The sequence below is a fragment of the Aquimarina litoralis genome (assembly GCF_019295435.1).
Classification (GTDB): domain Bacteria; phylum Bacteroidota; class Bacteroidia; order Flavobacteriales; family Flavobacteriaceae; genus Aquimarina; species Aquimarina litoralis_A.
In genome coordinates, this window is the sequence record NZ_WEKL01000048.1 from 1 (window position 1) to 57,671 (window position 57,671).

At 32.1% G+C, this 57,671-nt stretch carries 50 protein-coding genes and 1 pseudogene (1 of these 51 running past the window's edge); 26 read left to right on the forward strand and 25 right to left on the reverse strand.

Annotated elements, in window-relative coordinates:
* The 7 genes and pseudogenes from GBO31_RS19360 to GBO31_RS19390 form a co-directional block, all read right to left on the reverse strand.
* Nucleotides 1–784, reverse strand: a pseudogene (locus tag GBO31_RS19360) (cytochrome c biogenesis protein ResB); the annotation flags it as partial.
* A 71-nt stretch (nt 785–855) separates the two neighbouring features.
* Nucleotides 856–1,224 carry a hypothetical protein gene (locus tag GBO31_RS19365; RefSeq protein ID WP_219010122.1) on the reverse strand — a complete coding sequence of 123 codons (369 nt, stop codon included), beginning with the start codon at nt 1,222–1,224 and terminating at the stop codon, nt 856–858.
* 36 nt (nt 1,225–1,260) lie between these two features.
* Complete coding sequence (locus GBO31_RS19370) at nt 1,261–1,980, reverse strand: cytochrome c3 family protein (RefSeq protein ID WP_219010123.1); 720 nt, start codon at nt 1,978–1,980, stop codon at nt 1,261–1,263.
* Between the two features lie 7 nt (nt 1,981–1,987).
* The gene (locus GBO31_RS19375; protein ID WP_219010124.1) at nt 1,988–3,028 is read right to left on the reverse strand and encodes a ferredoxin--NADP reductase; all 1,041 of its coding nucleotides are present in this window, start codon (nt 3,026–3,028) and stop codon (nt 1,988–1,990) included.
* Nucleotides 3,029–3,044: 16 nt separating this feature from the next.
* Nucleotides 3,045–3,524 carry a hypothetical protein gene (locus tag GBO31_RS19380; RefSeq protein ID WP_219010125.1) on the reverse strand — a complete coding sequence of 160 codons (480 nt, stop codon included), beginning with the start codon at nt 3,522–3,524 and terminating at the stop codon, nt 3,045–3,047.
* A 17-nt stretch (nt 3,525–3,541) separates the two neighbouring features.
* Nucleotides 3,542–4,411 (reverse strand): c-type heme family protein, encoded by an 870-nt coding sequence (locus GBO31_RS19385; protein ID WP_219010126.1) that lies wholly within the window; start codon nt 4,409–4,411, stop codon nt 3,542–3,544.
* Between the two features lie 38 nt (nt 4,412–4,449).
* Entirely contained in the window at nt 4,450–4,878 is a 429-nt protein-coding gene (locus GBO31_RS19390; protein WP_219010127.1) for a globin family protein, read from the reverse strand.
* 574 nt (nt 4,879–5,452) lie between these two features.
* Here GBO31_RS19390 and GBO31_RS19395 point away from each other — a divergent pair.
* Both GBO31_RS19395 and GBO31_RS19400 read left to right on the forward strand, forming a co-directional pair.
* Entirely contained in the window at nt 5,453–8,971 is a 3,519-nt protein-coding gene (locus tag GBO31_RS19395; RefSeq protein WP_219010128.1) for a nitrate reductase, read from the forward strand.
* Between the two features lies 1 nt (nt 8,972).
* Complete coding sequence (locus GBO31_RS19400; RefSeq protein WP_219010129.1) at nt 8,973–10,409, forward strand: rubredoxin; 1,437 nt, start codon at nt 8,973–8,975, stop codon at nt 10,407–10,409.
* A 59-nt stretch (nt 10,410–10,468) separates the two neighbouring features.
* Here GBO31_RS19400 and GBO31_RS19405 read toward each other — a convergent pair whose 3' ends face one another.
* Nucleotides 10,469–10,987 carry a lipocalin family protein gene (locus tag GBO31_RS19405; protein WP_219010130.1) on the reverse strand — a complete coding sequence of 173 codons (519 nt, stop codon included), beginning with the start codon at nt 10,985–10,987 and terminating at the stop codon, nt 10,469–10,471.
* Between the two features lie 183 nt (nt 10,988–11,170).
* Between GBO31_RS19405 and GBO31_RS19410 the strand changes: the two genes are divergently transcribed.
* Entirely contained in the window at nt 11,171–11,647 is a 477-nt protein-coding gene (locus tag GBO31_RS19410) for a hypothetical protein (protein ID WP_219010131.1), read from the forward strand.
* Between the two features lie 30 nt (nt 11,648–11,677).
* On the opposite strand, the gene GBO31_RS19415 is transcribed toward GBO31_RS19410, so the two are convergent.
* The 11 genes from GBO31_RS19415 to GBO31_RS19465 form a co-directional block, all read right to left on the reverse strand.
* Complete coding sequence (locus tag GBO31_RS19415) at nt 11,678–13,129, reverse strand: S41 family peptidase (protein WP_219010132.1); 1,452 nt, start codon at nt 13,127–13,129, stop codon at nt 11,678–11,680.
* 166 nt (nt 13,130–13,295) lie between these two features.
* Complete coding sequence (locus tag GBO31_RS19420) at nt 13,296–14,603, reverse strand: carboxypeptidase-like regulatory domain-containing protein (protein ID WP_219010133.1); 1,308 nt, start codon at nt 14,601–14,603, stop codon at nt 13,296–13,298.
* A gap of 235 nt (nt 14,604–14,838) precedes the next feature.
* Nucleotides 14,839–16,242: an ATP-binding protein gene (locus GBO31_RS19425; RefSeq protein WP_219010134.1), complete on the reverse strand. Its 1,404-nt coding sequence runs from the start codon at nt 16,240–16,242 to the stop codon at nt 14,839–14,841.
* A gap of 132 nt (nt 16,243–16,374) precedes the next feature.
* Nucleotides 16,375–17,382: a GTP 3',8-cyclase MoaA gene (gene moaA, locus GBO31_RS19430; protein WP_246615921.1), complete on the reverse strand. Its 1,008-nt coding sequence runs from the start codon at nt 17,380–17,382 to the stop codon at nt 16,375–16,377.
* Between the two features lie 10 nt (nt 17,383–17,392).
* Nucleotides 17,393–18,307 (reverse strand): bifunctional molybdenum cofactor biosynthesis protein MoaC/MoaB, encoded by a 915-nt coding sequence (gene moaCB / locus GBO31_RS19435; RefSeq protein ID WP_219010135.1) that lies wholly within the window; start codon nt 18,305–18,307, stop codon nt 17,393–17,395.
* Between the two features lie 2 nt (nt 18,308–18,309).
* Nucleotides 18,310–18,747, reverse strand: coding sequence for a molybdenum cofactor biosynthesis protein MoaE (locus tag GBO31_RS19440; RefSeq protein WP_219010136.1), 438 nt, complete (start codon nt 18,745–18,747; stop codon nt 18,310–18,312).
* A 97-nt stretch (nt 18,748–18,844) separates the two neighbouring features.
* A complete protein-coding gene (locus GBO31_RS19445) occupies nt 18,845–19,084 on the reverse strand; it encodes a MoaD/ThiS family protein (protein WP_219010137.1) in 240 nt (79 codons plus the stop codon).
* Nucleotides 19,081–19,647, reverse strand: a complete 567-nt coding sequence (mobA, locus tag GBO31_RS19450) for a molybdenum cofactor guanylyltransferase (RefSeq protein WP_219010138.1) — start codon at nt 19,645–19,647, stop codon at nt 19,081–19,083. The genes GBO31_RS19445 and mobA overlap by 4 nt, the downstream gene beginning before the upstream one ends.
* Nucleotides 19,647–19,976, reverse strand: coding sequence for a winged helix-turn-helix domain-containing protein (locus GBO31_RS19455; RefSeq protein WP_219010139.1), 330 nt, complete (start codon nt 19,974–19,976; stop codon nt 19,647–19,649). Before GBO31_RS19455 ends, mobA begins: the two co-directional genes overlap by 1 nt.
* A 143-nt stretch (nt 19,977–20,119) precedes the next feature.
* Nucleotides 20,120–21,295 carry a molybdopterin molybdotransferase MoeA gene (locus tag GBO31_RS19460; RefSeq protein ID WP_219010140.1) on the reverse strand — a complete coding sequence of 392 codons (1,176 nt, stop codon included), beginning with the start codon at nt 21,293–21,295 and terminating at the stop codon, nt 20,120–20,122.
* A gap of 127 nt (nt 21,296–21,422) precedes the next feature.
* Nucleotides 21,423–21,956 carry a hypothetical protein gene (locus GBO31_RS19465; protein ID WP_219010141.1) on the reverse strand — a complete coding sequence of 178 codons (534 nt, stop codon included), beginning with the start codon at nt 21,954–21,956 and terminating at the stop codon, nt 21,423–21,425.
* Between the two features lie 360 nt (nt 21,957–22,316).
* Between GBO31_RS19465 and GBO31_RS19470 the strand changes: the two genes are divergently transcribed.
* The 4 genes from GBO31_RS19470 to GBO31_RS19485 all read left to right on the forward strand — a co-directional run bounded on the left by GBO31_RS19470 (nt 22,317) and on the right by GBO31_RS19485 (nt 27,913).
* A complete protein-coding gene (locus GBO31_RS19470; RefSeq protein ID WP_219010142.1) occupies nt 22,317–24,626 on the forward strand; it encodes a patatin-like phospholipase family protein in 2,310 nt (769 codons plus the stop codon).
* A gap of 53 nt (nt 24,627–24,679) precedes the next feature.
* Nucleotides 24,680–25,132, forward strand: a complete 453-nt coding sequence (gene parS / locus GBO31_RS19475; RefSeq protein ID WP_219010143.1) for a type II RES/Xre toxin-antitoxin system antitoxin — start codon at nt 24,680–24,682, stop codon at nt 25,130–25,132.
* Complete coding sequence (locus GBO31_RS19480; protein WP_219010144.1) at nt 25,132–25,596, forward strand: RES family NAD+ phosphorylase; 465 nt, start codon at nt 25,132–25,134, stop codon at nt 25,594–25,596. Before parS ends, GBO31_RS19480 begins: the two co-directional genes overlap by 1 nt.
* A 244-nt stretch (nt 25,597–25,840) precedes the next feature.
* Nucleotides 25,841–27,913 carry a M13 family metallopeptidase gene (locus GBO31_RS19485; RefSeq protein WP_219010145.1) on the forward strand — a complete coding sequence of 691 codons (2,073 nt, stop codon included), beginning with the start codon at nt 25,841–25,843 and terminating at the stop codon, nt 27,911–27,913.
* A 68-nt stretch (nt 27,914–27,981) separates the two neighbouring features.
* On the opposite strand, the gene GBO31_RS19490 is transcribed toward GBO31_RS19485, so the two are convergent.
* The 4 genes from GBO31_RS19490 to GBO31_RS19505 all read right to left on the reverse strand — a co-directional run bounded on the left by GBO31_RS19490 (nt 27,982) and on the right by GBO31_RS19505 (nt 32,793).
* On the reverse strand, nt 27,982–28,749 hold the full coding sequence (locus tag GBO31_RS19490; protein ID WP_219010146.1) for a hypothetical protein: 768 nt from the start codon (nt 28,747–28,749) through the stop codon (nt 27,982–27,984).
* Between the two features lie 280 nt (nt 28,750–29,029).
* On the reverse strand, nt 29,030–30,205 hold the full coding sequence (locus GBO31_RS19495) for a CARDB domain-containing protein (protein WP_219010147.1): 1,176 nt from the start codon (nt 30,203–30,205) through the stop codon (nt 29,030–29,032).
* A 63-nt stretch (nt 30,206–30,268) separates the two neighbouring features.
* Nucleotides 30,269–32,098 carry a helix-turn-helix domain-containing protein gene (locus GBO31_RS19500; protein ID WP_219010148.1) on the reverse strand — a complete coding sequence of 610 codons (1,830 nt, stop codon included), beginning with the start codon at nt 32,096–32,098 and terminating at the stop codon, nt 30,269–30,271.
* 257 nt (nt 32,099–32,355) lie between these two features.
* Complete coding sequence (locus tag GBO31_RS19505; protein ID WP_246615922.1) at nt 32,356–32,793, reverse strand: hypothetical protein; 438 nt, start codon at nt 32,791–32,793, stop codon at nt 32,356–32,358.
* Nucleotides 32,794–32,896: 103 nt separating this feature from the next.
* Between GBO31_RS19505 and GBO31_RS19510 the strand changes: the two genes are divergently transcribed.
* From GBO31_RS19510 to GBO31_RS19545, 8 genes are all read left to right on the forward strand, one after another.
* A complete protein-coding gene (locus GBO31_RS19510) occupies nt 32,897–34,231 on the forward strand; it encodes an aspartate kinase (protein WP_219010149.1) in 1,335 nt (444 codons plus the stop codon).
* Nucleotides 34,232–34,846: 615 nt separating this feature from the next.
* A complete protein-coding gene (locus tag GBO31_RS19515) occupies nt 34,847–36,385 on the forward strand; it encodes a YifB family Mg chelatase-like AAA ATPase (RefSeq protein WP_219010150.1) in 1,539 nt (512 codons plus the stop codon).
* A 140-nt stretch (nt 36,386–36,525) separates the two neighbouring features.
* Nucleotides 36,526–40,296, forward strand: a complete 3,771-nt coding sequence (locus GBO31_RS19520) for a T9SS type A sorting domain-containing protein (RefSeq protein ID WP_219010151.1) — start codon at nt 36,526–36,528, stop codon at nt 40,294–40,296.
* A 393-nt stretch (nt 40,297–40,689) separates the two neighbouring features.
* Nucleotides 40,690–42,447 (forward strand): tetratricopeptide repeat protein, encoded by a 1,758-nt coding sequence (locus tag GBO31_RS19525; protein ID WP_219010152.1) that lies wholly within the window; start codon nt 40,690–40,692, stop codon nt 42,445–42,447.
* Between the two features lie 108 nt (nt 42,448–42,555).
* Nucleotides 42,556–43,392 (forward strand): T9SS type A sorting domain-containing protein, encoded by an 837-nt coding sequence (locus GBO31_RS19530; RefSeq protein ID WP_219010153.1) that lies wholly within the window; start codon nt 42,556–42,558, stop codon nt 43,390–43,392.
* 509 nt (nt 43,393–43,901) lie between these two features.
* The gene (locus tag GBO31_RS19535) at nt 43,902–44,051 is read left to right on the forward strand and encodes a hypothetical protein (protein WP_219010154.1); all 150 of its coding nucleotides are present in this window, start codon (nt 43,902–43,904) and stop codon (nt 44,049–44,051) included.
* 57 nt (nt 44,052–44,108) lie between these two features.
* Nucleotides 44,109–44,732 (forward strand): hypothetical protein, encoded by a 624-nt coding sequence (locus tag GBO31_RS19540; RefSeq protein ID WP_219010155.1) that lies wholly within the window; start codon nt 44,109–44,111, stop codon nt 44,730–44,732.
* Between the two features lie 301 nt (nt 44,733–45,033).
* Entirely contained in the window at nt 45,034–47,910 is a 2,877-nt protein-coding gene (locus tag GBO31_RS19545; protein WP_219010156.1) for a M16 family metallopeptidase, read from the forward strand.
* Between the two features lie 69 nt (nt 47,911–47,979).
* Here the strand turns inward: GBO31_RS19545 and GBO31_RS19550 are convergent, their stop codons facing one another.
* Together GBO31_RS19550 and GBO31_RS19555 are read right to left on the reverse strand one after the other, a co-directional pair.
* Complete coding sequence (locus GBO31_RS19550; RefSeq protein WP_219010157.1) at nt 47,980–48,327, reverse strand: hypothetical protein; 348 nt, start codon at nt 48,325–48,327, stop codon at nt 47,980–47,982.
* Nucleotides 48,328–48,350: 23 nt separating this feature from the next.
* Nucleotides 48,351–48,920 carry a toxin-antitoxin system YwqK family antitoxin gene (locus tag GBO31_RS19555; RefSeq protein ID WP_219010158.1) on the reverse strand — a complete coding sequence of 190 codons (570 nt, stop codon included), beginning with the start codon at nt 48,918–48,920 and terminating at the stop codon, nt 48,351–48,353.
* 449 nt (nt 48,921–49,369) lie between these two features.
* On the opposite strand from GBO31_RS19555, the gene GBO31_RS19560 reads away from it, so the two are divergent.
* From GBO31_RS19560 to GBO31_RS19610, 11 genes are all read left to right on the forward strand, one after another.
* Complete coding sequence (locus GBO31_RS19560) at nt 49,370–49,960, forward strand: DUF4255 domain-containing protein (protein WP_219010159.1); 591 nt, start codon at nt 49,370–49,372, stop codon at nt 49,958–49,960.
* Nucleotides 49,961–50,971, forward strand: a complete 1,011-nt coding sequence (locus tag GBO31_RS19565) for a hypothetical protein (protein ID WP_219010160.1) — start codon at nt 49,961–49,963, stop codon at nt 50,969–50,971.
* A 15-nt stretch (nt 50,972–50,986) separates the two neighbouring features.
* Complete coding sequence (locus GBO31_RS19570) at nt 50,987–52,945, forward strand: phage tail sheath family protein (RefSeq protein ID WP_219010161.1); 1,959 nt, start codon at nt 50,987–50,989, stop codon at nt 52,943–52,945.
* Between the two features lie 39 nt (nt 52,946–52,984).
* Entirely contained in the window at nt 52,985–53,431 is a 447-nt protein-coding gene (locus tag GBO31_RS19575) for a phage tail protein (protein ID WP_219010162.1), read from the forward strand.
* Nucleotides 53,431–53,874: a phage tail protein gene (locus GBO31_RS19580; RefSeq protein WP_219010163.1), complete on the forward strand. Its 444-nt coding sequence runs from the start codon at nt 53,431–53,433 to the stop codon at nt 53,872–53,874. Before GBO31_RS19575 ends, GBO31_RS19580 begins: the two co-directional genes overlap by 1 nt.
* 11 nt (nt 53,875–53,885) lie before the next feature.
* Nucleotides 53,886–54,053, forward strand: a complete 168-nt coding sequence (locus tag GBO31_RS19585) for a DUF5908 family protein (protein WP_219010164.1) — start codon at nt 53,886–53,888, stop codon at nt 54,051–54,053.
* Between the two features lie 2 nt (nt 54,054–54,055).
* Nucleotides 54,056–54,781 carry a CIS tube protein gene (locus GBO31_RS19590; RefSeq protein WP_219010165.1) on the forward strand — a complete coding sequence of 242 codons (726 nt, stop codon included), beginning with the start codon at nt 54,056–54,058 and terminating at the stop codon, nt 54,779–54,781.
* A 2-nt stretch (nt 54,782–54,783) separates the two neighbouring features.
* Entirely contained in the window at nt 54,784–56,529 is a 1,746-nt protein-coding gene (vgrG, locus tag GBO31_RS19595; protein ID WP_219010166.1) for a type VI secretion system tip protein VgrG, read from the forward strand.
* 258 nt (nt 56,530–56,787) lie between these two features.
* On the forward strand, nt 56,788–57,078 hold the full coding sequence (locus GBO31_RS19600) for a PAAR domain-containing protein (RefSeq protein ID WP_219010167.1): 291 nt from the start codon (nt 56,788–56,790) through the stop codon (nt 57,076–57,078).
* 2 nt (nt 57,079–57,080) lie between these two features.
* Entirely contained in the window at nt 57,081–57,500 is a 420-nt protein-coding gene (locus GBO31_RS19605) for a GPW/gp25 family protein (protein WP_219010168.1), read from the forward strand.
* Nucleotides 57,501–57,527: 27 nt separating this feature from the next.
* A protein-coding gene (locus tag GBO31_RS19610) for a baseplate J/gp47 family protein (RefSeq protein WP_219010169.1) crosses the window boundary here: on the forward strand, nt 57,528–57,671 show its beginning. It continues 3,102 nt past the right edge of the window; 144 of the gene's 3,246 nt are visible here — the first part of the coding sequence; it begins with the start codon at nt 57,528–57,530; its stop codon lies off the right edge, out of view.

A 57,671-nucleotide genomic window follows, 5' to 3' on the forward strand; every position in this document is an offset into this window, starting at 1 on the left:
CCAAGCTGTCTTTTGGATAAGAGCTAGCTTTGTTCAGAAGCATAGAAAAATAATCTGTTTCTTTCGGAAATGAAGCAGACCATGTATTATTTTTTTTAGTAATAAAAATATCTTCTGAGGATTTATTAGAGGTTTCAAATGCTATTGGAGTTCCGTAAATAACAGTTCGATCTCCTTTTTTAATATAAAAATCCTTTCGTTCTTCGTTTTCGGCAATGACTATATGTAAATAGGTATTTCCTTTTATAGTGTCTTTAATTTTATACTGAGCTCTCGGAATATATTCTTTAAGTTGTAGGTTTATTTTCTTATTGTCAAAAGAATAGCTTTTGTTAATTCGATTGAAGCCAATTTCACTCATGTACATCGGTTGGCTAATAAAATCTTGATTAATACTTCCGTTATTGGCTTTAACTTGTAAATAGCTATCTATAGAAATCATTCTGTTATTGGCAGAAGATTCTTTAATGGTTAGTAAAGCTTCGTATCCTCTGTATCTCGTTATGCCCGATCCAAGAATGATAATGATAAAAGCGATATGAAATAAGAAAATTGGAGCTTTCTCAACACTAAAAAGATTGTACTTAGCAATGTTGCCTATGAAGTTGATTGCTAAGAGCAGTAGTAAGATTTCGAACCATTTAGCATTGTATACAAGTGCTTTTGCTGTCTCCGTATTGTAATCATTTTCTACAAAGGTTGCTATTGCCATAGATGTTGCAAAAACCAATAATAATAGGGCGCTTGTTCGATTCGAAAAAAGTAATTTTAATAGTAGTTTCAATTGGTATTCCTTTTTACAATTTCTTTTACATTATATCTTGATTAAAAAAATATAAGTATTTCTTGATATGGCTATTCTTGCATTCCAAGATTTACCCAAGTCTTGATAGTTTCGATAACGCAACTATCGATTTTAGTCTCCTTTCTATATGGCATTGCAATATATCCTTGAGCATGAGTAATAGAACCAATTAATTGTCCGCTTTCTCCCATTTTTTTTAAACTTGGATAATCAAAAATTTTAACTCTCGATGCTTTTTCTTTGTAAACATCTGCTGCATGGCATTTAAAACATTGTACTTCTATAATAGAAGCTATGTGTTCTTTGTAGGTAATGTTTTCTGGTATATCGCAAACTTCTTTGGGTTCTCCTTTACAAGAGTTCAGTAATAGAAATAATACTGAAACCGAAGCATATTGTGCTAGATTTGTTGGACTCATCTTTTTTATTTTTATTATTTCTAATTGAGTTTTTAACTACTTTGAGGTATACTTGTTTTTTATTTTTAACCATTCTTCTTCACTTAGAGGTAGGTGCTTCTTTTTGTCCGAAAATGGGTCAATACCTCCTTTGAGGTACGCTTGAATTTGCTGAAGCGGAATAGTATCTTTTATTTTTTCTGCTACCTCATAAATGTGATTACCATGAAAGTCATGACATTGTAAACAAGTGCTCCATTGTTTTTCGGCTATTAAGGTTTCATGAGGAACATCAATAGGGTCGTTTTTTACTTCTAAATCATAATGACAATTCATACAGAAGTTGGCATTCGCAAGAAATACTCTAGTTTCATTATGTTCTCTATGACATGTTTCGCATTCTGTAGCATTAATATTAGCTATTGCTTCTTTGAACCTAGGTTCTAGAAACCGATGTGTTGGATGGCGGTCATTGGGTCTATCATGACATTCTAAGCATTTTTTATTGTCTACATTTTCAGTTCCAAAATCTGCAAGTGTTTTGCGCATTCCAAAAGTGTAAGAAATGTTAGACTGTATTTGCTGTATTAGATTTCCCTTTGCATCTGTGTGGCAAGCGTTACATGATAACCCTTCATGACCTGTATTCATTGGCCCAAGACTTAGGTATTCTTCTGACTGTTTTAGTGGAAGAATGGTATAAATTATGATTCCAATACCTATTCCTATTAATGAACCAAGTCGTTGTCTTTTTCTTAATGGATTTTTACTAAACATAAACTAATCAATCCTTTATAAAGCTAATGCTAACATTGTTGGTTAGTGGGAAGCTTATGCAAGTTAAAATGTCGCCATTTGCTACTTCTTCATCGGATAACAAATGACCATCTATCATTTTTACCTCTCCTTTAATGCACTTTGCTTTGCAGCTGCTACACATTCCTGATCTACAGGAATATGGTAATAATATGTTTTCAGACATTGCTGCCTGCAATATGGTTTTATCACCAGGAACTGTTATTTCATGCTTCTTTTTTTCATCATATATGATTACGTTACTTATCAAATCCTTAGCATCACTAGAAGTGATAAAATTGGCATTAAACGCTTCAAGTTTAATTTGATTTCTTTTGATTCCATGTTCTGCTAAAATTTCTTTTGCTTTATCCATGAAACCTTGAGGGCCACACATCATGTATTTTCCACTATCATAAACTAAATTGTGTTTCGTTAGAATTTCAGTAATCAGTTCTTCGTTTAATAAATCTTGGTGATAGTTGGGTTTTTCTGAAGTGTTTTTTTCTAGTATATGCTCGATTTCTAAGCGTTTCGGGTGATTCTCTGTCAGGTCTTCTAATGCTTTCTTAAAAATGATTGATTGTTCATTTTTGTTCGCATAGATCAGTAAAATATTAGACAAAGGTTCTTTTTCTAAGACGGTTTTAATAATGGAAAATATTGGAGTAATGCCGCTCCCGCCTGCAAAGAAAATATAATGGTGTTTTGCATTTTTATCAGGTTCTATAAAGAAACTTCCAGCAGGTTTTTCAATTTCTATTTTTTGACCAGCGATTAGCTCATCACAGATATAATTAGATACTAAGCCTTTTTGAACTTTTTTTACGGTTATTCTTAGGAATTTATCTGTAAATGGATTGCTGCTAAAAGAGTATGCTCTTTTTTCAATCTTATTTTTAATAGGGATTTTGACTGTAAGAAATTGTCCTGCTTTGTATTTTATTTTATTAAAAAAATTACCTTTATTAAGAATCACACTTACAGCATCTTCCGTTTCGTGGATTATCTCTTTTACAGTTAATTGCATAATTTTTTAGTTTTTATTACTCATAATAGAATACGACCCCAATATGAAAAACTACTAGAAATGTAATGACTACAGATAGCAATACGTGTGTAACCATCCAGGATTTAAAAATCCATTCTTTTTGGCTTTTGATAATATCAAGATTTACAGTTCCTAAAATCATATTGATAAAAAATATGTAGGATAGGAGAGCAAGATATCCGTAACCAAATTCTAGTGCGTGTATATAAAAGAATATTGGAGATAATACACCAATCCATTTATGTAGCAAGGCAAAACGGATTGAGTGTTTCATCATTTTTTTTGATGTTCTGGTCAGAGTGAGTATCCATTGGAAGGCTATAAAAGCTCCAACAAATACTCCGGACCAGCGTTTATATCGTTCATCAAGTTGAAGGTCATAAAGCCATTGCCACTTTATATCTAGTGTGAATTGCAGAATATAAAGCACAAATAAAACAAACCCAATTAATAAAAAGCTGAATGATTTCTTCACTGTGGTTACGATATTTTTTAATTAGAAGCCAAACCTTCTGTCTGTTTCTTTTTGTGAGTGTCAGCAAGTAGTAATTTTTCTAAACTGTGATAAGAAGCAAGTTTTCTTACGCTATCAACAAATACATCCGCAGTTGGGAGGTAAAAGCCTTTAGAAGGCCATTTGTTCCCGATTTCAGGCTTTGTACTATCGATTTTAAAAGCAGCTATTTCTTCAAGATATGCGGTGTAAATTGCTTTCGTTCCATTTCTATAGGCGTTAATAACTCCAATTGCTTCCTTATAAGAAAGAGAGTCAGAAGGATATTGCCAAGTAGTAGCACCCATAACATCTCCTAATTTCCAATCTGTTTTTGTAGTGCTTTTATGATCGTTATGACAGTTTACGCAAGGAGCAGCAACTGCGAGATCGGCAAACATTGAAGTATATAATTTTTGGTCTTCTTCGTAAAAATGCTGAGGCTTTTGGTCAGCTTTTATTTTTTTGAAAAGTTCTGCTTGTTTTCCTTGGAATTTGTTGGAAGCGTTAATTGGAAAATCAGAGCCGAGATAGAGTCCAAGAGGAATATCGCTCTTTCTTATGTCTGAAGAAATTCCTCTTAGGAATAGTGCTGGAAGAGGCCCTGCTTCTACATCGTCATCCTGCCAGTCTTCATCAAACTTTAGCCCTTGTTTTTTTCCTGCTCCTACGATTCCTTTGGTGTATAATGTTCTTGTAATGTCATTTTCTTCTGCTACAAGGGTAAGGATATCTGCTACGGCAAATACTTTGTCGGAAGCTGAAGTATCTGCAGAGGTTTCTTCTGGAACTCCTCCACAAGATTGTGCGGTAATTAAAATATAAGATAATAATGAGAAAAATATCCCTTTTATTTTTAGATGATTCATTGTGTTGTATTTTAATGTTGGTAATTTCTGTGGTAAGTCTATGCTACTTCTCCATAGGCTGCTGTTTTCATAACCGATGCCATCACGCCGTAGGTTTCTGTCCAAGCAGCTTCTACTTCAGGAGTAAACTCGTCTCCAAGACCAACGGATAGTGTACTTAATAGTGCGGCTCCAACGGTGTCGTAGTGAGAAGATTCTACTTTGTAATCTACATGCCTTTTTCCTAAATCCTCTAAGATTGGTATAAGTCTATCTAAATTAGTAAGTCCGGCAACAGCTGAAGAAAGCATGGTCATTAACTTATTGCCTTGTCCTTTCATTGCTTCTGAATCATCTGAAGGAAATATCTTCTTTAGTTCAGGATCTAATTCAAAAAGTTTGTTGTAAAAAATTTCAGCTGCTGTTTCTGCTATTGGGACAACTTTGCTAAATGAGTTTTGTACCAATTCAATTGTGCTTTTTTCCATGATTACATTTTTAAGTGAAACTTTAGACGATGTTATTAAGTATTAATACTTAATTTTTCATTCAAATATATCTGAACATTTGAATAAACGCAAATGAGTTATATTTATTAAATTGGCTATTTCAGTATTTATTTTTCTTTTAAAATGTTTATTTATGTATATTAAATATTATTTTAACATTATTTATTGATAATTATTCAATTTTAATTTTAAAAAATGCTTAGCATGTAAAAATACGTATTTACACGTATTTTTTGATTTTTATTATAATCTTAAAATTGAAGGTTTTTTTTACAGAAATGATAAAAAGGGAGTCTTGTAAAAGAAAAAATTCTTTTTGTTAATGAGTTGTTTTTTTACTAAATCCTCTTTATGTATTGAAGAATCAAAGTTTTGTTTTTGAATTTTGATGAATCAATTGAGTTCTTTTTTTTGAATATTCTTTTTTATAGAGCATCTTTTGTTGATTTCATAATTAACAAGTTGATTCATGCAGTTAGGGACTAATTCTGAATTTAATTTAAGTAATAATACTTAATTTTGTGTTTTGAGATAATTTTAACAAAAACTCTTTATGGCGTTTAAATCTTATAAAACTACTTGTTCGTATTGTGGTGTTGGCTGTGGAATAATTGCAAAGAAAAATGCGAAAGGGGTGATTACTGTAGAAGGAGATCCGGATCATCCGGTAAACAGAGGAATGTTATGTTCTAAAGGGATGAATTTACATCATGTTGTTCAGGATAAAAGTGATAGGATTCTATACCCAAGAATGAGATGGAGTAAAGGGCATGAACTTCAAAGAGTATCCTGGGATAAAGCTTTGGATAGAGCAGTAGCCGTTTTCAATACGATCATAGATAAATATGGACCAAATAGTGTAGGGTTTTATGTTTCTGGACAATGTCTTACTGAGGAGTATTACTTGGTAAATAAACTTACAAAAGGATTTATAGGAACAAATAATATAGATACCAACTCAAGATTGTGCATGAGCTCAGCAGTTGTTGGCTATAAACAGGCATTGGGAGAAGATAGTGTCCCAATTGCATATGAAGATATAGAATTGGCAGATTGTTTTATGATAGCGGGAGCAAATCCAGCATGGTGTCATCCTATCTTATTTAGAAGAATTGAAGCTCATAAAGAACAAAATCCAAACACGAAGATTATTGTCGTAGATCCTAGGAAAACCCAATCTTGTGACATTGCGGATTTGCACTTGCAAATAGTTCCTGGTACGGATGTAGTTTTATACAATGCTATCGCAAAAAGATTGATAGATCGAAAGAAAATTGATAAAAATTTTATCGCGAATCATACAGACAATTTTAACCTTTTAAAAGAATCTATACAATCAACATCGCTAACAGAAGCTGCTAAAATATGTGGAGTATCTGTTGCGGATATTAAAAAAGCAGCTTCTTATATTAGTAATGCTAAAGGATTTATTACGCTTTGGGCAATGGGATTAAATCAGAGTTCAATAGGAGTTAATAAAAATAATGCATTATTAAACTTGTCTTTGCTTACAGGTCACATCGGAAAACCTGGATCAGGGCCTTTCTCGTTAACAGGACAACCAAATGCAATGGGTGGAAGAGAAGTAGGAGGTATGGCTAATTTATTAGCAGCTCATAAAGACTTGGCAAATAAGGAGCATAGAACTGAAGTAGCTAATTTCTGGGGAGGAAAAGAGATTTCAGAAAAGCCAGGATTAACAGCTACAGAGATGTTTGAAGCATTAGAAAGTGGAAAACTGAAAGCTGTTTGGATCGTGTGTACAAATCCGTTGGTTAGTCTTCCAAATGTAAATAAAGTTGAGAAAGCATTGAAAAATGCAAAATTTGTTGTCGTACAGGATATATCTGAGCGTTCGGAAACTTTAGAATATGCTGATTTAGTATTGCCAGCTGCTGGTTGGGCAGAAAAAGAAGGTACAATGACTAATAGTGAGCGACGTATTACATATTTAAACAAAGTGATAGACCCTCCAGGAGAAGCATTGCCTGATGCTGAGATTCTCTGGAAATTTGCACAGAGAATGGGATACAGAGGGTTTGATTATACTTCTGTAGAAGAAGTATATAAAGAACATTGTCAGCTCACCAAAGGAACTAATATTGATATTACTGGATTGAGCTACGACAGACTAAAAAATGAAGGTAGTTTTCAATGGCCAGTGCCTGAAAGTAATCATACTGGAACAGCTCGTCTTTTTGAAGATAAGAACTTTTATACAGATACTGGAAATGCAAAATTTGTCGTACCAAGGTTCACGAAACCAACTTCAGAATTGCTTACAGAAAAATTTCCTTTGATATTAACAACTGGAAGAGTACGTGACCAATGGCATACGAGAACTAAAACAGGAAAAGTAAATAGGTTGCTGACTCATATTCCGCATCCTTTTCTAGAAATAAATCAAGTAGATGCTTTTCTCAGAAAAATAAAAGATGGTGATATTGCTATCGTAGAAAGTAAAAGAGGGAAAGTACAAGTAAAGGTAAAGGTAAGTGATACAATTGGAAAAGGAGTTGTTTTTCTTCCAATGCATTGGGGTAAGGTACTAGGAAATGATTATGGTAGAGCAAATAATTTAACTACTAGTATTATTGATCCGATTTCTAAAGAACCAGATTTTAAATTCTCTGCCGTACAAGTATCTAAATTTGTAAAAGAAAAACAGAAAATATGTATCATTGGGGCTGGTACAGCAGCATATCGATTTATACAAACATATAGAGAGCATAATAAAGAAGATGATATTACGGTGTTTTCTAAAGAACCATATCCATTTTACAATAGAGTGTTGTTACCAGAATATGTAAGTGAAGAACTTAAATGGGAACAATTACAAAAAATGAGAGAAGGTAGTATGGAATCTCTTAACGTGAATTTGTCTACAAGTAATCCAATCACGCAAATTAATAGAGAAGAGAAATATCTTATAGATAGTAAAGGTGAAAAACATGAGTATGATATCGTTTTAATGGCTACTGGAAGTAGGGCGTTTGTGCCAAAAGAAGTGCCAATTCATTTGCCAGGAAGGTTTACAATGAGAGATCGTGGCGATGCTGATAAATTAAAGAAGTATCTTGATGATAGTGGATTGCCAGAAAATGAACAACATGTTACTATTGTAGGAGGAGGTTTGTTAGGATTGGAATTGGCAGCCGCGTTGCGTAAAAAAGATGTGAAAATTACTATTGTACAAAGAGGAAATAGATTAATGGAACGACAATTGGATATCATTGCCAGTCGTTTGCTTGCTGAAGATGTTCGTGAAAAAGGAATTCAAATTCATTTTGATAATGAAGTAGATACTGTATTTAATCAAGATTCTGGAGCATTGCTAGTAAATCTAAAATCAGGTAAATCATTTAGTTGTAATGCTGTAGTATATTCTATCGGTACGATCCCGAATATTGATCTTGCTAAAGCTGTTGGGATAGATTGTAGACGTGGAATTTTAGTAAATCAATATTTACAATCTAATGACCCTAATATTTTTGCAGTTGGAGAGATTGCAGAATTCGAAGGGAATTTATTTGGAATTACCGCAGCAGCAGAACAACAATCAGATATTGTAGCTAAGTATCTTTTAGGAGATTTTAGTGCTATTTATAGAGGATCTGTGTTTATGAATATCCTGAAATTTGAGGACTTAGATCTTTGTAGTATCGGTAATATAGATATGCCAAAAGATGATCCATCTTACGAAGAAGTTATCTTCATGGATGTAGGGAAACGTTTTTATAAAAAATGTATTATTAAAAATGATTGGTTGGTAGGTGCCATCCTTATGGGGGATAAAAGTGAGTTTGCAGATTTTAAAAGACTTATTGAAGAAAAAATCGAGCTTTCAGAAAAAAGAGAAGAGCTGCTTCGATCCTCGCAGCCAGATGAGCCTGTATTAGGTAAATTGATTTGTTCCTGTAGTCAAGTAGGTGAGGGTAACTTAGAAGAAGCTATAAAATCAGGATGTGAAGACTTTGCTGAACTTTGTACCAAAACAGGTGCTGGATTAGGTTGTGGGAGCTGTAAACCAGAAGTAAAAGAAGTATTGAATAATGTAATGCAATTAGCATAGTATGGAAGATTTTATGCATAGAGTAAATATCAAAGGAGGAATTTTATCACCTAGTGAATTACAGCGTATTATAATATATGCAGAAGATTTAGGACTAGACACTTTTCATTTTGGTTCTAGGCAAGATATCATATTTCCATCTAAAGATAATAAAGGAGTGTTGGTTGCTGAAAATGAATCATTTAAGTCTGGTTTTTTTGCGCCAGAAATAGAACAGAATATAAGTTGTTCTTACGTGTCAATAGATATTTTTAATTCAACAGTTTGGTTGAGAGGGACTACTTATTTGTACATTTTGGAGCAATTTCGTTATAAACCGAAATTAAAAATTAATATTTCTGACCCGCAACAACAGATGGTTTCGTTGTTTTCTGGAGATCTTAATTTTATTGCTTCTCCACATGAGGATTATTGGTATTTATTTTTAAAACTACCAGAGTGGGAGGAAGTTTTTTATCCAGTATTAATATATACTTGGGACATAGCAAAAGTTGCTCAGGAAATTGAAAAAATCTATAGAAAGGTAAATAATGTAGAAGAGTTGTTTCATTTTCTTAATGAAAGCATTGATACTAATAATAGAACCATAGAAAAACCTTTAAGTGTTAGTTTTAAACCATTCCCGTATTATGAAGGAATGAATAAAATGGGGATCAATCAGTATTGGTTAGGGTTGTATTGGAGGAATAATAAATACGATTTAAAGTTTTTAAAAGCACTATGCGAGTTTTGTATAGAATATCGTATTGGTAAGATATGTCTAACACCTTGGAAATCTTTCATTATCAAAGGAATTCCAAAAGACTGTAAATTGGCATTAGAAAAACTTTTAGGGCAATTTGGTATTAATGTTAGGCATTCTGCATTAGAGCTAAACTGGCATTTACCTGTAGGAAGCCAGAAAGCGTTGGATCTGAAGAAGTTTTTGGTCATGAATTTTGATCAAAATGATATCAGTACCTATGGGATGACTTTTACAATTAGTATGCGACGAAGACAGAAAAGGTATTTTACTTCTGTTGTTATCGAGGAAAATAAAACTCCAGATGCAGTTAAGGATTTTGTTGTTAGGCCTACTTATAATGTACTATACGCAAAGAATTTTGATCCTAATACTCGTAAATATATTGTTTACGCCCAAGATATTGATCAAATGGATTTGCCAGGCATACTCCTTGAATTGACCAAGACATATTTTCAAAATTTGGGAGAAGGAGATGATGAAAGTTTTACGGGAATTCCTGCTAAAAAAGAAAAAACAGAAATAGAAGTACATCAATGTAAACATTGCCAAACCATATATGATCCATCTATTGGAGATATGGTATCAGGGATTTCTGCAGGAACAAGTTTCTCAGAACTTCCAGAAACTTATCAATGTCCATTATGTGATGCTCCTAAAGAAGATTTCGAGAAAATGGTATTAGAAGTAGTGTGAACATTTTATATATAGAAATCTAAATGTTCCCTATAGATATACTCTTTTTTACTATCGTATTATTTATGATGAAAATCTCGGTTAGGTACGTTTATATCTTCCTGGACATATAAATCTTTGATAATTCTTACTTGACCGGAAAACTGTGCATGTCTATATCGAAGTTCTAAACTGTCTTTAGAAAGGTAAGTAATTTGAAAGTATTTATAATCTTTTTCAATATTCATTAATTCAGGAAGCTGATCACTGGTTACCTTAATGAAGTAATGCCCTTTTTTGTTTTGTGTTATTTCCCAATCAGCATTTAAGGAAGGTCCGCAATCTCTTTGAGTATCATTATTATCCTTTACAGTCATATTAGGGAGATAGGTGTTTCGGTACTTTAAAAAACATCCAGCCATATTCATTCTTGTTCCATCATTATAACGCTTGGCAATTTTCCAAGTTTTACCAGAAGTACCGGCAATCAGTGTTATTGGGTTTTCAGGGATTTGATAGGGTTCTTTAGGTTGGTCAGAACATGAACTTAATAAGGTAGAAAAAACAAATACTTGTAATAGTGTAAAATATCTATTCATTAATAAGTTTTTAAAGGTTAGTAAAAACGATTAGGAGTCAGTTTAATTAGTTATTCCAAACGATTCCTTAGTTTCATATTTATATATCAAAAATTGTTCCTGTTTTTTTAGTATAAACTACTGGTGTTTTCAAATATATCCGATTTTTTATGGCTATGTTCGTAAAAATATTTTTTACTTCTTATGAAAGCAGCTACGGTAAGGGAATTGAAAATAGAGTTGGAGAATTCTTCTCAGCAAGAATTAGTCGCTCTATGTTTACGGTTATCTAAATTCAAAAAAGAAAACAAAGAACTATTAACCTATTTGCTTTATGAAGCTTCGGATGAAAACAGTTATATTTTAGAAGTACAGAAAGAGATATCAAAAGAGTTTAGTCTTATCAATACCAAGACTTATTATTATATAAAAAAAAGTGTAAGAAAGATATTAAGAATTAGTAAGAAGTACATTAGGTATTCCGGTAAAAAGGAAACCGAAGTGGAAATACTAATTCATTTCTGTGCTGAATTACAAAATATCCAGCCATCTATTACTAATAATCGAGTACTTTTAGGTATTTATGATAGACAAATAAATAGCATTAGAAAAATTATAGCGACCTTACATGAAGATTTACAATATGATTATACTAATTTATTAGATTCTTTAGAAGATTAGGGAAGGTGATTTTGTGAGATAAAAATAGTTTTATCCTTTTATTAATCTCAAAATATAATCTAATTGGGCATCTTTACCTTGAATTAAATCTTCTACAGAAAAAGTGATTGCACGATCGGGAGGAACGCCAGAACCTCTAGGAATACTGGTATCTTTTACATAATGTTTGATTTTTTCCATAGACATGATCATTATAATTTTGGAATTTGGTAATTCATAGTATACCGGAAATTGCCCAATATGTGTATAATAACCACCTCCAGTTTCTTCGCCTACCAAAAGAACATCTGGATCATTTTTGGCCAAGAGTGCTAATGCAGAACCAGCAGAAAATGTAGTGCCACCAGCAAGAATATATGTTTTGCCCTTAAACCTATCCTTATGAGGGACCATCATTGTTTCTAAATCATCAAAATCGAGTTTCCAACCATTATATGTTGGATGTTGGTAAAACTTATCTTTTAAAAATTCTTTTTCGCCATAGGTTCTTGTAACATGGGATTTTTCTGGAACTTCTATTGAAGAGACAAAAGCACTGGTCCTTTGTTTAAATAATTTATTAGAAACATAGGAGTATAGATGTACAGAATTTGGGCGAAAACCTCCATCATTATTACGTATATCGATAATGAGGTGTTTCATTTTTTTCTTTTTGATTTCTTTAAAAAGCTGAACCAAACGAGACTTGAATGCCCTGATATCTACTCCGAAAGAATTGACAACCAAAATGGCCGTTTTAAGATCTTCTTTATAATATACAAAAGGTTCTTTGTTGTTAATATGTTTTGAAAAAAAAGCTACTTTGTCTGTTGCATTATGATAATTAGAGAAATAAGAATTTCGTTTGATGTTTCGGTGTTTTGCATTTACAAAAGATTCTGCAGGCAGTGTTACTGTTTTTGACACTCCATTAGGTTCTATGTATTGGATTATATATTCTTTTTGTAACCCATATTCATAGATGTAATATAGCCCAAATTTCAATTCGATATCTCTATATTTCCTGGTAAGATTATAACCGTCAGTAGGAGCATACTTTTTTAATGCTTCTAAAATTGTTACTGCAGATACCCCATTAATATCAGTGATTTTTGAGCCAATTGGAATTTCAAAATCATCCGTATCCACATAAAACTCTGCTTGTATAATTTTTAAAATTAAAGGAAAGTAATATTGAGTGCTTTTTACGGTATTCGGAGCAAATAACATTAAATGACCATCTCTAATTTGATCTGTAATTTGTTGCATTCTTTTAAACAAATCAATATCAGTAATCTCTTGAGATAGGGATTCTTCGGTTACATTTATTAGTGAATCATATTCGAATTCATTTATATAATCATAAAGACCAGGATGTCCTTTTTTAAGAATGTTTTTGAAAATTTTGAAATCTTCTTTAGCCTTTGTTGAGTCTATTTTTTTTTGTGCAAAAAGTGAAGTTGATAGTAGAATAAGCAGTACAATGCACCCAATGCGATTCATATGGTAAATTTAGAATATAGTATGATAAAGACACTTCTTAATAAAAGATGTGACATTTTGTTTCCCTTGAATGTAAAAATAACGAATATGAACGCTGGTTAAGTATGTTAATCAAAAAAAAACAGGTACATCCGATGCACCTGTTTTTTTTTGATTAACAATTATATCAATTTAATTTTCGTRATTGTTTTTTGATTTTTTTAATCGCAGATTCAATAGATTTTTCTGGTTCAATTACATTGTATTCTCCCCAAAATTCAGGATCGGAAAATCCTGAAGCTTCATCATTGATTACCACAGAGGACTTCAATCGTTCTTTAAACTTGAGGTTTTCATTATCCTTATTTATTCTCCAATCCGTCACTGCCATCTCTATATTTAATTTGTAAGTAGAATTAAATAATTTCTTTTTCCAGTTTACTTTGAATACCAAATCTATTTTTCCGTAGCCGTAATACCATTTACCATTTTTTTCTCTGTAATTCATGTTGTAGGTTGCAACGGTTGGATATACTTTCGCTCTGCTTGGTTTCTTTCGTACAAAGAGTTTGCTCGCCTCATCTCTGTCATCAAGATTTAAGCTGAATACTGCTTTTGTTAAAGCTAATGTTTCGGAATCAATATATAGCTTGCCATAGTAATAAAGATCTTTGATGTATGGCTTTTGTTTAAACTTTAAAACATAAATATAACGGTCGTTAATTTTGGTAGAAGTGTCAAAACTAAAGTCATAAATTTTTAAAATATCTTCGGTAAAAAGAAGGTCCGGGTTTTTCATGACATCAATAAAAAGAGTACTGGACGGTCCTCCTTGAAGTTTTAAGGTAAGTGTGTCCAATTTCTTATAGTCAGCACTTTTACGAGCTTTGTAAAGTTTCATAACATCATCTTTACTAGATGAGTATGGTTTTTTATAAACATCTACAACAGCTTCCGAAAGCGAAACATAGGTTCTACGTCTTTTAATGGTTTCTCGATAAAATGCAGTCATTATAGTATTATCATTCTGATAATTTATCCCACGCTTGCTTAAGACTGCTTTAATGAGTGCTTCAGGATCTCTCGGGTCAATATTAACTTCTGTCAATTCTGTTACCGATGCGGTTAATTTAATTTTGGTTTTGTCACCTTGAAGTGAAGAAAGAGATACAGTTTTGTCTTTATATCCTAAAAAGGAAACTGTAATACTTGTACTAGAAATGTCTTTTGGTACTTTTAATAAAAACTCTCCTTCAGCATTTGTAATTGTGGATATATTCGTTCCGTTTAACGCAACTGTAGCAGAAGCTAGTGCATCATTTGATTGTCGGTCTACTACGATTCCTTTATATTCATCATAGTTCACTCCTTCTTGAATACCTGAATCTTGAAAAAAGCTAAATGCTTGAATCTGATCAGTGTATCCTATAATTAAAAATATAGAAAGCAAAAAGGTAAAGCCTTTTTTACTTAAAAAAGTATTCTTAGTATTCATAACAAATTCGTTCAGTTAATAATTTCATTCTTAAGTCTTTGAGGGTAGAATGTTAAGAATACAATATACTAAAATAACCAATGAAATTTTATCTACAATAGTTAAAAATGCGCTAATTATTGAGCCTTTAAGATATAATCGTCGTAGTGAAATGAATGTTGATTTCTAAAAATTTGTACTATTTTAAGACTACATTCATAAAATTAGAATRATAAACTATGAATCATCCTGCATTTTAGTGATAACCGCTATGATCTCCAAACCAATTTTTTAGCTTGATATTTAGTATCTCGGTAGTAAATGGCTTGGTGATATAATCGTCTAGTCCTTTTGCGATAAAACGTTCCGCATCACCAGGTAGTGCATTAGAAGTAATCGCAATAACTGGTGGCACCTTTTTATATCCTTTTCGAATTAGTTTACAGGTCTCCACACCATCAAGTTCAGGAAGATTGATATCCATGAGTATAAGGTCATATGTGTCTTCTTCGAACATTTCAATGGCTTTTCTTCCCGTTTTGGCAACATCAGCTGTACAGCCAAGGTATTTTAGGATTTGTTTGGAAACTAGTATGTTGGTGTCAGAATCCTCTACTAACAAGATGTGTAGATTGAATTTTTGATCTTTACTTTTGTCAAAAGCTCTATCTACATTTGGAATAACAGCATCAGATATTTTGGTTTTGAAAGTAAACCAAAAGTTACTTCCTTTTCCTACCTCGCTGGTTACGCCAAGTTTTCCATTTAATAAATCAACTAGTTTTTTACTGATGGTAAGTCCTAGACCACTTCCTTCACCGACAAGGATAGCTTCATTGTGTACTTGACTAAACCTTTTAAAAAGGGATTCTTGATCTTCTTTGCTGATACCAATACCAGAATCTATAACTTCTATTTTAATAGTAAGATCATCATTTTTTCTACTTACCAAGGAGGATTTTACTGTAATGGTACCTTCGTTTGTGAATTTAACCGCATTTCCGATAAGATTGGATATAATCTGCATCAATCGTTTATCATCTGCATAAATCTGTTCTGGTAGATTATCTGCATAATCAGCGACTAGATGAATGCCTTTTGCTTTACTGTTAGCAAGAAATAAGTCGACGTTTTGATTTACTAATTTCTTGAAATTAATTCCTTTTGGAGAAAGCGTAAATTTTCCAGCTTCCATTTTAGACAGATCTAGAATCTGATTTAAAATATCTAAAAGGTTCAAAGAAGACTGATGTATTGTAGTTACATATTCCTTTTGTAGTTCATCTAAGGAAGTATTCTTAAAAAGAAGATCAATCATTCCGATTACTCCTACCATTGGAGTTCTAATCTCATGACTCATATTGGCCAAAAAATCTTGTTTAAACTTTGATGCCTGAATAATTTGTTTATTCTTTTCTTTTAATTTATCAAGATTACGACCTCCAAACATGGCAAAAAGCCCAAGGAAAAAAGGAGCTGTATCAATGATATAATGAATTGGATAATTTTTTTGCACAAAAACTATAGATTCCCAAGAGAATTCTTGTCCAAGTTTTATAATGTCAATAGAAGTGGCAAGAATGGGAAATAGACATCCAAACAATATTCCGTAAAGAGTATATTTGGCTGCTTCAGATTTTAACCATGATTTTTGATTCATAGATGGTTTTTTGACGACAATCTTATGTTAGTTAATCATCCATAAAGGTTAGTGTGGGGCCTTATTGGGATATCTGTCTAAATATAGTGGTTTTTTTATAAATGAATAAAGTAGTTGGTTTTCAGCGCCCTATTATCCACCAATACTAATCATACTTCGGTTTTTAGTATGTAATTCGGGGTTTTTTAATTTCTCTGAGGTATCCATACCGCCTCTAGCAGCAAATTTATGTAGTAATGCTTCTTGAATGATTGAAGATATTGATTTATTGGCTCTAAACGGTTCCAATATTGAAAATTCGTTTCCGGAGAATAGACAATTTTTTAATTTGCCATCTGCTGTTAGACGTATACGATTGCAGCTATCACAAAAAGGATTGGTTACCGAACTTATGATTGAAAAACTACCTTTATAACCTTCAATTTTATAATTTTTAGACGTATCGTTTGGGAGGTCTGTTAACCTTTTTAATTGTAAAGGAAAGTTGTAATGAACTTTATCTAGAATTTCTTGTAGAGACACTAATTTATCCATATTCCACTGATTACCATCGAATGGCATAAATTCAATGAATCGAACAATGATATCTTGATCTTTGGTAAGGTTAATAAAATCTATGATCTCATCTTCGTTGAAATTTTTAATCAGAACAATATTTAACTTGACTTTAAATCCTTCTTTATGAAATTTTTGTATGGTATTCCATACTTTTTCAAATTCATTTCTTCTGGTTATTTTCTCGAATTTGTGTTTTTGTAAAGAATCTATACTTATAGTTATGCTATTGATTTTATTCTCTTTTAATAATGGTATATGTCGATCGGCTAATATACCGTTCGTAGTAATTCCTATTTCAACAGGTAAACTAGCAAGTTGTTCCAGTATCAAAGGAAAATCCTTTCTAACCATAGGTTCTCCACCAGTTAGCCTTATTTTTGTAACACCAAATCGTACAAATTCTGTAGCAATTTTATAAATTTCCTCTGCAGTCATTAAGTGTTTTTTGGCTGTAAGCGGAATTCCATCAGCAGGCATGCAATAGGTACATCTAAGATTACATTTCTCTGTTAAAGAGATTCTAAGATAGGTGTGTTTACGGCCAAAGTTATCTGTTAATATGTCTTTACTATCGATATTCAAATCCTTTCAATTAGTTTTCATTGTGTTTAGCTCCCTTGAGAATTCTAAAGGTGTGTAATACTGCGGGAAATATTGCTTCCATAGATTCTTTCGCTCCATTCGTAGAACCTGGAAGTGCTAGTACTATTGATTCTCCTATTACGCCAGCAACACTTCTGGATAACATAGCGTATGGCATACGATCTTGTCCATAACTTCTAATGCTTTCTTCAATACCGGGAATTCTTCTTTCGATCAAAGGCGTAATTGCTTCTGGTGTAATATCTCTAGGAGACAGTCCAGTACCGCCAGTTAGAATAATAAGATCATGACCTTCTTCGTATAATTGTTTAACCTGCTTTTGGATCTCATCTTTCTCATCTGGAATGATGGTGTAAACATTTACAGTAACACCGCATTCTCGTAGTTTTTTTGTAATTTCTTTACCTGCTGTATCTTCTTTATGACCTGCAGATATTGAATCCGAACATACTACCACTCCAGCGATATAAGGTTCACCATTATCTTTAAAACTTGATTTCCCACCTCGTTTATTCAGAAGTTTTATTTCTTTTATTTCAACATTTTTGTCTACAGGTTTTAGCATGTCATACATGGTAAGAGCAACGACCGATGCGCCATGCATAGCTTCAACTTCAACTCCAGTTTTATAAATAGTTTTAACGGTCATTTCAATCACAATCTCAAGATCGTTAATTCTATAATCAACTTTTGTATATTCTATAGGTAAAGGATGACAATCCGGAATGATGTCACTTGTTTTTTTGACCGCAAACAAGCCAGCAGTTTTAGCCATTTCAAAAACATCTCCTTTAGGAATTTGTTTGGATACAACAGCTTCTATGGTATGAATAGTACCTACTTTTACAATAGCTTGAGCAGTAGCTATCCGCAATGTGTTATTTTTATGTGTAATATCTACCATTTCTAATTATTAACCTTCCAAGTATGTGTTTCGTCTTCAAAAATCTCTTTGCCAAATATGGGTACTTCTTTTTTTATAGTATCCACTAAATATTCTAGTGCATCAAATGTGACTCTTCTGTGAGCAGCAGAAACCAAAACAAAAAGACATATTTCTCCAACCTCTACTTTTCCAATACTATGATATATATGTAAACTGGTAAGATCAAATTTAGTGAGCGTAGCTTCTTGTATTTCATAAAACTTATCTTCTGCCATTTCTTGATATGCGGAATAGTCGATTGCCTGAACTATCTTTCCTTCAATTTGATCAGCACGTACTTGCCCTAAGAAAAAGTTATGCGCTCCAATAGTAGTTTTGGTCTGATGTTTTTCTATTGAACTTGCAATAAAATTGGAGCTTATTGAACCTTCTACAAAAACAGTTTTTCTTTTTTCCATTTGTATATTTTATTCTCTTTCCTTCAATTCAATTTAAAATTGAACTTTATTAACGAATAGCAATTCAATTCTTAAAATTTGTTGAGTCAATCTATTATTAACCACCAGCAAAAGGAGGTAGTAATGCTATTTCAGAATTTGAATTTATAGGTATATTTTGATTTAGAATTTCTTTGTTAACAGCTATATTAAAAGATAAATCATTTAGTTTTTCATATTTACTGATTAGTAAATTAGATAATTGTTCTACAGTACTTCCTGGTTGCAAGGAAATTTCTTCTTCCTTACAATTAACAGCTTCGGCTATCATTCCAAAATATAAAACTTTCAACTTCATTGTATCGCTTCTTTATATTGTTGTTGTGTATTGATATTTCTTATAAACGGTTTTATGTCGTTCTCAACAGGTACATTTTTTACTTTCAAGGAAGCTATCGTTTTGAACAAACTGAGACGCCTTTTTTGGATACTCTCATAAAATGTGTCTATCACTGAGGTATTATACAATGATATTAAAGGGTTTTCTTCGTAACTAATAACATCATAATTCGATTCATATGCCGAAACAAGACGAAATAAAACGGTATCATTAATAAAAGGTATATCACAACTGAGCACAAGATTTTGTGAGGTTTTAGTACTTTTTAAACCTGTGTATATACCGCCAACAGGTCCTAAATTAGGTATGATGTCAGGCATACATGGATAACCAAAAATCTCATATTCCTTATTACTTGTAATGATTATTATTTTTTTGGTAATTGTTTCCAGTGCTTTGATAATATGGGAGATAAAAGGTTTTCCTAAATGAAGTTTTAGTCCTTTATCATACCCCATTCTACTGCTTTTGCCACCAGCTAATACTATTCCTGTTATGTCCAAATCACTCCATAAAATCATTACTGTAATTCCTTTAATTGCTGATCAAGAAAATCCCAACATTTTTTGTTTATATTCTCGAAAGCAGTGATCATTTTTAGCCCGTATTCCGTGATTTCTGTTCCACCACCACCGCTACCACCGGTATTTGTTTTAATAATAGGAGCGGAAGCATTTTTATTAATTGAATCGACTAAATTCCAGGCTTTTTTGTACGACATACCTAATGACTTTGCAGCCTTAGAAAGAGAGCCTTCGGAAATTATGGCTTTTAGAATTTTGATTCTTCCTTCACCAAGAAAAACACCTTCTTTTCCTTCAATCCAGATTCTACTTTTAATATGGTACATAAACATCGTTGTTTCCTGCAAGATATAACGAAAAAGATAAAGTCTTTTAACTTTCAGAAATTTTTATGATTTCTTCAAAATAAGCTAAATTTCAAAGTTTAAATCTAAATATTAAGAATATTCACTACAGAAAATTGATAATATTATCTTGGTAAAATAAAGGTTTCTACTAAATCACCTTTAGGAATTTTATTGATGTTTTCGGGAATATATACTAGCGCATTAGCGATAGCATACGTATATAACATAGAAGAACTTTGTCCTTCCAAAATTTCAACAGATTGATCAGCGATTTTAGCTTTTAAAAATTGGGCACGGTCTCCTTTTTTTACAAAATCAGCAGTTAACGCTTTAGAAGTTCTTTCTAAACCGCTAGTATTAATCCCTCTCATTTTTTCAATGATTGGAAGTACATAGATATAAAAACAGGTTAGAGAGGAGGCAGGGTTTCCCGGTAAACCGAAAACATGAGTAGTATCATTACTACCAAAAAATAAAGGTTTTCCTGGTTTTTGCTTAACCTTGTAAAATAATTCTTTTATTTCTAAATCAGTTAAAGCCTTTTTCACAAAGTCATAATCTCCAACTGATATACCACCGCTTATTAGAACTAGTTCATGATTATTAATTGCTTCCTCAATAGTTTTTTTTGTTTGTTCATATTCGTCATGAACCACATATGTTTGGATTTTTTTGATATGAAGTTGTCGAAGTGCGGCTTCTAACTGTATAGAGTTACTTTCATAAATTTGCCCTTCTTTGAGTTCTGTTCCTGGAGGAATTAATTCATCACCAGTAGTAATAATAGCAACAGTAGGTGAAGAATAGGCGTTGATTTCGGTAACTCCTAATCCTGCTAGAAATCCAATTCCAGCTGGAGTTAGTTTGGTTCCTTTGGTTAAGGCTACTGCTCCCTTCTGTATCTGTTCTCCCGCAGACCTTATGTTTTGATTAATAAGGATTTCTCCATCTACAGTAATACGATCTTCTGATCTCTGTACTTTTTCCTGAATAACAATGGATTTTGCACTCTCAGGAACTCTAGCACCTGTGAATATTCGAACGCCTTGACCTGGTAATAATGTATAATCCTTTGGGCTACCTGCTTGTACTTCACCTATTATTTCGTAGGTATTACTATTATTTGGTGATACAGCATAACCATCCATAGCGGATTGTCTAAAAGGAGGCATGTGAATTGGAGAATGAATATCTTCGCTAAGTACTAAACCATTAGCATCTTTTAATGCAATTGTAGTGGCTTTTGGAGTATAAGATATATTAGAAATTATAGATAATGCCTCGGATACAGAAATCATTTTATAAATATTTTCTCGCAAAAATATTGCTTTGTAATCAAGAAACMTAAACTTGAGAATTTGTAGCATAAAAAAACACGGCCATTACGGCCGTGCTATCATAAAACCTTACTTTTTTATGATTGATTTAACCTTTAAAAACAATTTTTCTTAATTTATATCCTTCTACTTTTATGAAATACGTTTTAGGATCTCTGTAGTTGTGGATATATTCATCAATTTTACCATTGTCTAATAGTCTTCCTGTTAGTGTATAAAGACTATATGTAAGACCTAGGGGCACGTCTTTAATATCTTTGAATGTTTCTAATCCTGTACTTTGTTGGCATGTAGAATCTGCCAAGAAGCGATCAATAAATGTTACTCTTCCTTTTTTCTCACCTTCTAAAGTTACGGTTGCTGTTTCATCAACATCTAAAATTCCATTTCCAGAAATATTTCCTAATATGATTAAACAGGCGTTCCTTATCTTAATACGAGCTCCATTTTCTATATGTAAGCTCTCTGTTATAAATATCACACCTTCTTCAGCATTTTCATCTAAACCGTTGATAACGGTATTTTCTGTTACTGACATTAATTTATATGAAATGTCAATTTTTACATTTGCAAATGCCACACTTGCAAAAAGTAGGGTTACTAGGGGTAGTAGTTTTTTCATAAGGTTCAGTTTTTTGGGTTAAACTGCAATTAAAAAAGTAAGAATTAACTTACTTAAAAGAGTGTTTTTACGTTCAAATACTCTTATTTAACGACAAGATACAAATTTTTACGTTAAAACCGTAGGTAATTATATTTAAATATTAATTGAATTGTAATTGATCTAAGAAAAAACCTTCTCAAGCCTTTAAACACTGGTGTTTAGACAAATGTTAAAATTTATGCTTTTATTAACATGTTGACAGTGAGTTTATTGCTGTGCTTCTAGTTTGGAAAGAAAATACTTACAATGTTTAATTTTAATTGCCAATTTACCAAAGACTAATGATTTTAAGAATTTTAAGTTCTAAATTTGGGTAAGATGAAGAACCAACTTTTATTATGTTTCCAAGGTTTTAGTATTTGGTTTAAAACCCTACTTAAAGAATTAGCAAATAATATCATAAGTGTTATTTTTATTGCTTTTGTATATTTTGCTTTATGGCATTTTCCTCAAACTATTGATTTGCTTTTAATTCTAAATCAAACTGATGCTTTCTTTTTAGAAGTTCCTTTATATTTTACTTTACTCACAATTGCTGCTTTTCTGATATGGAATATTCCTAAATACTTTTATTTTCATAATTATAAGGATATTACCATTCAAAATCTCATAGGTTTTATTCCTAATCAACATTATCGATTTCAAGATAGGAGTGAAGCTGCTAGTTATTCTTATCGTACTAGAATTCATATGAGAAAAACACTACCAAGAATTTTAGGAATATTAGTACTAGCTATATCTGCATTGAGTATTCTTAATGCCATGGAACTATTTGGTTTAGAAAATACCTATACTACATTTTTGAATCCAACAAATGTACTCCTTTTAGTGCTCTTTCTCTTGTTACTACTATCAGAACCTATAGTATATAATTTGCTAAAAGATTTGTTGAGTCGAAGCAAGAATACGACAATAATTTTTTATGGAGTTTCCATTGGTTTAATGATTTTTATTATATCTATAGGAACGTTGAATACTCAAGCAGAAAGGGATTTAGGGAAATTGTTCTTATCCAATTCTGCTCTGACATTGCTGTTTTTTTCATTATCATTTAATAGTTATAAATTCCTTAAAAGTTTTCCCAAGAGGCTGTTCTATGGAGCTATTTTACTATTTGGATTTTTAATATTGCTGACCTTTTTTGCTTTTAATTTTTATCCAAATTTAGCAACAGGAGTAAATCCATTATCAATTTTGATCTTATCGCTTTTAAGTCTATTTATGATTTGTTTTATTCTTATTTTGTTGGGAAAAAAGATTGGGTTACCTCTTTTATCAATAATTACGGTATTTGGTGTTTTTTCGGCAAGGTTTTTTGCGGATAGTTCGGATCATTATCAACTTGAATTGCAGGATACTTCCATAAATAGAGACTCTCTAGATACATATATCTATGATTGGTTGAAGAGTAGAGAAGATATTATTAAAAATAGCAATGATACTTTTCCTATAATTATGGTCTCCTCTGAAGGCGGAGGATCCAGAGCCGGGTTATGGTCTTTTTTAGTGCATAGTTATTTATATGAAAAGTCAAATGGTGTTTATTTTAATGAGAATTTACTTTCGTTAACAGGTGCTTCAGGAGGAAGTGTAGGTAATTCTATGTTTTTTGCAGAAGCTCAGAATGCAGCCTTATCGAATCGAATAGCAGACTTTAAGACCACATCTGATCTTAAGAATACGTATCCAAAATATAAAGCGAGTATTATTTATCAAGAGAATTATCTATCTATAGCCTTAGTATCGTTATTGGGAAGAGATTTATTTAAGGAAGTTACAAGTTTGTTTAGTTTTAAAAATAGAGGACAATTATTAGAAGAACAATGGAGTAGAGCGTACGATAATTTTTTTTTAGATTCAGAAGGAAAACCTATTCTAAATAAAGAATTTTTATCCTTTTATAGAGATGTCTCTTCCAAAAATAAGAAAAGAGCTACATCACTAACTCCACCATTATTATTTATTAATACGACACACACGCAAACTGGGAATTACAATATAATTAGTCCGGTTACCTATTCGAATTTGCGCCCTTTGGTAGGGATGAATGATTTTATTGATACAATACAGTCTACCTATCCAAAAAAATCTATAAAGCTTTCTACAGCAATGAGAATCAATGCTAGTTTCCCTTTTGTAACTCCTGTAGGTGAAATTAGAAATGGAAATGGTGAGTCCAATCAATATGCCGATTCAGGATATTATGATAATGTTGGTGGTAGAGTATCAAAAGGTGTCGAGGAAGTGTTGAGACAGGTATTGAGGGATTCGTTTCCTACATTATTAGAAAAAGTAAAAATTAAACACCTGATTATTACAAATGGTCAAAAACGTAAAATCAATAAAACCAACACACAGCTAACTGCACCGTTGACTACTTTACAAAATGTACGATATGGGCATACACGAGAGATTATGGAAAGATTAGGAGATGAGTATATTATGGCTTTGGAGAGAACCGAAATCACACCTTCTGTAAAGAATACTGATTCAGTTTCTGTTTTAGAAAGAGATGAAAAGATAAAACCTGTTCTACCTTTAGGAAGGTATTTGTCAAAGATTGCTATTCGATCTATGGAAGCTCGTTTAGATGTTATTGACCATGAATTAGATTTAATTTTGGAATAAATAAGTCACTTGTCATTTTTTTTTGTACATTTGTCATGTAAAAAATGTAGTGTATGAGCGCAGTATCACCTTTAGATTATGATGGTCTTGAAAGTCAGGGATTGTTAAGGTATTTAAACATAGATATACCTTTGCATAATATATATGATTTTATAGAATTATCAAGGAATGGAATCGATAAAAGAGCATTATTACATCTTGCTAAAACAATAGATTTTGATCTTAGTGAATTAGCACATGTGCTACATGTTTCTGAACGAACTATACAACGGTACGAATTAAAAAAGAAACTGAGTACTGAGGCAAGTGCAAAAGCGTTGCAATTGGCAAAACTTTATGCAAGAGGAGAGAATATCTTTGGTGATTTAGAACGTTTTAAGAAGTGGATGGAACTTCCAAATGTTGCTTTAGCTACTAAAAAACCAAAGGAACTACTTGATACAACATTTGGATTTCAGTTATTAAACGAAGAATTGATTCGTATAGAGCATGGAATTTTTGCATAATGTTAGTATATAGAATAGCGAAACAAAAATACATACGAGACCTTACTGGTATAGGAGCGAAGACGGTAGGAGGTAGATGGAATCCAAAAGGAGTGGCTGTTTTGTACACAAGTACAAACTCAGCTCTTTCTGTTTTAGAAGTTTTAGCTCACCTTCCAGCTGCATATTTTCCAGATAATATGGCTTTAGCCACCATCGAGTTACCTGATGATTTAGTTTCTACTATTGATATTAAGGAATTACCCAAAGATTGGAATAAAATACCACCCTCAACAGGTATCCAACATTTTGCAATGAATTGGATATCAGAAAATAAATCTCTTGGGTTAAAAGTACCTAGCATTATTGTACCAAGAGAACAAAATCTATTGATAAATCCATTGCACCCAGATTTTAATTTGGTAAAATTAGTTGAAATAGAACCATTTGACTTTGATTCTAGATTATTAAAATCAGGTTTTTAGAAAACTCGAGATTTATAAAGTGTTAAAGAGGTGTTAATTTTGAAACAACAAACACTTCTTAATGCTTGTTTTACAAGGGTTTATGTTTTTTTTATTCTTCAATAGTTCGTTAAACCTTGTAAAGAATTTCCTTCATTTTTTCATTTTCTCTAAATTGGCGGGTTTAATATGAGTAACGAATCCTCAATTTTTACGTCATATTTTKAAGAACTAAACTTAATTCGCTAACAAAATGAATACAAAAATGAGAAAAGTGTATTTTTTAGTTGCATTTGCGATTGCTTTCGTCAGTTGTAAGAATGAAACTAAAAAAGAAGGAGAAAGTCAAGAAGAGCCTATCGCGGTTGTAGAAAAAATTCCAGGAATTGTTTTGGATAATATGGATACATCTATAAGTCCAAAGGAAGATTTCTACAATTACGTTAATGGTAATTGGATGAAGAATACCGAAATCCCTGAGGATAGAACTCGTTGGGGAGGTTTTGGAGTGTTAAGAAAGAAAACTGATTATGATGTGTTGGATATTCTAGCAAAAGCAAAAGCTAGTGGAAAATACGCAGCAGGAACTGATCAATATAAGGCTATATTAATTTATGAGTCTATAATGGATACGATAGCAAGAGATAAAGCTGGGATAACCCCAATCAAGCCAACTTTAGATAAAATTGCTGGAATCAAAAATTTAAAAGATTTACAAACTGTATTAGCTACTGAACCTGCAGCTTCCGCACCATTTGCAGGTTTAGTATCATTTCCTAATTTAAGTAATAGTGAGATTAACGCTCCATATATTTCTCCTGGTGGATTAGGTTTGCCAGATAGAGATTATTATTTAGATCAAGATGAAAAATCTAAAGAAGTTAGAGCTCAGTATGTGGATCATATTACTCGAATGTTGCAATATATTGGAGAAACAGAGAAACAAGCACGACAAAATGCCACCACAATTTTAGCAATTGAAACAAAACTTGCAGAACCACGTCTGGATAAAGTAGAGAGTAGAGATACTAGAAACTTTAACAATCCTAGATCAATAACTCAACTTACAGAAATGACTCCTTCTATTGATTGGAATAAGTTGATGAAAGATTTAGAAGTAAAAAAACAATTGGATTCTGTTATTGTTATGCAACCTAAGTATATGAAGGAACTGCAAAACGTTCTTGCTAATACTGGAATTGAAGATCTTAAAACGGTAATGCGTTGGGCAACATTAAATGATTCAGCGGGTACACTTTCTATGGAATTAGAAAAAGCAAATTGGGATTTCTACAGCAAAACTTTAAATGGAGCTATTAAGCAAAGACCTCTTAAAGAAAGAGCTTTAGCACGAGTTAATGGTTCTGTAGGTGAAGCTATTGGTCAACTATATGTGGATGAGAAATTTCCTCCTGAAGCAAAAGCGAAGGCAGAGAAAATGATCGCCAATGTAATTAAAGCATATCAAAAAAGAATTGAAGTTTTGGATTGGATGAGTGATAGCACCAAAACAAAAGCTATTCAGAAATTAGATAAGTTTACTGTAAAAATAGGATACCCAGATGAATGGGAAGATTATTCTACTTTAGATGTAAAGGATGGGAATTCTTATTTTGATAATATGATAGCTGTTTCAGAATGGGGATTTAAAAAGAATATTAATGAAATTGGTGAACCTGTAGATAAAACAGAATGGGGAATGTCTCCACAGACCGTTAATGCATATTTTAACCCATTATTTAATGAAATTGTTTTTCCTGCAGCTATATTACAACCACCATTTTATAATTATACGGCAGATGAAGCTGTAAATTATGGTGGAATTGGAGCGGTAATTGGTCATGAAATATCTCATGCTTTTGATGATTCAGGAGCTCGTTTTGATGCGGATGGAAATCTTTCTAATTGGTGGACTGATGTTGATTTAGAAAAATTTACTGAACGTGGGACTGCACTAGCAGACCAGTATAGTAAAATTCAAGTATTAGACAGTGTATTCATAAACGGAAAGTTTACACTTGGAGAAAATATAGGTGATTTAGGTGGAGTTTTGGGTGCTTATGATGGTTTACAAATGCATTTAGCCGAAAACGGAAGACCTGAAGATATTGATGGGTTTACTCCAGAACAACGATTTTTCATGTCTTGGGCAACGGTTTGGAGAACAAAAATCCGAGAAGATGCTTTGAGAACTCAAATTAAAACTGATCCTCACTCTCCAGGAACTACAAGAGCAATACAGCCATTGCTAAATGTACAGGCATTTTACGACGCCTTCGATATAAAAGAAGGAGATAGCATGTATTTAGCACCGGAAAAAAGAGTAAGTATTTGGTAAAGCTTATAGAACAAGTAGTGAAAGCCCTGGTCATCCAGGGCTTTTTTTATTATATGAAGACTTACTTTTTATTGTTCTTCAAACCAACCAGCATACCCATTATAAGATGAAGTTGCGATAGCAAATGAATTATTAATTCCTCCTGTCACTGCAAATCGACTAAGACTTATACTACCACCTGAAAATGTGCTATTTGGATTTGATGGCGGAGTGAAACGATATAATGCACTGTGTTTTTCGACATTATTTTGTTTTACTCGAATCCACATCCACCCAAATTCATTAGCATGAACCGTTAACTGCATTGGTCCATCTTCTGCATATATATTTTGACTAGGTACTATATTAGAATGAAATCTTGCTGAAGTGAAAGGAGTAACTTTTGTTCTACCAAAAACCCCTTCTTTACGATATAAAAGACTCAAACCTTGTCCAATACCATCTAATCTAATATCTGATCTTCCAGATGCAGTTACGTTAGAATTACGTTCAGATCTGTCTAAACTTTCAATATTTACAGTTGTAGAAATAGTTAAATCTACCCACTGCGTTGTATGAGCAACAGTTCTATTTGCAAAGTCTAGCGTCTTTCTTTGACCATTACCGAATAACGTTCCAGAGTTAAATTCAAATCCGCGAAAGTTTTTGGATTGACTATTCTCTGAATCCATAATACCTTTTGTGGTAATCATAATGTCTTCAGAAATTTGATCTAACAAATTAATTTCAGCATCCGGTTCTAACAACTGTAGATCTTCAGTAGTTTCGTTTTGATCACAAGAAATAAAAACACTTGTGCATAGAATAGCTAAAATTTTGATTCTTAATTTTTTCATATTGTAAAATGATTTTGAGATGAATTAAAAAATGAATCGACGTCGTTTCGACTGCTAAACTATGGGAGTACCTGTAAATATTAAAGTATAGTATACGCAGATTTATAAATTTACATTTCTAATAAAAAGATGATTCTCTATACAAAGCGAAACAAAGCCTAAAAAGACTTTATATATTTATTTAATTTAAGTGTTTAACAGATTTGTATATAATGGCTCCTGATGAGCTTAACTTTTTAAACTGTAAGACCTTCTTTTATATAGTACAATATTAGATTGATTAATCTTTGACCATTATTTTATTTATCATTTGGGAATCTATCTGAAAGTGATAATAATATAGACCAGCTTCTAAATTTGGATTTTTTATTCTATAGATGTTTTGCTGTTCTTCCTTTCTATATGGTAAAGCAGATATGATATGAATTAATATTCCTTTTGTATTGTATATGTTTAATATAACAGATTCGTTAGTATTTGTACCACTATATTGTACATATAAGAATTGTTTTATGGTATTGGGATATGCAACTAATTGATTTTTGTTTTGGTCAAATTCTGCTATTGTTTGACATAAATTGAATGCGTTAATGTTATTGGTTTCATTTTTTTCAAGTATTCGATTTTCTGGATCTACATAAGCAATTAAATAACAAAACTCATCATAATTAATATTATTTAATGGTGGGTAGATTGTCTGTTGACCGATGGTTAAATTAAATTCATCATTTCCTTTAATTGATGGAATTTGTCTTTTAGTAACGAGTAAGTCGGATGCATCTAGCATTTCATCATAAGAAAGATAATAGTGAACAAAACTTTCCTCATTAGTGCTAGAATTACTAATGTTTTGGATAAGAGTTTGAGCGCTTAATTTGATATTATTAACATAACCTCCTTGTGTAATAGAAGCTACCTTTTGTATCGTTTTTAGATCTGGTGCTATCGGAAGTACATCAAATTCATGTATAGTTTCTTTAACTGTAACAAAATTCGATTCTCTTTTATCATAGTAAGAAAGATTTACTAATAAATTATTGAAACCTAATTGTTCAAGATTTAAAAGCTCTTCTATGAATACGTGAGTAAAAAGCTTATCGCATTTATCATCTCTGTTAAAAAAGATAACTTCGTCACAAGGTTCTATAATAATTGGCCTTAATGAACCACCTCTGTTGTATCCGCATCGATGACAAGGTGCATACTCTAATTTTAGACGCGGTCTAGGAAGCGAGGATTGATTGGAGACATTTAAGTCAAATACAACAACATCGTCTGTAAAGAAGGTTTTAGGGACTTCTTGTTTAAAAGATAGTTCGAAAACTTGTTTTCGATTATCAGTTGGATCAGGGTTATCCTGAATCGTAATTAATACTTGAATGTAATGATCAGCTTCTTGTGAAATAAGGGTTTTCGAACTAAAAAGAAAAAGTATGAGGTAAACAATTTTTTGCATGAGATAGTTTTAATGCTAAAATAGTTTATCAAAGTTTCGAATATAGTAGTTAATACCTCAAATTTATGAATTTGAGGTATTCTTATTTTCTTCCTTAATAAATTGTTTTATATAATATGATGGTGTGAGGTTGGTCTTTTTTCTAAATGCTTTCGTAAAAGTGTTTGTGCTTTTATATCCGATTTCTTCTGATATTGCTGTTATAGTATACGCCCTAAACTTAGAATCATTCTTCAATCTGTTTAGAACATAGTTGATTCTTAAATTATTCAAGTATTCAACAAAAGATTGTTTTTTATATTCATTTAATGTTTTAGACAAATAAGAAGTATTGGTTCCAATTTTTTTTGCAGTACTATATAAATTACAATCTTGCTGAATGAAAAAATCCGAATCTTCAAGTTTTTCTAATTTCTGTAATATTTTAATTGCTTGATCATCTTTTATGGAGACTTCTGATTCTGATATTGCAGCTTCAGTTTTTTTCTTTTGTTGTGAATGATCAGATTGAAGATTTAAAATTATTTGTTCAAACCTTCTTTTGTTTGCAATAGTGTTTCTTCGATGAAGAATAAAGGAAATTACCAAGATTGCAATCAAAACTATACTGATAGATATAAAAATATTTTTTATGGTAATACTTTTCTTGTTTTGATCTTTGATCGTTTTTATTTGATTTTTATGTGTCTGAAAATCGTTTTTATGGATGATATCTCTAGCTTTTAATTGATCATCTGTTTTTATTTTTTGAATTTTATTTAATTTTTTTCTCAGCAATAATTGTTTTGTAGTGTCCTTAGTTTTTTCAGCTATTGTGATGGCCAATTCATACATTTTATCAATATTATGTACATTTGAGATGTCATTCATTTGTCTAAAATTACTTTCCAATAATTGTAAAGCTTCTTTATCTTTTCTTAAATGAAATAAACACTTTGCCAAATTATAATTTGCCATAAGGTAGTTAGAGAATTTTTTACTTTCATGAATTTCAAAAATGGATAGTCCCTTTTCAAAATACTCCTTTGCTTTTTGTAGCTCCTTTTTTTTGTAATGAATTAATCCTTTGTTGACATAGAAATCTCCAATAAAACTTTCAAAATGATATTGTTTTGCTAGCTCAATACCCTCTGCAATGGTTTTTTCAGAGCTGTCATACTCTTTTAATTCCAGCTCACAAACGCTTTTATTTAGAAGCATAGTTAGTTGAGCGTTTGTATATTTTTCTTTTTTTTCAGGATTTAATTTTAATAACAAAAGCCTGGCATTTTCAATTTCAAATAAAGCCTCTTCAAAACGTTTTAGACGGGTTTTTACATTGGCTATATTTAGTACAATAGTCAATTGCTTTTCTATCTTTTTTGTTGGAGTATATAATGTATCTGATTTTTTAATTAGATCTTTCGCGTTGGTGTAAAAAATTGAAGCATTATCTAGGTCACCTAAATCAAAAAAGATACTTCCTAATTGTGAATTATTATTGATCACATTTTTTTTGTTCTCTTGAATTTCAGCTGTTTTAAGTGCTTGATAATAATACTCAATAGATCGTTGATATTCTGATAAATTATAATAAATGAATCCGAGCCTTGTAAGACAAGAATGTTGAATTTTTAAGTTACTCTCACTAATTCCACGTTGTAAAAAAAGTTGATACCCTTTTATAGCGCAAAGTGTATCTCGATTTTTTTTGTAAGTGTTTCGGATAAATTTTGAAATGAGACGTAAAGAATCTTCCTCTAAAATAAATTGTTGAATTTCTAAAGGTAATACAATCTCTTTTTCTTGAGTAAAGATTGATTTTTGATTAGTAGAATTTATGCTTTGTGCTATACCTGTAAAACAGAATACCAATCCCAAAAAAACACAGTTTTTTTTAATTCTTCTAAACATCTATGCCCCAAATTAAATATTATGCAAAAATCGGAGTAAATATATTCAATTAACTATAGTTAGAATATGATTTCATCTAATATTAAAGAAGAATGGTAATACATATAAGTAGCTATGCCAAATAAAATTTTTTATATAATTTGAACTGGACTGATAAATGATAATTAAAAAAGTAAATGTGTACTGATAAAAGTTACTGAAATTAACGCTCTTTAATTTCATTCATTAATAAAAAAGCATCATTTACAAATTCTTTTTCAAGAAATAAGGTAAAGTAATTTGAGGTGATCCTCTACAATTTCTTTTAAAGAAGAGGAAACAAGAATGTTACTTTCCTGAAAATTGCTAGAATAGGTAAAATAAGTCTTTGTCTTATCTTTTACTGTATTTAGAAGGTTGGATTGACTTGTAAGAATGGTATTAGAATTCAAAAAAGCGTATTCTGTAATTCCTGATCGAACTACAATATCTCCTAAACTACCAAGATTTTCAGAGCTTTTTATCCTTTTAGGATGATACCTTCTTAAAGCCATTACAATGGATCCCGGTTTTACAGGCTTTCGCATTTCTTTCTCTACTTGCGGTAACAAATCAGTGGCTAGAGAACTAAAATTGATGATGTCTCTGGATAATGCATCTTCTAAAAAAGGTTGATGTCTAAGAATATTATGTACGCAATCAGTTATTGTTTTCATTTTGTTAGATATTTAACACAATGTGTAAATATAGACTTTTTTTGTCAAAATATTTATTTTTTATCTGCTATTGTTTAATTATGCGGTGTAAAATAAAAATGTGATGAAGATTTTAAAGTTTGGAGGAACATCTGTTGGATCTGTAGAAAACTTATATAGAGTAAAGGAAATCCTTACAAGAGATAATGATCAGAAGATTGTGGTTTGTTCTGCAATGTCTGGTGTAACCGATCAATTGGTAAACTTGGTATCGTATATAAAATTAAAAGATGCGGAAGCCATTACAAGAAATCTCCATAGATTAGAAGATAAACATATAGATGTTATCGATACATTGATTGAAGATGATAATCTACGAAATGAACTAAAGGATGGTGTTTCTTTGATGATTACTGAAATGCTAGAGCTTTCTAATCAAGAGTATACTGAAGTGTTAAATTCAAAATTTTTAACTTTTGGAGAGACATTATTGACCTATATCTTTTCTAATTTTCTTGCGACTAAGGGTATTTCAAATAGACTTTTATCAGCCAAAGAATTTATGTACGTTGATAATGTAGATAATCCCAATATTTCAAAGGTTTCACAAAAATTAGAAACTGTTTTGAAGGAAGAATCTTCTGAAGAAATTTATATTACACAAGGTTTTGTTTGTAGAGATCATTTAGGACAAATCAGTACTTTAAAGAGAGGAGGAAGTGATTACACGGCAACTATTATCGGAGCAGCATTAAATGCAAAAGAAGTTCAGATATGGACAGATATAGATGGGTTGCATAATAATGATCCTAGATTCGTTGAAGGAACAAATCCAATTTCGCATCTTACATATAATGAAGCGGCTGAGCTAGCATATTTCGGAGCTAAAATTTTACATCCGCAAACGGTCTCTCCAGTGGTAGACAAAGATATTCCAGTATTGCTAAAAAACACCTTTGATCCAGAAGCGTCGGGTACGGTTATTTCTAATAAAACATATAGAAAAGGCTTAAAGGCTATTTCTGCTAAAGATGGTATTACTGCTATAAAAATTAAATCCAACAGGATGTTAATGGCCCATGGATATTTAAGAAGAATTTTCGAAGTATTTGATAATTATCATACTTCTATCGACATGATTACTACTTCTGAGATCGCTATTTCATTAACTATTGATGATACGACTTATATCGATGAGATTGTAAAAGAAATAGAAGAATATGCAGAAGTAACAGTCGAGCAAAATCATAGTATTATCTGTGTAGTAGGAGAATCCGTGATTAATGACAAAAACTCTCACAAACTTTTTGAAATATTGAACTATATACCTGTAAGAATGATTTCCTACGGAGGTAGTAATAACAATATTTCAATTCTTGTGGAGACTAAAGATAAAATACCAACCCTTAGATTTTTAAATGAAAAATTGTTTCTTTCTCATCAGGAAGCAATGATCTAAAATTGTTTGTTATGTATATGATGAGGTATTTGTGAAATGATAATAGAAATTGCATAAAGTAATGACTGTTAAAACTTCGCGTTAAGCAAAATTATTGTTTTTGTTAAATCCCAATAATTAACCAAATTGGGATTTTTTTTGTAACTAATTTTAGGGTAGTTGGTGAATTAACTGTTTTATAGATATAAACTTAACCAAGAATGTAAACCAAACCCAATGTTAAAGAGAATAATAGAAAAATATCGTCTAGAGATTGTCTTATTCGTTTTTTACTCGATAATTGCTTTTGCTTTTGTAAAAGTATTTTTGATCCCTTAAACTCCTTTTAATTACTACAATCATTTTATATCTCCAGTTATATATTTACTGGATAATTATTGTCAAAATTTATTATTTTTTCATTTTCATTAAAACTCTTAGGCTAAATTCTCAAAGATTGATTTTCTAGTAATCAAACTCCACATTCATTATGTCTAATACAACTATCTAAAGTTGATAACTGATGGATATAAATATAAAAGCATATTCATAGGTAACATTTATAATTCTGAAAACACATACAAATAAGAATTATATCTATAAGGAGATTTTCATGCTCCAGTTAAAATCAAAAATATGCTTATTAAAGTTTTTGGAAGCGCTGTTTTTGGCGTTGAAGCAACAACTATCACAGTAGAGGTTAACATTGATAAAGGAATAGGATACCATTTGGTGGGATTACCAGACAATGCGATAAAGGAAAGTAGTTTTCGTATTGCTGCTGCTCTTCAGAATAATCAGTATAAACTTCCTGGAAAAAAAATAACAATTAATATGGCTCCTGCAGATCTAAGAAAGGAAGGATCTGCATATGATCTTACATTAGCAATAGGTATTTTAGCTGCTAGTTCACAAATTAAGGGAATCAATATATCCGAGTATCTTATTATGGGGGAACTTTCTTTAGATGGAAGTCTACAACCTATAAAAGGAGCTTTACCAATTGCAATTAAAGCTAGAGAAGAAGGTTTTAAAGGATTTATTTTACCAAAACAAAACGCAAAGGAAGCAGCAATTGTAGATAATCTCAATGTTTATGGTGTTGATAATATTAAAGAAGTAATTAACTTTTTTGATGGGCAAGGAACATTAGAGCAAACCATTGTGGATACAAGGACTGAATTTTATAAAGAGTTGGATAATCCAGAGTTCGATTTTGCAGACGTAAAAGGTCAAGAAAGTATTAAAAGATGTATGGAAATTGCTGCAGCTGGTGGCCATAATATAATCTTAGTCGGACCTCCAGGGAGTGGTAAAACAATGTTAAGTAAAAGATTACCAAGTATTTTGCCACCAATGTCACTCCAAGAAGCACTGGAGACTACAAAAATTCATAGCGTTGTCGGTAGAATTAAAGAAAATATCGGTTTGATGGCACAACGTCCATTTCGTAGTCCTCATCATACAATATCAAATGTAGCTTTAGTAGGAGGAGGAAGTTATCCGCAACCAGGAGAAATTTCCTTATCACATAATGGAGTCCTGTTCTTAGATGAATTGCCCGAGTTTAAAAGGGAAGTGTTGGAAGTAATGCGTCAGCCTTTAGAAGATCGAGAAGTTACCATTTCGAGAGCTAAATTTACAGTTACATATCCATCCAGTTTTATGTTAGTAGCTAGTATGAATCCAAGTCCAGGAGGATATTTTAACGACCCAGATGCACCAGTTACATCATCACCTGCAGAAATGCAAAGGTATCTAAGCAAAATTTCAGGACCATTATTAGATCGAATTGATATTCATATTGAGGTTACTCCTGTACCGTTTGATAAACTTAGTGAAGAAAGAAAAGGAGAAAGTAGTGTTGATATTAGAAAACGAGTAATTAAAGCAAGAGAAATACAAACTAGACGGTTCAAAGATTTAAAAAATGTTCATTACAATGCACAAATGAGCGTAAAGCAATTAAGAAAGTATTGTCAATTAGATAGCTCCTCTTTACAATTACTAAAAACAGCTATGGAACGCCTTAATCTTTCTGCTAGGGCTTATGATCGAATTTTAAAGGTATCAAGAACCATTGCAGATCTTGAAGGTTCTGAACTTATAGATGGAATTCATATTTCAGAAGCTATACAATACAGAAGTTTAGATAGAGATGGATGGTTAGGGTAAAAGATTATGAATTAAGATTTTTTTCAGAATGTTTTTAGGGAAATTGAAGATATTCTTGTTATACATAAAGAGGTTCTAATTTTTGTTATATTTTTAGAACATCATAAATCAATCATTAAAAATTAAAACTTAAAACTACTATGAAGTATTATTATCTCTTTTTTACGTTATTTTCCATTGGGATTATAAGTGCCCAATATAATCAGCAGGCGCCTTGGATGAATAACCTAAAAAAAAGTAAAAGCGATAAAGAAATTCAGCCAACGTTTCAAGAAATCCAACAATCTTTTAATGCATACTGGGAAACCCATGATAAAAATAAAAAAGGAAGCGGTTATAAGCCATTTAAGAGATGGGAATATATATGGGAAGATGTAGTGAATGAAGAAGGATATTTACCTACAGCAAAAGATAAATGGACCGCTTGGGAGCATAAAAATGAGATGGCAAGCAAATTAGCCTTTACAGATTTAAGTAATTGGGAGGCGATTGGACCATTTACCCATACAAATACAGGTTCTTGGTCATCTGGTCAGGCAAGAACTAATGTTATTTTGGTGGATCCTAATGATGTAAACACTTGGTATGCTGGAACACCTGCTGGTGGTTTGTGGAAATCTACAAACTCTGGGGGTAATTGGACTCCGCTAACAGATAACTTACCACAAATTGGAGTTTCAGGAATTGCAGTGGATTATTCAAATACAAATATCATTTATATTGCAACTGGAGATGATGATGGTAATGATACCCAAAGTGCAGGAGTTTTTAAATCTGTTGATGGTGGTCAAACTTGGAATACTACCGGACTAAATCCTGACAACACTCCTTCTTCAATGAATGAAATATACATGCACCCTACAAACTCTAATATTTTATGGGTAGCTACAAATCAAGGAGTTTTTAAAACAACTGATGCAGGAGTTTCTTGGAATACAACGCTTTTAGGAAATATTAAGGACTTAAAATTGAAGCCAGGAAATCCTGATGTTATGTATGCAGTAACTACCAATGAGTATTATAAATCTACGGATGGAGGGAATTCGTTTAATCAAATAACTAATGGTGTACCTACTTCGAATGGTAGATTGGTTATAGAAGTAACACCAGCAAATGATAATTATGTATACATACTTAGTGTTAATACTGATCTAACATTTAAAGGAGTGTATCGTTCTGAAGATAGTGGAGAATCATTTACAGAAAGAAATATCATAACAGATGTTATAGAAAGTAACCAAGCTTGGTTTGATTTGGCATTAGGAGTATCTCAGACTGATGCTGAAGAAGTGTTTGTAGGTTGTTTAAATGTCTGGAAATCTGAAGACGGAGGAACTTCCTTTTCTAGATTGAATAATTGGAGTTTTCCACAAGGAGCTTCGTATACGCATGCAGATATTCATATGATACGATCATTTGGAGGAACTGTATTTGTTTGCTCTGATGGAGGTATCTATTCGTCAGTAAATGGCGGTGATAATTTTACAGATAATACCGGAGGTATTCAAGCTAGTCAGTTCTATAAAGTAGCTGTTTCTCCAAATGATCCAAATAAAATGGTTGGAGGACTTCAGGATAATGGAGGTCATGCTTATAACAATGGTGATGGTAACTGGTTGAATTATTATGGAGCAGATGGAATGGATACAGCTATCAACCCTACCAATGATGATAAATACTATGGATTCACCCAAAACGGAGGAGGTTTATACAAATCTACAAATGCAGGAAGTAGTACTTCTGGTAGTGTAGATCGACCAGCTGGTGCTAGCGGAAATTGGGTTACTCCTTTAGCTATCAATAGCAATGGAGAGTTATTTGCAGGTTATGATAACTTATATAAATTAAATGGATTAGAAATTGGATGGGATCAATTAGCTAGTCTTGGAGGTTCAGCAGATCAAATCGAAATAGCATCATCAGATAATACTATTATGTATATCTCTGTTGGAGGAGCTTTAAAAAAGACCGAAGATTCAGGAGCTACTGTAACGGATGTATTTGCATTTGGTAGTAGTATAAGAGGAATTGCTATCCATAATACAAATCCTGATATCATTTGGGTTACAACATCTTCTGGAGTTCATAAGTCTATTGATGGAGGAAGTAATTTTGACAACATATCGTCTAATTTACCAACTACAGATAGATATTTTTTCATTAATGATATTGTACATCAGGCAGGAGAAGCTCAAGATGCTGTATATTTAGCTACAAGTATCGGTGTTTTTAGAACTGTTAATGATGGTTCTTGGACTCCGTTTATGAACAATTTGCCAACAACAATAGTAAATGATCTTGAGATAAACATAGCGGATAATTCTATTACTGCAGCTACGTATGGTAGAGGAATTTGGAGATCATCACTTCCTAGTTGTTTAACAATAACTGCAAAGCAAGAAGTTTCTATAGATAGCGGAGCTGCAGAAGAAGGATCTTCATTAGGTTTGTGTACTGGGCAATCTGCTGAACTACTATTGAATATACTCACAGGAGATAATCCAACATTCAGTTGGAGTGGTCCTAACGGATTTACTAGTACTGATTCGTCTGTAGTATTGAATGACTTATCACTAAATCAAGCTGGTGAGTATACAGTAACAATTAGCGCAAATAATACTTGTGGATCTATTGATTATACTTTTTCCATAGATATGGAAGAAGCTTTACAACCAGAAGCCTCAGAGGTTAATGTTTGTGCAAATGATAATGCGATTCTTACCGCTACTGGAAGCCAAGATTATAAATGGTATACAACTGCATCAGGAGGTTCTGAAGTTGCTACAGGAAATTCATATACAACACCTCCAATTACCACAGCTACTACATACTATGTATCAGGTGTTTCTGGTAAAATTGTTACTGAGCAAACTACTTCACCAGGAGTAAGTACAGCTGCAGATTACAATTTCTCACCTGGAATTATTTTTAATACTACTGATGACGTAATTATTGAATCTTTCACGGTATCAGCTATGCAAGCAGGTGAACGTACCATACAAGTGGCAAATAGTTTAGGTGATCTAGTTTCATCAGCTACTGTTAATATTCCGGCAGGAGAATCTGTAGTGACAGTAAATCTTAATGTGCCTAAAGGAGATAATAACATAATATCAGTTTCTAGTGATTTAGTATTACTAAGAAGAACACCAGCAGATAATGGTGTAAGTTATCCGTATACTTCACCATCAAACATAGTTTCAATTATTGGAAATACGTTAAATGCTACAGATTTTTACTACTTTTTCTACGATTGGAACTTTACTTCTAAAGGAGGAAGATGCGAATCTGTAAGAACTCCCGTAACAGTTAATCTAGCTAATGATGTACCTGATTTAACTGATGGAGATAGTACGTATAGTATAGATGGAGCAGCTGCTGTGCCTTTTAGTAATGGAGATACATTTTCTGTACTGACAAGTCAGGATCTTGAATTAACAATACCAGCGTCTTCAAGTAATGCTACAGTAGTTTGGACAGCTCCTGGAGGACAAACTTATACAACTGATAGTATTAATTTAACAAGTCTGGCAGCAGATGGAGATGAAGATGGAGAGTGGACTGTAGAAGTTACCTTTGGGACTAATTGTGGAGCTCCTTCTCAAATAGTTAATTTTACACTTGATGTACAAGTCGATACGCTTGGAGTAGAAGATTTAAATATAGATACTATCAAGATTCATCCAAATCCGGTAAATAATAGATTATATATAGATAATTCGGTAAATTTTGTAAACCCAAAAATTACTATTGTAGATATTAGAGGAAGAAAATTAAATAGTTCTGTAGATGTTCAAAACGTAACTGCTAAGAGAATTGAAGTAAATACTTCTTCACTAGGATCAGGAGCTTATTTCATTGTGATTGAAAATGACCAGAAAAGAGCTATCAAGAAAATGATTAAAAATTAATTAAGGTAAATTATAAATCTTACTACTAAAAACTCTCATTGTTTAGAATAAACAGTGAGAGTTTTTTTATGTTTTTATGGAAGTAATAAAAAAGGTTTCGATAAGTAATACAGTATATATCTTAAGGAAAGATGAATGAATTGATAAGATTTTAACGTGGTCTTATGTTAAATTTTCTAAAAGTAGAGTAAATTGTTTTTTCCCCGATTAATTTTTACTAGTCCACCCATAAATATTGCTATTTTGAATGAGAAGTTTTACTCAAAATGGAGGAGATGAATTCTCTTCTAGAGTGTAACAAATTGTAATTGTTGATGTCTTAATAATAAGGGCAATTTGTAAAGTGGAATCATATATTATCATAAAATTCTAACCAATATACTCTCATTAGATATGCATTTTTACAAATTAATTTCTAGATATGGAAGCCAGATATTTTTCTTACTCATTTTTGTTACAACAACTGCTCAAGAAAATGACTCTATTGCCTTCGGAAAGAATGATATACCTGAAAAAGTGAGATTATTTATCAAAGAATCGGATTCTATTGATGCAATTAATACATTGATTTCTAATACCCTTTCAGAAGATAAGAACCCTAAATTGGCAATGGTATATGGACGATTGTTTTTAGAGAGAGGAATACAAGAAAATAATGAACATATTAAATATTTGTCCAGTTATCAATTGGCGTATATGGGATACCTAAAGTCTGATTATAATACCGCTTTAAGAAATGCAATCATCGCTTCTGATTCTGCTGAAAAGTTAAAAGATGTCGATAAAATTATTGGAAGCAATGTTTTATTAGGTAGCGTTTACTATTTGATAGGGTCGTATGATAATGCCCTAGAACCTTATCTTAGAGCAAAGGAACTTTCTAGAGAAGTTAAGAATTTACCATATCTCATTGTTTGCCTTACGAATATAGCCAATGCTAGAATGAAATTAAATAGATATAAGGACGCGTTAGAAAGCTTTAATTCTATTTTAGAAACTTTGGAAAAAGAAAAACAAGATAATTTTCTTCAGTATAAAGAGACGTATCTAAGTTCCCTTTTAGGTAAGGGACGATGTTTGACAGAGTTAACACATTTTGATGAAGCTATAACTGCCTTGAACCAAGGAGTATTACAATCGGAAAAAAATGATCTTCCAGAGTACAAAAGTTATTTCTATATCAATTTTGGAGATGTTTACTATCAAAAAGAAGAATATTATAAAGCATTAGGTTTTCTAAATGAAGGTAAGGATATTTTGAAAACGATAAATGAAGGACAGCAAACCAACCTATATATAGCTAACTTTTATATTGCCAGATGTTATTTTAAAATTAATAAACCTGATCAAGCATTACAGGAATTAAAAAGAAATTTCAATCTTATTGGAGATAATTTCCAAACTGATAAAATAGAAGATATGTATCAGTTGGCTGTAGAAATTTCAAAAGCTTCTGATAATCAAGAACAGCAAATTTATTATTACGATAAGCTTCAAAGTGTTATCAAATACAAGAATAGTCAGCAACTTAAAGCAAAAGATATTTTATACGAAGATGATATAAAAGATTTTCGAATTAGAAATGAAAAACTTGCCGCAGAGAATACAAAAACCATAACGAATAAAAATATCATTTTAGCAATCTCGATAATTTTGATAATGGGATTACTATTAGTTTTTATGATATATCGGCAAAGAACAAAAGCTAGTGAACAAAAGTTTTTGAACATTATAGAAAGTATACAGGATAAGGAATTAAATAAAACAAAAAAAGTAGCAGTACATCTCGAAATTGAAGACCAAAAAGCGAGAAAAATTTTGGATAAACTTCAAGAATTAGAAGATACTTGTTTTTATTTATCTCCAGATTGTAATTTGTATTCGACAGCAAAACTTCTCAATACCAATACTACCTATTTATCAAAAGCTTTAAACGAAACAAGGAAGCAATCATTTAATCAATACATCAATGAACTAAGAGTAAATTATGCCTTGCTTAAACTAAAAGATGATTCTGTCTTCAGATCTTATACAATTAGAGCTGTTGCCAAAGAATTAGGCTATAAAAGTCATACTACGTTTATTAAAGTGTTTAAAAGTAAAACAGGAGTAAACCCTGCGTACTATATTAACAAGCTTGAGGTTGCTTAGGTTTTTAAGCCGTTCAAATTTATAAATATGAACACTAAAGCCTATTAAAAAACCACAAATAGTAATAATTTGTTTAGGATTATAAACCAATAAAAAATAACTCCTAAAATGAAAACAACTCCGATAGCCAGTCTAATTCTTTTCTTATTTTGTTGTGTAGTACATTCACAAGATGATACATTTGTAAGAGGTAATAAAATTAATCTTGTCCTTTCTGTTACGGACGCACCGGGTGATAGTACACGTGATACTATCCAAAAATTGGAAATGATAATTCCCAGTTCCTTAGAACTTAATAAAAAGAGAGACATACGTCTTAAAGTTATTCTAGACTACAGATCAAACATAGATACTGTAAGATATTTTAGACTTTCAAAAACCGTGATTCCACTTGCTCCGTATGGTGCTTCATTGCCTGTAATAATACCACCAATAAAGAAAACAGGCGATGATTCAGAAACATTTAATAACACCGATACGTATCCTTATATTTTCGAAACACCTTTTAACTTTCCTTTAAAAGAACATCGGCTTCATCTTAGTTTAAGAGAATATGACAATGTAGAAGATTATCTTACGGATGATCTCGGCACAAAAGGTGTTATCTACCAAGAAAAAATGATAAAAATCAGTTTTGTTAATAGGCAATCCAAGAATACCGCTATTGATATAGAAGAAACACCTTCATTATATCCTAATCCATTTGACAATCAATTAACGATGGAATTTTTGGTTTCGGATACTTCTAAAGTTTCTAATGACAATCTTACTGTTAGCATTTTTAATAACATTGGTGTCAGAGTAATGTATAGAGAGTTGAAAACGAATGCTCCAAGAGAGCACATACAATATAATTTGGATACTTCTATTTTAAAAAAAGGAATATATTATTGTCAAATAAATAATGGGGGTAAAACATTTTTGAGAACAATAATCAAAAAATAATTCCCTTTTTTAATTCTCCAAAAGTCTCTTAAGGTACACTTTAAGGGACTTTTTTTATTAAATAGGTTATAAGATACTTATTCTAAATTATATGAATAATTTTAAAAATAAGCAATAAAACCTCTGATATCGAGTGTTTAGTTTTTGAACATAAATTACCCTAAAATATCAAAAACATTTTTAGGTGAAAAAGCCTCCTATGGTTATTACAATATAAATCTTTTATCGTGCTATACTCGCAATTTTATTTGCATACAAACAGCATTAATGATATAAAAATTAGAATCATCTATTAACCTTTTTTCTATCCCATAAAATAATATGAAATAGGTGTTTTTAATGCTTGTACAAATTTATAAATATGAAAATAAACCCTTTGTTTTCAGTAGATAACACTTCTAACTTTGGATAAGTCCTTTCGAACTAATTATTAAAAAATGGTAGAGGATATTTTGAAGGAGTAACCTGAAAATCCAGAAAAGAGTAAGGGAAATATAAATGAATTTAAAATGAAAAATTTAAAAAAATGGAATGTTAATGGGGTAAAAGTTTTGACTAAAGAACAAAACAGGAAAATCAATGGCGGTCTAGATGAATTGGTTTGTGATTGGGTTGGTGGAGTATATATATGCTTCGATGTTATCGATGTAGATGGATAAGACAAAACTTAGTCATGTCACAAAAAAAATCATTAAATCATTAAATTATTTAAAATCATGAAAACTCTAATTTTTAAAAATCGCTATTTTTTAGTTTGTTCTATTATTCTTGGATTATTGGTAATTACTTCCTGTGAAAAGGAAGATGCGTTCTCTGAACCTGTTCAATCAATTGAAAATATTGATAGTGAAATTCAACAGAAAAGATTTTCTACTCCAGATGATCCTGATTTCAGACCACCTAATATTCCTTCTCCACCACAATTTAATGCGTTGTGCGTAGTAAGATTAGCATACCTCTCATACCTAGAGAGATGTCCAGAAAATCAAAGTGTTGTAAATGGATGGATAAGTGTTCTCCTTACCAGAGGATTCGACGATTTGGCAGAAGGATTTATTACTTCTCATGAAGCAAGTGTGAAATGGGAGCATCGTTATAGAAGTTTTTTACAAAGAAATCACCTGAATAGACATCAGATAGATAAACAAGTTTATATCGCTTATAGAGGGTTGTTATTAAGAGAACCTGATGTAAATGGAGGAATCGGATGGACTCACAACTTACGTCAGTTTGGGATTAAATTTGTAGCTAATGGCATTGCTAATTCTCAAGAGTTTGCCAATAGATTGGCAAATATTTCTACAGAATGTACGAATGCCAATAATCAATGTCAATTCTAATGAAATAGGTTTTGTACCAGCAATAAGATTATAAATGAATTATTTTAAAAAAGGAGAACCGGAAACTTATGTTTCTGGTTCTTCGTCTATTATCATATAAAATTATCATAATTAGTATTCATTTTTTTAGAAAATATTGAAAACTTAAAGTTAGGGTATAATGATAAATTCATAAAAAACAGCCATTTGCATCTTTATGATTAAGAGTTATTCAGTCTTTTTAACTTTTTTTTAATAATCTAACAATATAAATACTGGATTGCTTCAACTATTTTTAAGACCATAATCAAAAAGATAAATCATGAAAACTCAAATATCTAGGATAGGTATAGTACTGATGTCCTTTTTATTTGTTTCCGTTATTTCTTGTAAGAAGGAAACAACAGAAACACCATCAGAAGTCGAAGAAGTTGGTAAACTGTCTATCGACTTTGAAAAATACGAATTAGAAAACGGACTTCAAGTTGTTTTACATCAGGATAAATCAGATCCTATTGTTTCTGTTGCCATTCAGTATGGAGTAGGGTCCAATCGAGAAAAACAAGGAAGAACTGGGTTTGCACATTTATTCGAACATATGCTATTTCAAGAGTCTGAGAATGTTCCTCAAGATCAGTTTTTTAAAAAAATCCAAGATGTTGGAGGTACATTAAATGGAGGTACTTGGCAAGATGGTACTATTTATTATGAGGTAGTTCCAAAAAATGCTATGGAAACAGTAATGTGGCTAGAATCTGATAGAATGGGATTCTTTATCAATACCGTTACGGAAAGTGCTTTTAGTAATCAGCAAGATGTAGTGCAAAATGAAAAGAGACAACGAGTAGATAACAATCCTTATGGGCACACAAATTGGGTTATTGATAAAAATATCTTCCCAGAAGGGCACCCATATAACTGGCAGGTAATAGGAGAGTTGGTAGATCTTCAAAATGCAACAGTAGAAGATGTAAAAGAATTCTATGACAAATATTATGGACCTAACAATGCTACGTTGGTATTAGCTGGAGATTTTGAAACAGCGGAAGCTAAGGCAATGATCGAAAAATACTTTGGCGAGATTAAAAGAAGACAACCTGTAGAAAAATTAAAAGTTCAAAATGTAACTATTAGTGAAACTAAAAGATTCTTGCATGAAGATAATTTTGCCACTACTGCTCAATTGAATATGGTTTGGCCAACAGTGGAACAATATACCAATGATGCATATGCTTTAGACTTTTTAGGAGAATTGTTATCTGAGGGAAAAAAGGCAGCATTATATAAAGTATTGGTAAAAGAAAAAGAATTAACATCTGATACAAATGCTTGGAATAGATCCATGGAGATTGCAGGGAAATTTAGAATTAACGTCACTGCCAATGATGGAAAAAGCCTTGCAGATATAGAGGCTGGTGTTTTTGAAGCATTTAAGAAATTTGAAGAAGAAGGAATTACAGATACGGATATTGAAAGAATAAAAGCAGGACTAGAGACACAATTTTATAATGGAATTAGTAGTGTGCTTGGTAAGTCTTTTCAGTTAGCTCAATATAATGTATTCGCTGGTGATCCAGGATTTATAACTCAGGATATTGAAAATATCAAAGCAGTAACTAAGGATGACGTTCTTAGAGTATATAATAAATATATAAAAGACAAACCTTATGTGATTACTAGTTTTGTTCCTAAAGGGAAAGTAGATTTAGCAGCTAAAGATTCTAAAGTAGCAGTAGTAGTAGAAGAAGAAATTAAGGAAAATGTAGAAACAGCTGTTGTAGATACAAAAGAGGAAATACAAAAAACACCATCTACATTTGATAGATCTTCATCTCCAAAAGAGGGAGAGTCTCCAAAGCTAAATATTCCTTCTTCATGGAATACCACATTATCTAATGGAATGAAAGTATATGGAATTGAGCAAAATGAATTACCGCTTGCTAACTTTAGCCTCGTTATTTCTGGAGGTCATTTACTAGATTCATTTGAAAAAGTTGGAGTAGCAAACTTGATGACTGATATTATGATGGAAGGTACTGCTACAAAAACCCCAGAACAGTTAGAAGAAGAAATTGAATTGTTAGGAGCTTCCATTAATATGTTCACAACTAAAGAGGCGATTATAATTAATGGAAACACCTTAGTAAGAAACCTAGATAAAACAATAAATCTTGTAGAAGAAATACTTTTACAACCAAGATGGGATGAAGAAGAATTTGCAAGAATTAAGACAAAAACTATTAACGAAATTAAAAGATCTGCTGCTAATCCGAATGTAGTTGCAAGAAATGTATATAGTAAAGTGCTTTATGGAGATAAACATATGTTCGCATATCCAGTAAGCGGAACAGTTGCATCCGTAGAATCCATTACTATTGATGATTTAAAACAGTTTTATAACAACAATTTCTCTCCTTCTGTAAGTAAATTTCAAATTGTTGGGGATTTAGGTCAAGGCAAAGCTTTAGAAGCACTTAAAAATCTAGAAAGTAAATGGGCAAGTAAAGAAGTGACTATTCCAGAATATGAAATTGTGAATAATAGAGATAAAGCTTCCTTGTACTTTGTAGATATTCCTAATGCAAAACAATCTGTGATTAATATAGGATATTTATCAATGGCTCGTACTGATGAAGACTATTTTCCAGCAACAGTTATGAATTATAAGTTAGGAGGATCTTTCTCAGGAAATGTAAACCTAATTCTAAGAGAAGAAAAAGGATATACCTACGGAGCTAGATCTAGATTTAGTGGAACCAAAATTCCAGGTACTTTTACAGCTTCTTCTAGTGTGAGAACCAATACTACTTTTGAATCTGTAAAAATCTTTAAAGATGAGATTGAAAAGTACAAAAATGGTATTTCTGAAGAAGATCTTGCATTTACCAAAAATGCGTTGATTAAGTCTAATGCACGTAGATTTGAAACTCAATTTGCATTATTAGGAATGTTACAGCAAATGGGAAGATATGATCTTGCTCCTGATTATATTGCAAAAGAAGAAGCTATTATTGAGGGAATGACATTAGAACAACATAAAGAATTAGCTAATAAGTATTTAGATGAATCTAAAATGGCTTATTTGGTTATTGGAGATGCGGCAACTCAGTTTGAGCAATTTAAAAATGCAGGTTTTGATGAAGTAATCATGTTAGATAAAGATGCTAAAGAAGTAAAGTTATCTGACGTGAAGATGTAATTTATCATCATATTGAAATAAAATTGAATAAGGGATAGAATTCGTTTTATCCCTTATTTATTTTACAACCTATTCATTGTGTTTGATTTTTATTTTTTGAACTAGTTTACATATATACTTTTTAAATTCCATATTTCGTATACCATAACCATCCAATCCGATAAGTTCAACATTTTTGGAATCCATGGATGTTAGCTGAATGTAAAATAACGAATATCCATCTCTCTTGAACCAGATTTGATCCTCCTTTTTAAAAATATCATAGGTACTACATTCTTCAGAAAAAGGAGATTCTTTGATCAAAGAATAGTTTTCATAAGTAATACATTCGTAATGTTGCTGAATTTTTGCCCAATATGATTTATAATACCCTATTATAATAATAGTAAGCATTAACAATAAAATAAATGTTAGCATGATGTGTGAAGTTTATAACATTTCTAGTAATTCCCAATAGAGTTAGTTAATGAAAAGAAGTTTAAATCCTTAGCTTGATCATTGATAATGATTTCATTTATCTCCATATCATCTTTGAAGTTTACAATTTTTGTAAGAGATCCTTTTTCATTATAAATTTTCCATTGTCCTTGTCTTTTTCCTTGTATAAAGTCTCCTTCTATTTTCAAAGTTCCATCTGTAAAAAAGGCTTTCCAGGTTCCATGCTCATATCCATTTTTATAATTTTCAATGAAAGTCAACTGCCCTTCTTTATTATAAACTTTCCAGGTACCTATAGCTTTACCTTGAACAAAACCTCCTTCTTTTTTTAATTGACCATTCCTGAAAAAAAGCTTCCAAATACCGTCTAGTTTATTGTCTATAGTTTTCCGTATTTCCTTTTTAGAACCATCACTATAATATAATGTTTTCATATTGTTAGATGACTTTTCCGCATCCTCTGAAACATTGGATACATTATTAGTAGATGAAAGAACTAACTCTTGTGACTGAATTTTTGAAATGAAAATAATACTAACAGCTAATATGTACTTTAAATGTGAAGTTCTCATAATAAATGGGTTTTTAATTTTACACTACAAAGATTTATAATTAAAGAAACCTAAAGTACACCTCATATAGTGAAAACGAAGTCCCTGTTTTCAGGGAATGCTCTAAACTCCTTCATAATCAGTAAGTAAGTTTTTGTAACGATGTGATTTAATACATAAAGAGAGATAAAAAGAAGATAATTAAACAGTAATCAATAAGGGACATTTACCCCTAAGTAATAAAGTCTTTTTCCTATAAATAATCCGTGTTTTAGCTATGTGATATCAGATTTCTAAAACATACTTTTATAACATCTTAATCAAGCACATTATTTCCCTTTTCTGATTAAGAATAACTACCCCGATTTAGCATTAATTACCTGATTTATTTAAAGTTTAAAAAGGCATCTCTTTTAAGAAGATGCGCAATTAAGCAATAAACCAAATTACTAATAGACCAATTAAGACAGATGATATTCGAGGTACTACAGATAATTACTGAAGAAATTAATAATTTCTTTAATGTTGAGATTGAGGAAAAACCTGTTTCCTTAGATAACATTGCTTTTATCGAATCTGAAGGAAATGAAAATTCAAATACCAATAATAATGTAATTCTATCATTGCTCCATACCGAAGAAGAAATCACTCTGAAAAATATCTTAAATCATCAGATAGAAGGGACCAAAGTTGTCTATAAAAACAACAAAATTCACTTAAATCTGTATTTGATGTTTTCTGCAAATAGAAGTGATTATACAGAATCATTAAAAAGTTTATCAAAGATTATTGAATTCTTTCAGTCCAAACGAATTTTCACACAGAGTAATACCAGCTTTGATAGAGAATTAGATGGAATGGATAGAATCAAAGATTTCAAATTTACAGTTGAGCTTTTTAGCCCCTCCTTTGAAGAGATGAATTTTATCTGGGGAACTTTAGGGGGAAAACAGTACCCTTCGGTCATCTATAAAGTAAGTGTACTAGAAATAGAAAGAGATGTGACACAATCTGAAGGAGCATTGATTACAGAAATTAATGGAAGTTTAAATCATAAATAAATGGCCTTTAGAATTTTATATAAAACCCTTTTTTCCATAGATATATTTCATTCTTATTTTCTGGATGATGGTAGCACCTCATTTCAATCAATGAATGATAATGAGAAACAACAACAACTGAAAAATTATAATTTTTTAGAAGCTATAGATGTTATTCCATCTTATGCGACACATAGAACGCTCAATAATCATAAACTAGTTTTAATAAAAGATGCTAAAGGCTTTACAGTATTAAGTAGTGTTGAAGAAGAGGCTGATAAATTAAAGTCTCATAGATTTCTTGATGATAACCTTATGCTAACCTTTTTCCTTTATAAAAAAGATTATCTATTTGAAAATTATACAGAGTTAACGAAGGCTAATAATCAACTTTACTATTTCTCCAACAGTAAACCAGCAACAGAAGCAAATCCATTTTCTTATATCCCATTGAATTCTTCTAATGATCTGGTTACAACCGATTTTTTGTTGACAGAAGAAAGCACACGGCAGTTATGGTATAATATCCAGCAAAAAAATATAAATCTTAAAAATGAAAAGCAATTGGACTTAATTGCTGAGATAAGTCAAGATGACTTGATCACTGACAAAGGCAAGTTAATTATAGAGCAATCTATACAAAAGGAAAGAGGAAAAGGCCTATTGGGAATTATAGAATTACAAATGATTGGAGATAATAATATGGACTTGATAGAGATCGATATTAGTGATCCTAATGAAAATAAAAGTTTTTTGTTAGACCCATTCCCAGCATTTAAAATTCATTTTGATAACAAAAAAACAATCTGGAAGTACATCAAAAAATCAGTTGAGAATGAGCTGGAAACTTCTTCAGTAAAACCTTTGACTAAAAACGGTTTTATAGAAATTGATCCAAATACGGATTTCTCTGGGGCGTTACCAGCAGATATTGATAAATATATGTTTCCTAATCCCACTGCAAATACAATAAAACAAGTTACAGACGAGAACACAAATATAACAACAACATATTCTGAAATTTTTATTTAATAAACAATTAAAATTATGGCAACTACGTACAAAACACCAGGGGTCTATATAGAGGAAATTGTAAAGTTTCCTCCTTCGGTAGCCCAAGTAGAAACAGCTATTCCGGCATTTATAGGGTATACCGAGAAAGCGCGAGAAAAGGAAGAAGATCTTACAGAAACGCTGCATATGGATCCAAAGAGAATTACATCTATGTTGGAATACGAAGTGCACTTTGGGTTTCCGCAAAAAGAAACTGCTTTAGGAATTACAATTACCGAAGTTGATGGAGAAAAATCTATTACGGTGACAGAACCAGCCAATGACGAAAAATCACCCTTTTTAATGTATTATGCAATGCAGATGTACTTTGCAAATGGAGGTGGGCCATGCTATATAGTTTCCGTAAATACGTTTGCAGATGCTATTGCCAATAATTCGGCAACTCCAGTGCAATTTAATCATCTTACGGATGGTTTAGATACTTTGGAAAAAGAAGACGAACCAACGTTATTATTATTTCCAGATGCAACCTCTCTTGCTAATGAAGCAGATTTCTATAATCTGTATAATAATGCATTGGCACAATGTAAAAAAATGCAAGATAGATTTAGCATTATAGACACTTATACAGATGATGAAGATGTGGAAATGAATGAACCAGAAGGTGTTAGAAATTTAATCACTTCAGATATCGATGAAAAGAAATATGGGGCTGTTTACTTCCCATATTTAAAAACGATTTTGGATTATCACTATGATGAAGATGCTTTAGAAATAGTTCATAATACAGATCAACCAATGCTTTTAAGCAATACCAATGATTTGTTATCAAATGTAGCAGATGCACAAACCGCAATGACCGGATTGGTTGCAACACTTACTACAGAAGATACAGCCTTACAAGCTATGACAGCTGGTGATGCTCTAACAAATGCAGCAACGATAACCGATGCATTAACACCTATTGTTGAAAGTTTATCTGCTATCGTAGAGGATACGAATACCATAGTTAGCAATGCCCATACGGCAGCTGCTAACTCTAATGAAGATGCTGTTGTATCAGCTGCGGCAACAGCCGCTGCAGATACATTAGCAACTAGTGTAGCAGATGGTTCTACTATAGCAACATTGATTGTAAGCTTAAACAATCATATAACTGCTATTGAAGGAGCAGGAAACGGAACAGCGGTAAAAACAGAATCCGCAAATGCAGTGCTGGCTTTGGCAACAGTAGATGCAACAATTCAGGCAGTAGAAGATTTAATTACACCACCAGTAGTAACGGCAATTACAAATGCACAAGCTGTAGATCCAGATAGTGGAAACTTAGACGGGTTCTTCTTAAGTGCAATAAAGGATATAGATAGTGCTACTTATAATAATATTAAAACCGCTATTAATAACCTTCCGTTGCAATTACCACCATCTTCTGCTATGGCAGGAGTTTATGCAAGAGTGGACAGTGATCGAGGTGTATGGAAAGCGCCAGCAAATGTTTCGGTAAAATATACAGTTAAACCAAGTCAAAAGATTACCAATGATATCCAAGACAGACTCAATGTCGATACCACAGCTGGAAAATCGATAAATGCGATTAGAACATTTACAGGAAAAGGAACCTTAGTTTGGGGATCAAGAACATTAGCAGGAAATGATAAAGAATGGAGATATGTGCCAGTAAGAAGGTTCTTTAATATGGCAGAAGAATCCATTAAAAAAGCTACAGAACAATTTGTTTTCGAACCAAATGACAGAAATACTTGGGTTCGTGTAAAAGCAATGATTAACAACTTTCTTACACTACAATGGAGAGCAGGAGCTCTTGCTGGGCCAACACCTGATAAAGCATTTTATGTAAATGTAGGTTTAGGTGAAACCATGACCGCAAATGATGTTTTGGACGGTAAAATGATCATAGAAATAGGAATGGCAGTCGTAAGACCGGCAGAATTTATCATCCTGAGATTCTCTCATAAAATGCAAGAAGCATAATAATTCTTAATAATATAAAATTTTAAAAACATAGAAATCATGGCAGAATATCCATTACCAAAGTTCCATTTTAAAGTAACTATCGGAGGAGATACCGAACTGAATTGTACCGAAGTATCAGGATTAGATTTTGAAACAGAAGTGATTGAATATAGAGGAGGCGCTGATAATGATTACTTCAAAAAGAAACAACCTGGAATGACCAAGTTTGCAAATATCGCTATCAAAAGAGGAACTTTTGCCTCTACCAAAGGTCAATTTTATGAGATGTGGAAGAAAAATGTCTTTTTTCAAGAAGGAGAAGAGAAATTTAGAAGTGATCTTACGATCAGTATGTTAGATGAAAAACATGAACCTATACTTACATGGGAAGCATCAGATGCTTGGTTATCTAAACTACAATCTACAGATCTCAAAGCTGATGGAAATGAGATTGCAATAGAGTCGGCCGAGTTTGTAATTAACAGTCTAAAACTAGCATCCTAATGGCTACCTATTATCCACCAGTAGGATTTCACTTTAGTGTAGAATTCACCGGTTTGTCAACCGGTGAAAAAGACTATCATTTTCAGTCCGTTGCTGGATTAACAGTAGATATCGAAACTGAAGAAGTAACAGAAGGTGGAGAAAATAGATTTAAGCATAAAATTCCGGTTAGAACCAAATATCCTAACCTGGTTTTAAAAAGAGGACTTTTAGTAAACTCAGATGTAGTGAATTGGTGTAAAAAAGCTGTAGAGAATTTTGATTTTGAGCCGATAGATTTGATTGTCAAATTACTCAATGAAAAGCACGAGCCACTCATGTCTTGGAATATAGTGCATGCCTATCCTATAAAATGGTCTATAGCTGATTTTAATGCTGAAGAAAGTAAAGTAGTTATAGAGACTATTGAATTAGTATACAACTATTATAATACCATAACATAACATAGATACAAATGGGGGCAATAGAAATTAAAGAACTTCATATTAAAATCAATGTTGATAATGATGCCAAGAAATCTGAAGGCAAGACTGCAAAAAGTTCAAAAGCAGATAAGGATACAATTATAGCTGAATGTGTAGAACAAATTATGGAAATAATTGCTAAACAAACAGATCGTTAGTGATGAGTACAGGAGAATTAACAAAGCTTAGAGTAAAAGCATATAGTGATCCTCAGTTTAATGATGAAGTAGCTGATGGAGAGTTTACGAGTCTGATTAATCCAGAGAAGTACACGTTTAATTATAAGATTGAACAAAACGAAGATCAAGCTGCGGGTACAAGCGATCTGTCTCCAAGGTTTAATAAAAAACTTCCTGAAGATCTCGAATTAGAATTTCTATTTGATAGAACTGGAGTGATTGTGCATTATGGTAGTAATCCTAATGAAAGTTCAGATGATACGGTTTTTAAGGATAATGGAGAAGGAGTAATCGATGATATAGAGAAGTTTAAAAAAGTAATTCTGGATTATAACGGTGAAGAACATGCACCCAATTATGTGATGATTTATTGGGGAACGCTTTTGTTCAAAGGGAAACTCACCGAAATGAGCATAGAGTTTAAGCTTTTTAAATCAGATGGAACACCGATTAGAGCCATTGCAAAGGCAAAATTTCAAGGATTTGTAGAAGACGACTTAAGAGTTGCGAGAGAGAATAATCAATCTCCAGACTTAACTCATATTCGCCTGGTAAAAGAAGGAGATACATTGCCTCTAATATCTCATCGTATCTATGGAGACTCTAAATATTATCTTGAAATAGCAAAAGTAAATGAACTAACATCTTTCAGAAAACTGGAAGTAGGAACAGAACTCTTTTTTCCACCAATAGAAAAAATATCTTAATCATGGCGCAAGGAAGTGTAATACAAACCTCTAAAAGTGCAGATCTGATCACTCACAAAATTTTAGTGGGAGGAAATGAACTGTCTAAAAAATATCAGGTGAAGACAATTTCTATTGAAAAAGAAGTGAACAGAATCCCTACTGCCAAAATTATTCTGATCGATGGAGAACCGGCAAAACAAGATTTTGCTCTAAGTAATGAGGAGTTGTTAATTCCAGGTACAGAAATTGAAATTACAGCCGGTTATCATTCAGACGAAGAAACTGTTTTTAAAGGAATTATCATTAAGCACAACATCAAAATAAGGGCGAATGGTTCTTATCTGATTGTAGAATGTAAAGACGAAGCTGTAAAGCTTACGATTGGTAGAAAAAGTAATTATTTCTATGAAAATAAAGATAGTGATATCATCGAAGAAATCATTGGTGCATATGGTTTGGATAAAGAGGTAGAGGCTACAAATTATGAACATAAAGAATTAGTACAATATCATACTTCTGATTGGGATTTTGTAGTAAGCAGAGCACAGGCTAATGGAAAACTATGTTTTGTAGATGATGGTAAGTTAAGCGTCAAAAAACCTGATTTTACAAGCTCAGAAATAGAGACGGTAACTTTCGGAGCTACGATGCTTGATTTGGATGCAGAAATAGATGTCAGACATCAAATTGATAAAGTAACATCTTATAGTTGGAACTATGCAGATCAGGAACTTGTAGAGATTGAGGCGACCGATCCTTCTGTATACTTAAATGGAAATTTGGAACCATCAGATCTTTCATCAATAATTGGTTTAGAAAATTTAGAACTGAGACATGGAGGATCACTTTCTACAACCGAAATGCAAGATTGGAGTGATGCAAAATGGATGTTTCAACAGTTATCAAWGATAAGAGGTAGAGTGAAATTTCAAGGTATTCCCGCAGTAAAACCAGGTACTATTCTAAAACTTCAAGGAGTCGGTGATCGATTTAATGGAAATGTGTATGTGACAGGAATAAGTCATCATATTTCTGAAGGGAACTGGACTGTAGATGCGCAGTTTGGAATAAATCCTAAATGGTTTTCTGAAACTTATGATATAAATCCATTACCAGCATCAGGTCTGTTATCTGGAATTTGTGGACTCCAAATAGGGATTGTGAGTCAGTTAGAAGAAGATCCTGATGGAGAAAATAGAATATTGGTGCAGTTACCAATTGTGAATAATGAAGAACAAGGAGTATGGTGTCGAGTAGCGACATTGGATGCTGGAGAAAACAGAGGATCTTTCTTTCTGCCAGAAATCTCAGATGAAGTAATTGTGGGTTTTATCAATGATGACCCTAATGATGGAGTAGTGCTGGGAATGCTTAATAGCAGTGCTAAACCGGCTCCTATTGCGGCAAGTGATGATAATCATGAAAAGGGATTTGTAACAAGAAGCGAAATGAAAGTGCTTTTCGATGATGATAAAAAGTCAATAAGTATAGAAACTCCCGCAGGAAAAAAAATAGTATTAGATGAAGATGCAGGATCCATCGTCGTAGAAGATGATAATTCTAATATCATTACGGTGGATAGTTCTGGTATTGCAATTGAAAGTGCGAGTGATATCAATCTTACAGCCTCGGGAGATGTTAATATTGAAGGAACCAATGTAAATATTAGTGCAAATGCACAATTTAAAGCAGAAGGTTCTGCAGGAGTAGAAATGTCGTCTAGTGCAACAGCTACCTTAAAAGGTTCTTTGGTGCAGATAAATTAGAGAAGTAGTGTAGTATTGAGCTCAAAGTATTGAGTGTTTGGTGTAAGATGAAGTAATGACGTTTTTCCAACTTCTCTCCCTTTGGGACAGAGAGGGAAATACAGCTGAAATAAATGAGATAATTCTCTACTTGAGAAAGCTATGGGGTCGTTTTAGTATATATATGGAGTATCCTTTAGCATAAATATCAAACAATAAACAAATAACCAATAACAATAAACTAACAGCTAACAACTAATAACTATAAACAAAAAAATTATGCCACCAGCAGCAAGAATAACGGATATGCACGTATGTCCCATGGTAACTGGAGTAGTTCCGCATGTAGGAGGTCCTATACTTCCTGCAGGAGAACCAACAGTTCTTATTGGTGGGTTACCAGCAGCGAGAGTGGGAGATATGGCGACCTGTGTAGGTCCACCAGATACGATTATAGTAGGATCAGGTACAGTACTTATTGGTGGAATGCCTGCAGCAAGAATGGGAGATAGTACCGCACATGGAGGAACCATTGTTATGGGATTACCAACAGTTTTAATAGGAGGTTAATTATGGATACAAATACATCATTTTTAGGAACAGGTTGGGGATTTCCTCCAGAGTTTACAAAAGAAGGAAATGGGGCTGGTAAAGTAGCAATGCTTTCAGATGAAAGAGATATTAAAAGTAGTCTAGAAATTTTATTATCCACTCGCCTAGGCGAACGTGTGATGGTGCCAAATTATGGATGCAATCTAGATGAATTACTATTTAAACCATTAAATCTCACTTTGAAAACTTTTGTCAGAGAATTAATCAAAAATGCCATACTGTATTATGAACCTAGAATTGATGCAGAGAAAATACAAATAGATCAGACCAATGAATTGGATGGTGAATTACTAATTAATATTGATTATAGAATTAGAGCTACCAATGCTAGAAACAATTTAGTGTTCCCATTCTATAAACAAGAAGGAACTAATATCTAATAAGCAAATAAAAAACAATACAATACAATGAGCAATAGTTGTGAACATAACAGTTTATTATTAATGAGAAATGGTACTTCTCAAAGTCAACGTTGTATTGATGCACTGGACCCTGAAAGTATACAATTACATGATCTAAAAATCGAAGACTGGATGCGATTTGCATATAAG

What these genes read in the sequence shown, in the direction of transcription:
- GBO31_RS19365 (WP_219010122.1), bottom strand. Translation starts at nt 1,224, where the DNA reads ATGAGTCCAACAAATCTAGCACAATATGCTTCGGTTTCAGTATTATTT.
- GBO31_RS19370 (WP_219010123.1), bottom strand. Translation starts at nt 1,980, where the DNA reads ATGTTTAGTAAAAATCCATTAAGAAAAAGACAACGACTTGGTTCATTA.
- GBO31_RS19375 (WP_219010124.1), bottom strand. Translation starts at nt 3,028, where the DNA reads ATGCAATTAACTGTAAAAGAGATAATCCACGAAACGGAAGATGCTGTA.
- GBO31_RS19385 (WP_219010126.1), bottom strand. Translation starts at nt 4,411, where the DNA reads ATGAATCATCTAAAAATAAAAGGGATATTTTTCTCATTATTATCTTAT.
- GBO31_RS19390 (WP_219010127.1), bottom strand. Translation starts at nt 4,878, where the DNA reads ATGGAAAAAAGCACAATTGAATTGGTACAAAACTCATTTAGCAAAGTT.
- GBO31_RS19395 (WP_219010128.1), top strand. Translation starts at nt 5,453, where the DNA reads ATGGCGTTTAAATCTTATAAAACTACTTGTTCGTATTGTGGTGTTGGC.
- GBO31_RS19400 (WP_219010129.1), top strand. Translation starts at nt 8,973, where the DNA reads ATGGAAGATTTTATGCATAGAGTAAATATCAAAGGAGGAATTTTATCA.
- GBO31_RS19405 (WP_219010130.1), bottom strand. Translation starts at nt 10,987, where the DNA reads ATGAATAGATATTTTACACTATTACAAGTATTTGTTTTTTCTACCTTA.
- GBO31_RS19410 (WP_219010131.1), top strand. Translation starts at nt 11,171, where the DNA reads ATGAAAGCAGCTACGGTAAGGGAATTGAAAATAGAGTTGGAGAATTCT.
- GBO31_RS19415 (WP_219010132.1), bottom strand. Translation starts at nt 13,129, where the DNA reads ATGAATCGCATTGGGTGCATTGTACTGCTTATTCTACTATCAACTTCA.
- GBO31_RS19425 (WP_219010134.1), bottom strand. Translation starts at nt 16,242, where the DNA reads ATGAATCAAAAATCATGGTTAAAATCTGAAGCAGCCAAATATACTCTT.
- moaCB (WP_219010135.1), bottom strand. Translation starts at nt 18,307, where the DNA reads ATGGTAGATATTACACATAAAAATAACACATTGCGGATAGCTACTGCT.
- GBO31_RS19440 (WP_219010136.1), bottom strand. Translation starts at nt 18,747, where the DNA reads ATGGAAAAAAGAAAAACTGTTTTTGTAGAAGGTTCAATAAGCTCCAAT.
- GBO31_RS19445 (WP_219010137.1), bottom strand. Translation starts at nt 19,084, where the DNA reads ATGAAGTTGAAAGTTTTATATTTTGGAATGATAGCCGAAGCTGTTAAT.
- mobA (WP_219010138.1), bottom strand. Translation starts at nt 19,647, where the DNA reads ATGATTTTATGGAGTGATTTGGACATAACAGGAATAGTATTAGCTGGT.
- GBO31_RS19455 (WP_219010139.1), bottom strand. Translation starts at nt 19,976, where the DNA reads ATGTACCATATTAAAAGTAGAATCTGGATTGAAGGAAAAGAAGGTGTT.
- GBO31_RS19460 (WP_219010140.1), bottom strand. Translation starts at nt 21,295, where the DNA reads ATGATTTCTGTATCCGAGGCATTATCTATAATTTCTAATATATCTTAT.
- GBO31_RS19465 (WP_219010141.1), bottom strand. Translation starts at nt 21,956, where the DNA reads ATGAAAAAACTACTACCCCTAGTAACCCTACTTTTTGCAAGTGTGGCA.
- GBO31_RS19470 (WP_219010142.1), top strand. Translation starts at nt 22,317, where the DNA reads ATGAAGAACCAACTTTTATTATGTTTCCAAGGTTTTAGTATTTGGTTT.
- parS (WP_219010143.1), top strand. Translation starts at nt 24,680, where the DNA reads ATGAGCGCAGTATCACCTTTAGATTATGATGGTCTTGAAAGTCAGGGA.
- GBO31_RS19480 (WP_219010144.1), top strand. Translation starts at nt 25,132, where the DNA reads ATGTTAGTATATAGAATAGCGAAACAAAAATACATACGAGACCTTACT.
- GBO31_RS19485 (WP_219010145.1), top strand. Translation starts at nt 25,841, where the DNA reads ATGAGAAAAGTGTATTTTTTAGTTGCATTTGCGATTGCTTTCGTCAGT.
- GBO31_RS19490 (WP_219010146.1), bottom strand. Translation starts at nt 28,749, where the DNA reads ATGAAAAAATTAAGAATCAAAATTTTAGCTATTCTATGCACAAGTGTT.
- GBO31_RS19495 (WP_219010147.1), bottom strand. Translation starts at nt 30,205, where the DNA reads ATGCAAAAAATTGTTTACCTCATACTTTTTCTTTTTAGTTCGAAAACC.
- GBO31_RS19500 (WP_219010148.1), bottom strand. Translation starts at nt 32,098, where the DNA reads ATGTTTAGAAGAATTAAAAAAAACTGTGTTTTTTTGGGATTGGTATTC.
- GBO31_RS19505 (WP_246615922.1), bottom strand. Translation starts at nt 32,793, where the DNA reads ATGAAAACAATAACTGATTGCGTACATAATATTCTTAGACATCAACCT.
- GBO31_RS19510 (WP_219010149.1), top strand. Translation starts at nt 32,897, where the DNA reads ATGAAGATTTTAAAGTTTGGAGGAACATCTGTTGGATCTGTAGAAAAC.
- GBO31_RS19515 (WP_219010150.1), top strand. Translation starts at nt 34,847, where the DNA reads ATGCTTATTAAAGTTTTTGGAAGCGCTGTTTTTGGCGTTGAAGCAACA.
- GBO31_RS19520 (WP_219010151.1), top strand. Translation starts at nt 36,526, where the DNA reads ATGAAGTATTATTATCTCTTTTTTACGTTATTTTCCATTGGGATTATA.
- GBO31_RS19525 (WP_219010152.1), top strand. Translation starts at nt 40,690, where the DNA reads ATGCATTTTTACAAATTAATTTCTAGATATGGAAGCCAGATATTTTTC.
- GBO31_RS19530 (WP_219010153.1), top strand. Translation starts at nt 42,556, where the DNA reads ATGAAAACAACTCCGATAGCCAGTCTAATTCTTTTCTTATTTTGTTGT.
- GBO31_RS19535 (WP_219010154.1), top strand. Translation starts at nt 43,902, where the DNA reads ATGAAAAATTTAAAAAAATGGAATGTTAATGGGGTAAAAGTTTTGACT.
- GBO31_RS19540 (WP_219010155.1), top strand. Translation starts at nt 44,109, where the DNA reads ATGAAAACTCTAATTTTTAAAAATCGCTATTTTTTAGTTTGTTCTATT.
- GBO31_RS19545 (WP_219010156.1), top strand. Translation starts at nt 45,034, where the DNA reads ATGAAAACTCAAATATCTAGGATAGGTATAGTACTGATGTCCTTTTTA.
- GBO31_RS19550 (WP_219010157.1), bottom strand. Translation starts at nt 48,327, where the DNA reads ATGCTAACATTTATTTTATTGTTAATGCTTACTATTATTATAATAGGG.
- GBO31_RS19555 (WP_219010158.1), bottom strand. Translation starts at nt 48,920, where the DNA reads ATGAGAACTTCACATTTAAAGTACATATTAGCTGTTAGTATTATTTTC.
- GBO31_RS19560 (WP_219010159.1), top strand. Translation starts at nt 49,370, where the DNA reads ATGATATTCGAGGTACTACAGATAATTACTGAAGAAATTAATAATTTC.
- GBO31_RS19565 (WP_219010160.1), top strand. Translation starts at nt 49,961, where the DNA reads ATGGCCTTTAGAATTTTATATAAAACCCTTTTTTCCATAGATATATTT.
- GBO31_RS19570 (WP_219010161.1), top strand. Translation starts at nt 50,987, where the DNA reads ATGGCAACTACGTACAAAACACCAGGGGTCTATATAGAGGAAATTGTA.
- GBO31_RS19575 (WP_219010162.1), top strand. Translation starts at nt 52,985, where the DNA reads ATGGCAGAATATCCATTACCAAAGTTCCATTTTAAAGTAACTATCGGA.
- GBO31_RS19580 (WP_219010163.1), top strand. Translation starts at nt 53,431, where the DNA reads ATGGCTACCTATTATCCACCAGTAGGATTTCACTTTAGTGTAGAATTC.
- GBO31_RS19585 (WP_219010164.1), top strand. Translation starts at nt 53,886, where the DNA reads ATGGGGGCAATAGAAATTAAAGAACTTCATATTAAAATCAATGTTGAT.
- GBO31_RS19590 (WP_219010165.1), top strand. Translation starts at nt 54,056, where the DNA reads ATGAGTACAGGAGAATTAACAAAGCTTAGAGTAAAAGCATATAGTGAT.
- GBO31_RS19600 (WP_219010167.1), top strand. Translation starts at nt 56,788, where the DNA reads ATGCCACCAGCAGCAAGAATAACGGATATGCACGTATGTCCCATGGTA.
- GBO31_RS19605 (WP_219010168.1), top strand. Translation starts at nt 57,081, where the DNA reads ATGGATACAAATACATCATTTTTAGGAACAGGTTGGGGATTTCCTCCA.